This is a genomic window from Acrocarpospora corrugata (assembly GCF_009687845.1).
In the GTDB taxonomy this organism is placed as follows: Bacteria; Actinomycetota; Actinomycetes; order Streptosporangiales; family Streptosporangiaceae; genus Acrocarpospora; species Acrocarpospora corrugata.
This window is the reverse complement of record NZ_BLAD01000061.1, coordinates 1-56844: the sequence shown is the minus strand read 5'-3', so window position 1 is coordinate 56844 and position 56844 is coordinate 1. Positions and strand designations below refer to the sequence as shown.

Here is a 56844-nt window from a genome sequence, read left to right as displayed (position 1 = left end):
GGGGCCGGGCTGCCGGCGGAGGTGGCAGCGCTGATCGCCTCGTTCGGCGCCGCGGCCCGCGGCGGCTGGGTGGAGCGGGTGTCGACCGCGGTCCGCGACCTCACCGGTAGCGAGCCCAAGACGTTGCGCGAGGTCCTGACCGAGAACCGGGCCGCGCTGACCGGCTGACCGCCTGGCCGGACGAGCCTGGGACCGGCCACACCGCACCGGTCCCAGGCCGGGGCGCACCGAGCCGGTCCCAGGCACCCGCATGATCGTCAGTGCGGGAGATCACGCACTGGTTTCGCCCGATCAGGGCAGGTCGACGACCTCGATGGTCAGATCGTCCGGCAGTTCGCCACCGAGCACGTCGACGGTCGCGGTGCCATCCTCGGTGATCGTGACGATGCCCCAGCCGGTGCCGGCCACGAACGGGAACCGCCCCGCCCGCCGCCCGACCTTGATCCGCCGCTTGGTCGCGTCGTAGCCGAACCCCGTGTAAGCGTCCAGCAGCGACCACCCGGCCATGGCCCGCACATAGTGATCGCCGCACTCGACCTCATTGAACGGATTGCGCCGCGTCCCGTCGTACCGGCCCTGAACCGCCGTGACGATCCGCATCGCCTCGTCGGTGAGCCCTTCGTACAGGCAGTGGGCGGCGACCTGGTACTCCACCCCGGTCCACACCTCGTCGCAGTACCGCAACGGCACCTCCGGCCGGCCCCCGTTCGGCCAGCTACACACCACCAGCCCGGTCTCGTCACCGTCGGCGAACACCCGATAGTCATGCGCCGCGAACCCGGTACGCAGGTTGTGCCGCACGATCGCGGCCAGCGCGGACCGCACCCGCTCCTCCGGCAGCAGATACCCGAGCCCGAGCTGATGCGCCCACCACTGCCCGAGCAGTTGATCGGACAGGCAGCCCAGACCGAAGTCATTGTCCTCCCCGGTGACCGGCTGGGCGTAGTACTCCCCGTTCCACAGCAGCTTGTCGTAATTGTCGCGGCCGACCGAGAACCGCTCCGCGAAGCCCGCCGCGGCGGCGGGCTCGACGAGTTCGGCCATCGCGCGCATCCCCCGCAACGCGGCCAGCCACAACGCGCCGACGAACATGTTCGGCCCGTGCAGGCTGATGTCGTACGTGACCGGCTGGTCGCCCTGCAACACGCCGTCGCCGTCGGCGTCCCACGTCGTCGTGATGTGCTCCATCAACTGGCGCAACGCCGGCCAATGCCCGCGCAGCCAGTCCTCACCCGCGCCGTCCAGCACCGACCGGTAGGTCTTGAGCACCGCGCCGAGCATGCCGTCCAGGGCCGGACGCTCCGGCCCGCCGATCGCCACCCCATGCAACTGCGGCAGAAACAGCGGCAGCTCCACCCGATGCGGCAGCGAACCGTCCGGCGCCTGCACCGACAGCTCGGTCTCACGCATGCTGCGGCCCAGGCCGGGGAAGAGCCGGGCGAGCGCCTGCTCGTAGTTGAACACGTGATTGCAGTTGAGCGGGCACGATCCGCCGACGTCCCCGTTCCAGTTACGGGTGGACGCGCCGAGCGCACCCTCGAACCCGTAAGCGCGCCCGTCGGCGGTCCGGAACAGGGTCGGCGAACGCACCAGCGTGCCCTGCGCGGACACCACCTCCCGCAACGATTCCGGCAGGTCACTGCCGGAAACCGCGTCCGCCCACGCCCGCGAGGCGGTGTCCAGATGGTCCCGATCGGCGAGGTAGGCGTCCAGCACATCCAGCGCCCCACCGAACCGCCCGGCGTAGTGGTTGCCCACCCAGAACCGACTGTGCCCATACGGCTGCCGCGGCCCGAACCGATCGAAATCCGCATACCTATTGGGAAACCACCAAGCGTGCACGATGTCCACCGTGGTCGTCTCCCCGGGCCGCAGCGCGAACGCCACCGCTACCGCGCCGTCCCAGGTGTGCCCCGGCTGACTCGGCCCCGACGGCGCGCGCAACGGCGACACCCCGTCCGCGACCGCGTCGCGCAGGGCCGCGTCGCTGTAGTCACCCAGCTGGATCGGCGTCACCAGCTTCGCCGTCTCCACGAACCGCAGCATCGCCTCGGCGTTGACCGCCCGGGGCAGCGCCGCCGCAGGACCGTCGGTCCACAGCAGCATCTCCCCATACGCCGGATCGTCCTCGGCCAGCCCCGGATGGTCCATCAAGACGCCGGTCTGACCGGGCCGGTGCAGCAGGCGGTTGACGTTGCCGCCGTACCCCGCGCCCCGGGTCCCGTCGATCGGCGTGACCCCGTCCCAGCCGATCGCGTTCTGCAACGTTCCCAGCAGCCACCCGTGCCGGAACTCGGCACTGGTGTTGGTCAGAGTGAACCGGTACCGCACCAGCGGCAGCGCGCTGGCGTCCGGATCCAGCGGGACGAACGGTGTGAACGCCGACAGCGACACCGCGACCGGCAGTTCCTCGTCCAGGTAGGACACCTCGGCGAAGGGGTAGGCGGCGTGGAACTCGGTGCCGGTCACCGTCGGCCAGGGCGGCAGCCGGTCGGCGTCGGGCACCTCGGCGTCGGAGACGTTCGGCGCCGGGCGCTCGTGCGGCGGCAGCGGCGCGGCGCGCAGCAGCCGGACGACGTCGCCGGGCGGCTCGGTCGAGGAGACCCGCAGCGCGAAGAAACTGTCCGGCAGGAAGCCGCGATGGTTGGCCACCCCGGACAGCTGCCACTGGCGCAACGCCCCGTCGCCGCCCAGGGCCACGTGCCCGGTGCCGAACCCGCCGAGCGGGAACGCGACCGCCCGCCGGGCCTCTCCGGTGTACCGCCTCACCGCGGCCATCCCTTCGTAGAACAAATCGAAATCTTGATCACGAAATCGATTTCACACAAGCTAGACGAGGTCACAGGAGGTGTCAAGACCAGGCACGACGGAGGGCTCGGGTCCGCCCGGGGTCGGTAAAGTGGGGCATCATGGCCACGATCTACGAGGTAGCGGCGCTCGCCGGGGTGTCTCCGGCGACGGTCTCGCGCGTCTTCAACGGGCTCACGGTCTCGGAGGAGAAGCAGCGCCTCGTCCGGGACGCCGCCGCGAGCCTGGGTTTCACGCCGAACAAGACGGCCCGCCGGTTGCGCAAGCAGAGCTCGGAGATCATCGCCCTGCTCATCCCTGACATCGAGAACCCGTTCTACACGGCGCTCGCCCGTGGCGTGGAGGACCGCGCCCAGGAGTCGGATTTCTCCGTCGTGCTGTGCAACACCGACGACAATCCCGCGAAAGAGCTGCGCTACCTGCAGATCGCCGCGTCCGAGCAGATGGCGGGCGTGATCCTGTCGCCGGCCTCGGACGAGGTCGACCTCGGCGCCATAGTGTCGCTGGGGCGTCCGGTGGTGGCCGTGGACCGGACTACGCCGTACCCGGTGGACGCCGTGAAGATCGACAACCGGGCTGCGGGGGTGGCCGCGACGACCGCCCTGTTCGACGCCGGATACCGGAGAATCGCCTGCATAGCGGGCCCGGCCGGGATCGAGACGACCGAGGATCGTTTCCTCGGCTGGCGGCAGGTCGTCACCGCGCGCGGCACCGGCGTGCACGAGGGCTACCTGCGGCACGCGAACTTCCGGGTGGACGGCGGGTTCGCGGCGATGGCCGCCCTGCTCGCCCTCGAAACGCCACCGGACGCCGTCGTCACCACGAACAACCTGATGGCCATTGGAGCGTTGCAGGCCCTCATCCAGGCGGGGATCTCACCGGAGAAGTTCGGCATCGCCGCCGTCGGTGAGCTGCCCTTCATGACGCTGCCCCCCGAAACCGTGGTGCAGGTCCGGCTTCCGGCCCGCCACCTGGGCAGAACCGCCGCGACGATGCTGCTGGACCGCATCAACGGCGACACCCAGCCGCTCCGCACCGTCGTGCTGCGCGCCGATGTTAGCCCTCCGATGCCGCCTGGCAAGGCATCGCTGTAATCGATGCCATGACGTTATCTCCCTGATCACAGGCCGACCGGGAGACTTGTGCGGCACTCTTGACGAAATCGATTTCTTGGACTTCACTGTGGCGCACCCCACAGCCCTATCGAGAGGGACGCAGGCCTATGAACATTCCCAACCGCAAGGTCGCGCTGGCCTGCGCGACCGCCGCGCTGGCGGTGACCGCCCTTGCGGGATGCTCGTCGAGCGATGACGCGGACACCTCGTCAGCGGCCAAGACGCTCGAAATCGTCTACTGGAACTACGGCCCCGCCGCGGAAAGCGGCAACAAGGCCACCGCGGACGCCTTCATGGCGGCGCACTCCGATGTGAAAGTCTCGTTGACCCCGGTCACCGGTGAGAACTGGGGCACCTACTACGCGAACGTCGCCACCCTCATCGCCTCGGGGAAGCATCCCGACCTCATGGTCATCTCCGGCGAGGGCGCCCAGTTCGTGCACGCCAACAACCTGGTCCAGCCCATCAACGCGTACGTCGAGAAGGACCCCGAGGCCAAGACGCTCGTCGCCGACATCGCCAAGGGCCTCATCGACGGCTTCACCGTCAAGGGCGACATCGTCACCCTGACGTACGGCTGGAACGACATGGTCGTCTACTACAACACCGACGTCTTCAAGAAAGCCGGTCTCGAACCCCCGAGCGCCGACTGGACCTGGGACGACTTCAAGGCGACCGCCAAGAAGCTCACCGCGGACACCAACGGCGACGGCAAACCCGATCAGTACGGTTTCACCTGGGCCAGCAACGAGATCTTCCCCGGCATCATGCCCTGGGTCGCCAACGCCGGCGGCAACCTCACCAGCGACGACGTCTGCACGGCCACCGCCGACACACCCCAGGTCAACAAGGCCGTGACCTTCCTCAAGGACCTGATCACCGAGGGCATCGCGCCGGCCCCGATGCCGATGAGCGACGTCTTCACCCGATTCCAGAACGGACAGGTCGCCATGTTCGGCGCCGGTCGGTGGCCGATCGCCACCTTCCTGCCGGCGGGGTTCAAGGCGTTCGACATCCAGCTCTACCCTAAGGGCGACACCTACAAGACAGTCTTCGGCGGCGCCGGCTACCCGATCCTGAAGTCGTCGGGCAACCCGGACCTCGCCTGGGAATACCAGAAGTTCACCGTCAGCGACGAGATCGAGAAGCAGTACGTCGGCACTCCTGACAAGCCCGGCGACTCCATCCCGTCGCGCCGTTCGGTGGCGGAGACGATCTCCAAGGTCGGCGTTCCTCCTGCCAACTCCGACCTCTTCTACCACAGCATCGACAAGTACCCGACCCTCGTGCCGTACCCCGCGCCGGCGAAGTACAGCACGTTCGAGTCGACCGTCCTCCGTCACCTGCAGCAGATCTTCGCGTCCGAGACGTCGGTCTCGGACGGGCTCAAGAACATGCAGGGCGAGTTGAGCGGCATCGTCACCTGCTGAGAAGGCGGACCATGACCACCAGTAGCACCCTCCGGCCCGGGGTCGTCGACCCCGGGCCGCCGGCCCCGCGGCCCCCGCGCCGCCGGGGCGACGGGGCGGCCGCGCTCGCGTTCCTCACACCGTCGATCATCACGTTCCTCGTCTTCGTGCTCGCCCCGACGGTCGGCGTGCTCGTGCTGAGCTTCTACAACTGGAACCTGCTCAGCGACGGCACGTTCGTCGGCCTGGACAACTTCGACCGGCTCTTCCACGACGGGCGACTGCTCGGCGTGTACGGCTCGACGACGTACATGGCGCTCGCCATCCTCGCCGTCAACGTGGTCGCCGGGCTGCTGCTCGCGGTGCTGCTCGAAACCCGGATGCCCCGCTGGCTGCGCGGCTTCTTCCGGCTGTCGTTCCTGTTCCCGTTCGTGGTGTCGGCCTCGGCGGTCGCGCTGATCTGGCGATTCCTGCTCAACAAGGACTTGGGCCTGGTCAACTACCTGCTCGGCCTGATCGGCATCGACCGGATCGACTGGCTCGGCTCCTCGGCGTTCGCGCCGGTGTCGGTGATCATCGTCAACTCGTGGAAGACGATCGGGTTCTCGATCCTGGTCTACATCGCGGGCCTGCAATCGATTCCGAACGAGCTGCGGGAGGCCTCCATCGTGGACGGCGCGAACGCCTGGACGCGGTTCTGGCGGATCACCTTCCCGCTGCTCTCGCCGACCATCTTCTTCCTGGTCGTGATCAACACCATCAACTCGTTCCAGATCTTCGCCGAGCCTCGGGTGCTCACCCAGGGCGGCCCCGGGGACTCCAGCCGCACGATCGTGGAGTACCTCTATGACCGGGCGTTCGGTGACTTCGATCTGGGTTACGCGTCGGCGATCGGCATCACCTTCGCGCTCGTCCTGATCGTGCTCACCGCCATCCAGTTCTGGTTCTCGCGCAGATGGACGTTCTACTCATGAGTCACCGCCTCGGGTTCTGGCTGGCCCGCGTTCTGACCTTCCTGGTGCTGGCCGTGGCGGCGCTGGCCATCACCGCGCCGTTCCTGTGGATCTTCCGGGGGGCCTTCTCCGGCTCCGACGCGGAGTTGTACCGGCTGCCGCCGAGCCTGGAGCTCGGGAATCTGACGGTGCGCAACTTCGGGCTGGTCGCGGAGCAGGTGCCGTACTTCCAGTTCTTCCTGAACTCGATCATCGTGTCGACGGTCATCACGGCGGCGCAGCTGGTCACCTGCTCGACGGCGGCGTACGCGTTCGCGCGGCTGCGGTTCCGGGGGAAGAACGCCCTGTTCGCGGTGGTGATCGGGTCGCTGATGATTCCGATCCAGGTGACGATCGTGCCGCTGTTCCTGGTGATGTCGAAGATCGGCCTGACCAACACGCTGTGGGCGCTGATCTTCCCGGGGATCTTCAGCGCGTTCGGGATCTTCCTGCTGCGGCAGCACTTCCTGACGCTGCCGCGTGAGCTGGAGGAGGCCGCCAAGATCGACGGATCTGGGCGGTTGCACACGTTCGTGCGGATCATCCTGCCGCTGTCGGGGCCGTCGATCGCGACGCTGGGCATTCTGTGCTTCACGTACTGGTGGAATGACCTGCTGCTGCCGCTGGTGATGATCAGCGACACCGAGCGGCAGACGCTGCCGGTGGGTCTGGTGCTGCTGGCCGGCCGGTTCTCGACCGGGTCGCTGGGGACGATCGCAGCCGGTATCGCGATGGCGATCGTGCCCGTGCTGATCGTGTTCATCGCGGCGCAGCGGTACATCGTGCAGTCCATCGCGTCGAGCGGGCTGAAGCTCTGATGCGGGCGACTGCCACCGCCACGCTGCCGTGGCTGGTCAAGCGCGGTGTGCTCGTGTTCTGGCACGAACTGCCCCGCAGTGTCGTGGTCGGCGTGATCGGGCTCGCGTCGGCGGTTCCGCTCATGGCGTCGGTCATCGTCGCGGCCCCGGCCTGGATGCTGGCCGCCGCGACCGTGCCGCCGTCGCTCGCTCTGACGGGTATGGCCAGGTTCGCCGCCGCGGCGGTTTGTGGCGACGGCCCGCGCCTGGCGCTGCTGCGCCGGCTCGACCCGGTGCTCGCGCTGCTGCTCGCGGCCGGTCTGTCACTCGCCGGGCTCGGGCTCGCGTCGGGTGGCGGGGCCGCGCTGGCCGGGACCGTCGGCTGCGCCGGACTGCTGCTCGTGTTTCCGTACGCGCTGGCTTATGGCGCGATTCGGGGGCGGTACGGCCTGACGGCGTTGCGGGGTGGGGCGATTCTCGTCGCGTTCCGGCCGAGTTGGGCGTTCACGCTCGTCGGGCTGGGCTGGCTGGGCGGCTTCGCGGTCGCGGCTTCCACCGGGGTTCTGGCGGTTGTCGTGCTCCCGCTGCTGCTCGCGATCACTGGCGTGCTGACAGTCGCTCTTCTTGACGAGGTCGACGCACTGCAGGCCCGTACATGACCGTCGTAGTCGCCGGAGACGGCGCGGAACCAGGCGAGACCGGATGGCCGGCGCGAAAGTAACGATCTACCAGGTGGCCGCACGCGCCGGTGTCTCGGCGGCCACCGTGAGCCGGGTCATGAACGGCGCCCGCGTCTCACCGGAGTCCGAACGCCTCGTCCGGGCCGCCGCCGAAGACCTGGCCTTCACCCCCAACCGGACCGCGCGGCGGCTGCGCCGCCAGTACTCGGAGGTGATCGCGCTGATCATCCCGGACATCGAGAACCCCTTCTTCACCGCGCTCGCCCGTGGCGTGGAGAACCGGGCCCGCGCCGGGGGCTACTCGGTCGTGCTGTGCAACACCGACGACGATCCGGCGCGCGAGTCGACGTACATCGACATCGCGCTCGCCGAGCACATGGCCGGGGTCATCCTGGCGCCCGCCGACGACGGCAGCGACGTCAGCAGGCTCATCGCGCGGCAGCGTCCCGTCGTCGCGGTGGACCGGAGCCTGAACCGGCCCGGCATCGACGCGGTCACCGTCGACAACCGGGCGGGCGGGCTGTCGGCGGCGGAGTCGCTGTTCGACGCCGGGTTCACCCGGGTGGCGTGTATCACCGGGCCCAGTTCGGTGGAGACCGCGCAGCTGCGGATGGAGGGGTGGCAGCAGGCGAGCAGGAAACGCCACGGAAGAGGGGATGAGGAGTTGCTGCGTTATGCCGACTACCGGGTGGACGGCGGCCGGGCCGCGATGGCCGAGTTGCTCGCGCTGGATGAGCCGCCGGACGCCGCCGTCGTCGCCAACAACCTGATGGCGGCGGGGGCGCTCGACGCGCTGCACGACGCCGGGCTGACGCCGCCCGGGTTCGGGCTGGCCGTGTTCGGCGACCTGCCGTACGCGTCGTTCGAGCGGCAGGGCATCCGGGTCGTCGACCTGCCCGCCCGGGACCTGGGCGAGGCGGCGGCCGGGCTGCTGCTGGAGCGCATCGCCGGTGACGACGGCCCGGCGCGGACGGTGATTCTGCGCACCGATCAGATATCGAGGGGGAAGAAGTGAGCTTTCTGGGCGTCGACATCGGGACGTCGAGCAGCAAGGGTGTGCTGGTCGACTCGGCAGGGCGGGTGCTGGCGTCAGCCGTACGTGAACATGAGGTCAGCCGTCCGCGACCCGGGCACGTCGAGATGGACGGCGAGGCGTGGTGGACCGAATTCCGGGAGCTCGCCGCCGAACTGACCGCCGGCGCCGAGGTCACGGCGGTGGGCGTCAGCGGGATGGGCCCGTGCGTGCTGCTGACCGACGAGGCAGGACGGCCGCTCCGGCCCGCGATCCTGTACGGCGTCGACACCCGGGCCGCCACCCAGATCGAGGACCTCACCACCGAACTCGGCGGCCCCGACGCGATCCTCGACCGATGCGGATCGGTCCTGTCCTCGCAGGCCGTCGGCCCGAAACTCCGCTGGCTCGCCGAACACGAACCGGACACCTGGCGCCGCGCCCGCCGCCTGTTCATGCCGGCCTCCTGGCTCGTTCACCGCCTCACCGGCGCGTACACGCTGGACTACCACTCGGCCAGCCAGTGCGCCCCGATGTTCGACATCAGGGCCGTCGACTGGTACCGGCCGTGGGCGGACCGGATCGCCCCCCAGCTGGAACTCCCGGCCCTGGCCTGGTCCGACGAGATCGCCGGCACCACCAGGGAGCCGATCGCTGGCATCCCCGCCGGCACCCCCGTCATCACCGGCTCCATCGACGCGTGGACCGAGGCGGTGAGCGTCGACGCCCAGAACCCCGGCGACCTCATGCTGATGTACGGCACCACCATGTTCCTGATCGCCACCGTCGAACTGCCCCTCCGGACGCCGTCGATGTGGGGCACGGTCGGGGCGTTCCGCGGCTCGCACAACCTCGCGGGCGGCATGGCGACCTCGGGCGCGCTCACCGGGTGGCTGCGCGATCTCGTCGGCTCGCCCGGCTACGAGACCCTGCTGGCCGAAGCGGAGGCGTCGGGGCCGGGGGCGCACGGGCTGCTCATGCTGCCCTACTTCGCGGGGGAACGGACGCCGCTGCAGGACCCGGACGCGCGGGGCGTCATCGCCGGGCTGACGATGAGCCACACCCGGGGCGATCTCTACCGGGCCGCCCTGGAGGCGACCGCCCTCGGCGTGCGGCACAACATCGAGGCCATGCACGCCGCCGGCGCGTCCGTCGAACGCGTCGTGGCCGTCGGCGGCGGCACCCGCGGCGGGCTGTGGACGCGCATCGTCAGCGACGTCACCGGTCTGCCCCAGATCATCCCGACCACGACGATCGGGGCGTCCTACGGCGCCGCCTACCTGGCTGCCCGCACAACCGTCGACGCCGCCATCACCGACTGGAATCCGCCGGTAGAGACGGTCATTCCCGATGCCGCGCGGCGCTCCGGCTATGACGAGCTGTACGCGATGTACCGCGAGCTCTACCCGGCCACCCGCACCATCGCCCACACGCTCGCGGCCCGGCAACGGAAGCTCGCGTAACCCTCACGGAGGACACCGCATGACCACCTACACGCTCCCCGCCCCACCCGACCGCCCGGCCGCGCAGCCGAACACCGCCTACCTGATCGCGAGCGGGGACCTGCGCCTGTCGGCCAACCTGGCAGGCTGGCCCACCCAGACGCGGATGGAGGCCGACGTCACCGCAGCCTTCGCCGAACTCGGCTGGACGGTGCTGCGGGCCAACCCCGTCGACCCCGCCACCGGCCACGGCTTCGTTTCGAGCCAGCGGATGGGGCTGGAGGTCTTCAAGAACATCCCGCCCGACGCGCCGCTCATCGTCGCCGAAGCCGTCTGGCAGTACAGCCACCACGTCCTCGCCGGGCTGCGCACCCACCGCGGCCCGATCCTCACCGTCGCGAACTTCCACGGCCAGTGGCCGGGGCTCGTCGGGCTGCTCGGCCTCAATGCCGGGATGGCGAAGATGGGAGTGGCGTACTCGACGATCTGGAGTGTCGACTTCACCGACGACTGGTTCAAAGCGGGCATCAAAAGCTGGGTGGAGACCGGGACCATCGACCACGACGCGTCCCACGTGCGTGACCTGCCGGCCCTGCCAGAAAGCCCCGAACGCGACCTCGGTCAGGCCCTCGCCCGGCAACTCCTCCTAGACAAGGCGATCATCGGCGTCTTCGACGAGGGCTGCATGGGCATGTACAACGCCATCATCGACGACGAACTGCTCAACCCGATCGGCATCTACAAGGAGCGCCTCTCCCAGAGCGCCCTCTGGGCCGAAATGCAGACCGTCTCCGACGAGGAGGCCGACGCGGTCGGCGACTGGCTCATCGGCAAGGGCATGACATTCCGGCTCGGCACCGACGAAGCCACCGAACTCACCCCGGCGCAGCTGCGCTGGCAGTACAAGATGTACGTCGCCGCCCTGCGCATCAGCGACGACTTCGGCCTCGACGCCGTCGGCATCCAGTACCAGCAGGGGCTCAAGGATCTGTCCCCCGCCTCGGACCTCGCCGAAGGCATCCTCAACAACGTCGACCGCCCGCCGGTGACCTCCCGCGACGGATCCCGGGTGCTGTGGGACGGCCAGGCCCTGCCGCACTTCAACGAGGTCGACGAAGGAGTCGCCGTCGACGCCCTCGTCACCAACCGCATCTGGACGGCCATGGGCCTCGATCCCGCGACCACCCTGCACGACGTCCGCTGGGGTGAGGACTACGACGGCCAGTTCGTCTGGGTCTTCGAGATCTCCGGCTCGGTGCCGCCCTCGCACTTCGCCGACGGCTACGCGGGCGCGGTCGGCTGGCGGCAGGACCCCGTCTACTTCCCGCTCGGCGGCTCCACCATCAAGGGCGTCTGCAAGCCCGGCGAAATCGTCTGGAGTCGCGTCTTCGTCCAGGGCGGCGAACTCCACGCCGACCTGGGCCGCGCCTCCGCGATCACCCTCCCCACCGAGGAAACCGACCGCCGCTCCCAGGCCACCACCCCCGCCTGGCCCATCATGCACGCCGTCTTCCACGGCGTCACCCGCGACCAGTTCATGGCCCGCCACAAGGCCAACCACCTCAACGTCGCGTACGCCCCTGACCCAGAAACCGCCGACAAGGCCCTCGTCGCCAAGGCCGCCCTGTTCGCCGAACTCGGCGTCAAGGTGCACCTGTGCGGCGACTCGGACATCGCCTGATCCGGCCTCCAGCGGACGAAGGTCTCCGTGATCGTGGGAGACCCTCGTCCAATTGAGCCTGTCAGAGGTGCCTGGTCACAGGACTGCTCCGGTGCCCGGACGAGGGCGGGAGGTTCGGGGTCCTGCCGGTTCCGGGGGTGGCCGGCGGTCGAAGCGGTTCAGGGCGATGGCGATCGGGCCCGCGACGAATGAGGACGACAGGGTGCCTGCGACGATGCCGGTGATCAGGGCGATGGCGAAGTCGTGGAGTGTTTCGCCGCCGAAGGTCGCCAGGGCGATGAGGACGAACAGGGCGCCGAGGCCGGTGTTGACCGTTCGGGGGACGGTCCGCAGGATCGCGCTGTTGACGACCTCGGTGAGGTCGTGTTTGGCCCGGCCCGTCCACAGCTCCCTGACCCGGTCGAAGACGACGACCTTGTCGTTGACGGAGTAGCCGATGATGGTGAGGAGCGCGGCCAGGAAGATGCCGTCCACCGGCTTGTTCAGCCAGGCGAACAGGCCCACCACGACCGTCACGTCCACCAGCAGGGCCAGCACCGCCGCCGCCCCGAACGTCCACCGGAACCGTACGGCCAGGTAGGCCAGCTGGGCGGCCACCGCGACGCCGAGCGCGATGGCGGCGTTGCGGCGCAGTTCTGCGCCCATGCTGGGGCCGATGAACTCGTCGCGAAGCTTGGTCACCTTTCCCGCCTGGGCTGCCAGCGCGTCCTGGATCCCGGCGACGTCGGCGGGGGTGAGTTGCCCGGCCCGTACCGAGACGACCCCGGCTGAGGAGTGCACGACGGCGGATGGGTGACCGGCGACCGCCTGCCGGGCGACCTCGGCGGGGATCGTGCCGGTGGTGGTGAACTCGACGGCTCTGCCGCCGGTGAACTCGACGCCGAAATTCAGGCCCCGGGTGAACGTCCCGGCGAGGGCGACCACGACGAGCCCGCCGGCCAGGGCCAGCCACCAGCGGCGACCCGACATGAGCGAAGGGTTCCTGCGGGTGAGCCAGGTCTTGATTCGCCCAGGTGACCCGATACCGGTCACCTTCGGCCCGACCCGGCCGAGGAACGCCTGGGTGAGTACGCGGGTGATCAGCATGGCCGACACGAGCGAGGCGAGCACCCCGATCCCCAGCGTCACCCCGAAGCCCTTCACCGGTCCCGCCGCCAGCAGGAACAGGATCCCGGCGGCGATCAACGTGGTGGTGTTGGAGTCGGCGATGGCGCTCCACGCGTGCTTGAAGCCCAGGTCGAGAGCACGGCGGGAGGACCGGGCGTGTTCCTCCCTGGCCCGTTCGAAGATCAGAACGCACGCGTCGATGGCGATGCCGACAGCCAGCACGAAACCGGCCAGGCCGGGGAGGGTGAAGGTGGCGCCCATCGCGGTGAGCGCCGCGTACGAGATCAGGCCGTAGGCGGCCAGCGCGACCGTCGCGAGCAGGCCGGCCAGGCGGTAGACGGTGATGATGAACAGCGCGGTCAGCGCGAGCCCGGTGATCGCGGCCTTGGCGCTCGCCTCGATCGCCTCCGCGCCGAGGGTCGGGCCCACACTGCGCTGCTCGACGAGATCGAGCGGGACGGGCAACGCGCCGCCCTTGATGAGCACGGCCAGGTCGCGAGCCTGCTCGTACCCGAAAGAGCCGGTGATGTCCGTGGAACCGCCGGGGATGCCCGTCCCGCAGGGCACCGAGGGGTTGAGCCGCGGTGAGGAGATGATCTCCCGGTCGAGGACGATCGCGATCCTGCGCCTCGGATCTCCGGGGTCCGCGCAGGTCGCGGCTCCGGTCAGCCGCTGCCAGGCCCGCGCATCCCGGAACTCGACCCCGACCGACCAGCCGGGCCCGCGCTGCGGGTCGGTGCGCTCGCCCGCGCCGCTGACACCGTCCCCGCTGATCGCGGCCGGCCCGAGCCGCAGCCGCTGCCCGCTCTCGTCACGCGGCGCGGCCTGGTCATTCTCCTCAGCGAGCGCGAGCACGGGATGAATGGTCAGCTGCGCGGTCCTGCCAATGACCTCGGCGGCCTGCCGGGGATCCAAGACCCCCGGCAACTCGACGATGATCCTCCGCTCCCCGGAACGCACCAGGGCCGGATCGACCACCCCAAGCATGTCGGCCCGGCGCCGCAACACATCCAAGGCCCGGTCGGCGGCGTCGGAATCAGCCGCAGCGGTGGGCGAATCTCTCGCCTCGAAGACGAGCTGGGTACCACCGCGCAGGTCAAGCCCCAGCCGCGGCGAAACCCCCACAGCGATGGTCAACGAAGTAGCAATGACGGCCAGCGCCGCCAGCGCACGCCAAACAGACGTACGAGTCATGAAAGCCTCCGCAGGCTCAGAAGTACGTAAAAGGACTGGTCAGAGCGTTGCGGAGGGCGGAGCACGAGCAGGCGGCGCACACCGGCGGCAGTCTGATGGCGCCGAACCGTCGCCCGGCGCCATTCCGACATGCCAGGAACCCGGCGGCCGAGAACCACCGAAGCCGAGGACCGCCGCCCCAAACCCCTCATGCGCCCCAGAACGCCCCTGCACCAACTGAGCCAGCCGCGTGGCGGTGGACTGCGCGTCGTGGCCGTGCGCGTGCCATGCGGGGGTCGCCTGGTTGGCCCCGAACGTGCGCGCGTTGGGTCTGGGGCGGGTGGACGCGGTGGAGGCTGTCGCGAGTCGGGTGGGTGCGGTGATTCCGGGTTGCGTGGTTGCGGTGGCGCGGGGGCCGTGGGCGATGCCGGGGAGTAGCCAGGTCAGGAGGAGTAGGAGGGCGGGCAGTCTGGTGCGCACGACGTCTCCCTCCCGGACCGGTGGCCCTCCACCGTAGCTCGCGTTTGCAGTCAGCGCCTTGGTGGGTGAAGTGAGCTATGGTCGAAATATGTGGACTGGGAGAACGCCTGGCTCCGCCGCCTTCACGGCGGCGGTGGGCTTTCTCCTGCTCGCGCTGGCGATGTTCGCCTCCACGCCCGCCTGGGCCGCCGACACCGCCCGCCAGTCGAGTGAGTGCTCCGCCGATGTGATCACCCCGGGGACGCAGGTGTCCTCGGGCCTGGCACTGCCGCCGACGGCGGCCCGGACACCCGGACTCGTGTCCCGGCTGCTCCCGGCGCCCAACTGGGCCCAACCGGCCTCGGCCTTCCGGCAGGTCTGGCCTGACGCCGGCTCGGCCGACATCCGCGACCCCCAGCAGTCGGGGCATCGCGCACCGGGCTCGCGCAGCCCGCCGACGCTCTAGAGGTTCTCTCCTTCCCCCGCCCGCGCAAGCCGCGTCCGGGGGCTCATCGGTCCGCCCGCGACGACGCGGAGACCGCTGAATTCTCACGCTAGGAGCGACACCATCATGGCGTCATTGCACACATTCATGCAGGATAACGAGCGGCACCTGGCCCAGCTCGAAGAGCTGCGCGCCCTGCTGCAGGAGCAGCATGCCGCGGCCGTCGCCGAGCTCGGGGCCGTCACGTCCGAATCAGGGGACCAGCTCCGGCTGGCCGCCCACGCCGCCGAGATCGAGGCCGCCATCGAGCGGATGGACCGCGGGCTGTACGGCACCTGCCGTCGGTGCGGGGCGTTCATTCCGCTTGCCGTACTGTTCCGGGCGCCGCAGGAGCAGCGGTGCCCCGGCTGCGCCGAGCAGAGTTCGACGATGGAGATGGCGGTATGAGCGGCGAGGGCGCGCGTACCGTTCTCAGCGGGGTGCAGGCCGGTGCCATCGGCGATGAGCTGCGGGAGCAGCTCGTGTGGCGCACCTCCCGGCTGCGGGAGCTGACCGGGCTGGTCACGGAGGTGGACGGCGACCTCCGCCAGCGGACCATGGCCGATCTCGCGGCCACGGAACGGGCGATCGCGGAGATCAAGAAGGGCCTGGTCCGGCTGTCCGAGCGCGACTACGGGCAGTGCGAGGACTGCGGGACGTCGATTCCGTACGAGCGGCTGAAGATCCGGCCGCTGACCCGGCACTGCATGCCGTGCCGGCAGGCTCGCGAGATCCGCTGACAATGGTCCCGCGCGCTCTGGACGGGGCGCGCGGGACTTGCCGCGGGTAGATTTCGTATCCGGCCATCCGGCGGGTCTAGAACTCGTAGACGTTGGTGATGCTCCACGGGCCGCAGTCGGAGCTGAACGTGCCGCGGTCGCAGCCCTGGACGACGAAGCGCCAGGTGTCGGTGGTCCTGCCATGGCTCACGGTGCTCTCGAAGTCGACGGCGGGGTTCTTGGTGATGGTGAACTGGCCGCTCCACGGCGTCAGGCGGCCGACCTTGACCTGGTAGGTCCGGTTGCCCAGCTGGGCGTCCTTGCTCCAGCGGACGTTGAAGAAGTCCCAGTCGCGGCCGAGCCCGCTCCACTTGAAGACCATGTTCGGGCCCTTCTCGAACGCGCGGACCAGTGTGCCGTCACCGAGATTGGGGGACCAGACGATCTTGCCGGTTTCGAAGCGCTGCCAGGAGCCGCGCTTGTCGGGGTAGCCGAACTCCTTGGTGACGGGGCAGCCGAAGACGCTGTTCTCGCCGTTGTTGGAGCGCCAGAATCCGCCGATGAGGCTGCCGTTCGGGGCGATCAGGGCGGGGTCGCAGGTGGTGGCCTGGGCCGCGGTGGGGGCCAGGAGAGTGAGGCCGGCGGCGAGCGTCGCGGCTGCCAGCAGGGCGCGGGTGATCGACATGGGAGAACTCCTTGGAGGCGTACCGGACCGAGGTCAGTGGGCCAGGGTGATCGAGGTGGGGATGCTCCACGGGCCGCAGTCGGAGCTGAACGTGCCCCGGTCGCAGCCCTGCACGATGAAGGCGAAGGTGCTGTTGGAGTGGCCGTTCGTGGTGGTGCCGACGCCGTCCTTGACGAAGGGCGTCATGGTGAACTGGCCGCTCCACGGGGTCAGCCGGGCCTTCTTGACCTGGGTGGCCGGGCTGCCGTCCTGGCTCCAGCGGACGTTGAAGAAGTCCCAGTCGCGGCCGAGTCCGCTCCACTTGAGGACGATGTCGCCGTTCTTCTGGAAGACCCGGACGAGGGTGCCGTCGCCCAGGTTCGGCGACCAGACGATCTTGCCGTTCCGGAAGCGCTGCCAGGAGCCGCGCTTGTCCGGGTAGCCGAACTCCTTGGTGGTGGGGCAGCCGAAGACGCTGGTCTCGCCGCCGTTGGAGCGCCAGAATCCGCCGACGAGGCTGCCGTTCGGGGCGACCAGGGCGGGGTCGCAGGTGGTGGCCTGGGCGGCCGACGGGGTGGCCAGGATGGCGGCGGCGGTGGCGACGGTGGCGGCGAGGCCGAGCAGGGCGCGTCCGGTGCGGTTCATGGGAGGGTCCTTTCAGCGGGGTTTTGTTGTTCGCACCACCTTTTTAGGTCAGATAGCTTTCAATCCGACTGCTTCGACTTGCAAGCCACTTAAATCATTGACTGCAAGTATGCGAAAGCGAGCGTCGTTCGGATTGTTGCTCTCGTTTTGTCGCATATGCGCAGCTCAGGGCCATGATCAAATATGTGATCGGCCATGCTGGGAAATGTCGATAAAAAGCATGGAAATGCCCAGAGGTAATAGTCCTCGGCCGTCTGCGCGGCCATTGATGGGCAGGGGTAACCAGAGTTGGCCCCGGGTCTTTTCGTTACGCTCAGGCTAATCCCGAACCCAGAACTTCACCCCCGGGTTAGCCCCCCACTGCGTCAGGGCTAACCCGCCTAGCGGCGGACGGCCTCTGGGGTGTCCGCTTCGACCAGAAATCCGCCGGACTGGTGGTGCCACAGGCGGGCGTACGGGCCCTGGGCCTGGAGGAGTTCGTTGTGGCTGCCCTGTTCCACGACGCGCCCCTGATCGAGCACGACCAGGCGGTCCATCCGGACGACGGTGCTCAGCCGGTGCGCCACCACCAGGGCGGTACGGTCCCGCATCAGGCGCCACAAAGCTTCCTGGACGAGGATCTCGCTCTCGGAGTCCAGCGCGCTGGTGGCCTCGTCCAGCAGCAGGATCGGCGCGTCACGCAGAATGGCGCGGGCCAGGGCCACCCGCTGGCGCTGGCCGCCGGAGAGCTTGACGCCGCGTTCGCCGACCAGCGTGTCGAAGCCCAGCGGAAGGGCCTCGGCGAACTCCATGACGTGTGCCGCCGCCGCGGCCTGGCGGATGTCGGCCTCGGTGGCGCCGGGCCGGGCGAAGGCGATGTTCTCGCGCAGCGAGCGGTGGAACATGGCGGGTTCCTGCGGGACGTACGCGATCAGGCTGCGCAGGTCGGCCTGGCGGAGGCGGCTGATGTCCTGGCCGCCGACCAGGATCCGGCCGCCGTCGATGTCCATCAGCCGGAGCAGCAGCCGGGTGAGCGTGGTCTTGCCGCCGCCGGACCGGCCGACCAGGCCGATTTTGGTGCCGGCGGGGATGTCCAGCTCCAGGCGGTCGAACAGGAGCGGACTGCCGCCGTGCGCGAACGTCGCCCGCTCGAAGCGGACACTGGCGTCGGCGGGCCGCAGCGGCTCCGGCTCGGCCGGGTCGACCACGCTCGGCGGGGTGAGGAGCAGCGCGGTGAACTGGGCGGCCTCGGTCAGCACGCTTTCCATCCGACGGTAGATCTGGTTGAACTCGAACATGAGGCTGATCGAGTTCGAGTAGTAGCTGAAGGTCACCACGATCGCCTCCACCCCCAGGCCGCCCCGGAGGACGACGGCGAGCAGCAGGCCGAGGGTGCTGGTGATGACCGACAGTGGCGCGACGACGGTGTCCACCCGCAGGTTGCCGTAGTCCCAGGACCGCAGCGACAGCCGGCTCTGCTCGGCGAGCCTGGCCCGGTGCTCCACGGCTTCGCGGCCCTCGGCGGCGAACGCGCGAACCGTCTCCATGTTGGCCAGGACGTCGGCGACGTGCCCCGACACCCGTACCTTGGCGGCCTCGCGCTGGTCCACCAGCTTCTGGCGGCGGCTGATGAGCGGGGCGACGAGGAACCCGGTCAGGAGGATGAGGCCCACGAGCACGAGGACCAGCACCGGGTGGTACTGCCACAGCACCACCGAGGCGAACGCCAGCGGCACCAGCTTGGCGATGATCGAGAACGTGAGCGTGTCGGCGAACTCCTCGAAGCCGCTGGCGAAACTCAGCACCCGTTTGGTCAGCGAACCGGCGAAGTTGTCGTGGAAGAACGCGGCGTCCTTGGCGAGTAACTCGTCCATGCCGACCCGGCCGAGCCGCTCGATGCCCCAGGCGTCGGTACGGTTCAGGAAGTGCAGGCCCACCCGCCACAGCGCCTCGCCCGCGATCAGCACCGCGCCGAAGCCGAGCACGTACGGCAGGAGCACCCCGATGGTGCCGTCCCCGCCACCGGACAGATGCCCCACGAGCCCGGCGACCGCCAGCGGCGCCAGGTAGAACAGGCAGATGTTCCCCAGCGCCGGGAAGATCATCGCAGGTGTGGAGACCCGCCACTGGTTCCGTAGCTCCCTGCTGTAGTACCGCAGCGCCAGCAGGACGGCCGACTTGTCCGTGGGGGAGTCGAGTGATTCGTGCACCGCCCATTCACCCCCTGAATACCGATCGCCGTAGCCATGGTGCCGCAGGGCGCGCGGCCGGTGCGAACCATTTTTCGCGGGCCGGTATTGAGCGGGATTGCAGATGCGGAGGTCGCGGGTGTAATTGCGATTTATCGCTTTATCTGCAGAAACAGGATTAAGGCTGGCGCGTAATCGGTTCGGCGGGGACGTGGCCGTGGAGCTGCATTCTTCCTGGGCGGGTGCTCGCTGACCTTGGGTTTGAGGCGGTTCACGGCTCTTCGATCAGCGCGGGGTGGTGGGGGCGGTCCACGCTGACCGCCACGTCGGCGACGCTCGCCGGGGCCACCTCCTGCTCGTAGCGCAGGAAGGCGGGGATCGTCCACGCGTCGGTCACCCGGCGCTCCAACGCCGCCGGCGACAGGCGCAGGTGAACGGTGAACTCCAGCGGCAGCCAGCGGCCCAGCAGCAGCGTCCCGTCCAGCAGCAAGATCGTGCCTGGCGCCACCATGGTGTACGGCGTGCGGGTGGCGCGGTCCTTCACCGGGTCCCACAACTTGGGCAGGACCTTGCCGGAGCCGCCCGGGTCCAGTGGGGCCAGGACCTCGCGGGTCAGGGCGTTCGCGTCCAGCCAGTCGTCGTAGTAGGCGTCGGGGTCCTGTTTGCCGTACTCGAACCGCAGGGAGGCGGGGCGCAGGAAGTCCCACGAGGAGACGCGCAAGGTGCCCCGGCCGCGTACGCGCAGCGGCTCAACCAAGGCGTCGGCCAGGTCGGCGGGATGGGTGGCGGGGGCGCCGTCGACGGCTACCCGGACCCAGTCCTGGCGGGAGTATGCGGCGATCCGGTCAGCGAGGTCCTCGATGAGGCGTTCGGTGGTGATCGGTCGCGCGCGCATCTCCTCATCCTGCATCATGCTCGCTGCGCCGCTCCTTGCTGGGCCAACGGAAAAGCAGATGCCGTCAGAGGTGGCGAGCGGAGATACTCCGACGGTGCATGACGAGTGTCGATGTCAACGGTCAGCCGAGACCGGCCTGTCCGCGGCCGGTCGTGAAGACCGGCAGGCATGCCGCCGGTCTCGGCCTGCCGAAGCCGGGCGAGTGCCGTGACCGGGCCGGTTGTGCCGCCTGCGGTGGCGGAGTGGGCGGTCCGGACAACCGGATGTGAGCGCATCGGGCGATACACGGTGCAGCCGCTGAGCGGCGGCACGGTCTCGGGTTCGGTGGAGCGGATCACGCTGCATATGAGCGGCATTTCGGGCGACGCTGACCCGGCGACCCGAGAAGTTCAAGTAGTGCGCAAGCGCGCATTTCCGCACGAAGTCGCTGGGCTGAGTGCGGCGCAGGCACTCCGGCCGGCTGCGACCGCGATTCCCGAGCTGATCACTTGGGGGCGGGACCAGTACGGGCTGTGGCTCATCACCCCCTTTGTCGCTGGAGTTCTGCTTTCCGACCAGGAGGCACCGGCGAACCTGTTCGAGTCGCTGGCCCGTCTGCACGGTCACTTTCACGGTGCCGCCGACCTGCCTGACGAACTGCCCCGCGTAGATGTCCGCTGGTGGCAGCAGTTGTGTCTTGAGTGGGTTCTCCCGCAGATCGCCCGGCATAGCGACCGCCACCCGCTGGCCACGATCACGCGCGCGTCAGCGGTCGTCACGGATGCCGCCACCCATGGGCAAACGCTCACCCAGCTAAGTCCTACGCTGCTGCACGGCGACGTACACCCGGGCAATGTGCTCATCGACGGGCAGAGCGCGTGGCTGATCGACTGGGGCAGTTGCCGGGTCGGCCCGGCCATGCTGGATCTGGCCAACCTGGTCGCCTTGGATTCCGAGGAGTTCGCCATCTACCGCCGGGCCTGGGAGGAATCGACGGAAATCCCCTTCGACGCCGACCAGGCCGATCTCGGTTACCGATGGGCCGCGCTGCAGATCCCCATCCAGTACCTGCCCTGGATGATCGAGAACCTGACCACAACCGAGGTGGAGACAGCCCTGGACCGCGCTGAACAGGCACTCGCCGCGCTTTGAAACCTGTCGACCAGCGCGGGCGCGACGACCCAGCTGGGGAGCGCCGTACTCGATGACAGGTGTGGCGGGACGCCCTGGCATCCCGCCATCGCTTTTCGCCTGCTCGTGAGTCTGTTGTCTCAGCTCTGCGCGACCAGCCGGTAGGACTGGGCGGCCGTGCCGTTGCACGTGTACTGAACGAGTTGGACCGAGTTGGCGGTCGACGCGGCCGGAACGTCCAGGCACTTACCGCTGTTGCGGTTGACGAAGTGGTAGTAGCCGTCGCCTTCGGACACCGGCTGCCACTGCTGGTTGTTGCCGCCGCCGTACGTCCAGGTCTGGATCGGGGCGTTGTCGGCGGTCGACACGTTGGTCACGTCGAGCGCCTGGGCGCTGTTGCCGCGGTTGTTGACGCGGACGTAGCCACCGCTCGTCGGCGCGAACTGGTACTGCTGGGCGTTGGTCGCGTTGCAGGTGTACTGCTGGATCGCGGTTCCGCTGGTGGTGCCGGCCGCGCGGGCGTCGACGCACTTGCCGCTGCTCTTGTTGACGACCGTGTACCACGTCGTGGGGGAGATCGGCCCTGTCGTCGGCGGGGTGGTGGGCGGCGTGGTCGGGGGAGTGCCCGCACCGGCCAGCCAGAGCAGGCCGTTGATCAGCCACTGGTTCTGCTGGGCACTCGCGAAGGTCGACGAGGTACGCGTGTTCGTGGCGTAGTTCATGCCGTTGTGGCCGAAGTTGGCGTACAGCATCTTGTATCGGGTGTTGGTCCACATGATCGGGTAGAAGCCGCTGCGCCACTGCTGGTTCGGGTCGGTGCCGACCGGGAAGCTGGAGTTGTCGATCGACGCCAGGATGTCGATGTCGGGGTTCTGCCGCAGGTCACGGCTCCACGAGTACCACTCGCTCACCGAGGACTGGATGGTGGCAGGCAGCCCCGCCGTGGACGGGTGATTGCGATCCTCGATCTTCAGGGTCTCGGCGGTCGGTCCCCAGGTGTTCGTCTGGAACGCACCCGAGCCCAGCAGGGTGTTGTAGTACCAGCTCCACGAGTTGGGGTCGGTGGTGAAGGCGCTGACGTGGAAGCCCATCCAGGCGCCGCCATTCTGCAGGTACGTCTGGAAGGCGGCGCGCTGGCTCGCGGGCGGAGCGTCGTCCAGGAACATGATGACCTTGTACTGCGCCAGGCCCGAGGCGCTGAGGCGGCTCCAGTCGGTGGTGGCCTCCCAGGTGAAACCGTTCTGGGCGGCGGCCGTGGGGAACCATTCCCTGGCGTCTTTGTCGAAGTCGATGTGGGCGGCGTCCCAGGTGCCGTTGTAGAAGGCGAGCACCTTGAACGGGGCGACGGCGCTGGTGGCGGGGCTGGCGGTCAAGCCGACGGAGGCCGCGACGGTGATGCCGACGAGTGCGGCGAGCGATCGTTTCATGAATTTTCTGGGCACAGGGATCCTTCAGCGGTGGGGGTGACTGCTGCCGAGAGTGGTGTTGGCCGCCGGTGCCGTGGCCTGGGTGTCATCGTCGGGAAGGCTCAGCCCAACGGCCGACGAAAGCCCTTTCCTTAGGAAACTTTACTAATAATAAGCCTTCGTTGAGGCTACGATCAGCGTGGTCCGCTGTCAATGCCGGGGTCAGAAGGGTGTGAGCGGGGTGTCAGAGCCGGCTCCCAGGATCACTCTGGAGAGTGAGGGCAGCGGCCGGATAAGTCCTGATAATGGGCGGATGCTTGCAGTAGGCAGGGCGGTCCACGGCGCGCTTACGGCGGCCGTGGTCCTGGCCACGGTGGGGCCGCTTCTCCTGCCAGAACCCAAGCCGTGGTGGATCATCGGGCTGGGTCTGCTGGCATCGGTGCCGGTGTGGTGGCGGAAGCGGGCGCCGATAGCGGTGGCGGTGCTGGTCGGGGCGGCGATGTCAGTGCTGGTGACGTGGGAGAAGCCGTTCCTGCCCTTCGGCCCGCTGCTGGCCGTCTACACGATCGCCGACCTGAGCCCCAGCTGGAAGCGACTGGCGGCGATCCCGGCGATTGTGGCGGTCGTGGGTGCTTCGTTGGTGCTGCCGGGGGAGAACGACGAGACCTTCCGGCTGGTGGGGACTGCCTTCGCCGCCGCGTACGCGCTGGGCACCAGCGTCCGGGCGAGCCGCTCGCGGACGGCGGAACTGGCCGAGCGGGCGCGGCGGCGGGAGCAGGAGCACATCGCCGCCGCGGCCGAGGAACGCACCCGGATCGCGCGCGACATGCACGACATCGTCACCCATTCCGTCGGGTTGATGGTGGTTCAGGCCGAAGCCGGGCCGGTGGTGGTACGGAGTGACCCTGACCGGGCCGAGGAGGTCTTCGACGCGATCGCCGACACGGGGAGGGGCGCGCTGGCTGAGCTTCGGGGGGTGCTCACTGCCTTGCGCACCCCGGGGGAGTCGTTGTTCCAGCCACGTCTGGCCAATCTCCCCACGCTGATCGAGCGCAGCGGTCTCGCCGTGGCCAGCACGACCGTCGGCATTCCGCGTCCGGTCGCCGAAAGCGTTGAGGCCGCCGTCTACCGCATCGTTCAGGAGGCGCTGACGAACGTGCGCAAGCATGCCGGTGCGGATGCCGTACACCTGACTCTGGCCTGGCGGGAGAGCCTGACGGTGGAGATCGCCGACAACGGACGAGGGCCGGGTGACAGCAGTGGGTACGGTCTGGCTGGGATGCGGGAACGGGCGATGGCCTGCGGCGGAACCCTCAAGGCCGGGGCTAGACAGAATGGGGGATTCGTGGTGAAAGCCGAATTTCCGCTTGAATAGCCCGCATGTTACGGGTGCTCATCGCCGACGACCAGGACCTCTTCCGCGCCGGGTTCGGGCTGATCCTGAATGCGCAACCCGACATGGAGGTGGTCGGCGAGGCTCCCGACGGCGAAGAGGCGATCGCCGAGGCCAGGCGACTCCAGCCGGACGTGGTCCTGATGGATGTACGCATGCCACGCAAGAACGGCATTGAGGCGACCAAGGAAATCTGTGCCACGACCACTGCCAAAGTGCTCGTGCTGACCATGTTCGACCTCGACGAGTATGTCTATGACGCGATCCGGGCCGGAGCGAGCGGTTTCCTGCTGAAGGACATTCGGCGTGACGAATTGGCGCATGCCGTGCGTACTGTCGCCGCGGGTGAAGCCCTGCTCGCTCCGGCGGCGACCAGGAGACTGCTTGAAGACCTGGTGCGCAAGCCCGCTCACGGTGTCGCGCCCCGGCTGGCGGCCAGGCTGGGCGCGCTCACCGAACGTGAGCGTGAGACGTTGAAACTGGTCGCGCGTGGTCTGTCGAATGCGGAGATCGCCGCCGCGCTCGTGGTCACTGAGCACACGGTCAAGACGCACGTCAGCCGGATGCTTACCAAGCTGGATCTTCGGGATCGGGTGCAGGCGGTGGTGCTCGCGTACGAGTCCGGGCTGGTGGTCACCGGTGAGAGTGACAGCGGAGATCACGCTCGCGGCTGACGCGCCGGCAGGGTGAGAAACGCACGATCGTCGGCATGGAACGAATCCTCCTCACCCTCGCATCCGCCGTTCTGATGCACTTCGGCACCGGTCTTCATCCCGTGTGGTGGCTTACCTGGCTCGCTCCGCTGCCCGTTCTGCTCTTGGCCCGCGGGGCGGGCAGGTTCACGGCTTTCGCGGCCGGGACGCTCGTCTGGCTTGCCAGTCAGGCGCAGATGTGGCCGTATTTCACTCGGACCCTTGAAATGCCGCCCGCGCTGGCTGCTGCTTTTATCGTCGGTCCCGCGCTTTGTTACGGCCTCGGTGTATTGCTGTTCCGTACCTTGTACGTGCGTGGCAGGCCGCTGCTGGCGGCGTTGGCCGTACCGGCCGTGTGGGTCACCGCCGAGTACGTCATGAATCTCGCCGGGCCGCACGGAGCCTGGTGGAGCTTGGCGTACACGCAGGCCGACCTCCTGCCCGTGCTGCAAACCGCCTCCGTCACCGGGATCTGGGGCATCACCTTCCTCCTGCTGTTCGTGCCCGCCTCGATCGCGGTCCTGCGGTTACGCGCGGCGCTCGTCTCGGGCGTGTTGGTCGCGCTCACACTCGGCCATGGTTTCGTACGGCTCGCGTCGCCTCCCGATGTTTCGGGACGGAAGGTCGCACTGATCGCAACAGACAACTCCGAGGACCTGGTCCGCCGGTATGGCGAGGCCATCGACGCCGCAGTGGCCCGCGGCGCGGAGATCGTGGTGCTACCCGAGAAGGTTTTCAAAACCACCGACCTGCCGTTCACCCGCCCGGGCGCGGAGGTGATCGCAGGGATCGCCACGGAGACCAACAGCGCAGTGAGCTACCCATCCGGCGCGCACTACGACAAACACCACATGATCCCCGGCGTGGAGCGCAAGTTCCGCCCCGGCACCAGCCTGGCCTTCGTGGACGATAACCGACTCGGCCTCATCATCTGCAAGGACCTCGACTTTCCCGGCCTGGTCAGGGAGTACGGCAACGCCGGCGTCGCCGCCCTACTCGCGCCCGCCTGGGACTTCGGCGAGGACGCCTGGCTGCACAGCCGCATGGCGGTGGTACGCGGGGTGGAGAACGGCCTGTCGGTAGCCCGAGCCGCACGCGAAGGCTGGCTGACGGTCAGCGACAGCCGCGGCCGAATCGCGGCCGAGCGCCACAGCGACGGAACGGGTATGACCACGGTTATGGCCACGCTTCCTCGGGAGGGCTCGGCCACCGTCTACACCGCCCTGGGCGACTGGGCCGCGTGGGCCTCGGTCGGGTTGCTGCTGGTCGCGCTCGGCGCGCTGGCCCGTAAGAAATCAGAGCAGGCCGTGGTCGTGAGCGTAGACCGCCGCCTGAGTCCGGTCGCGTAGCCCGAGCCTGCCGAGAATCCGAGAAATGTGGTTCTTCACCGTGCCTTCGCTCAAATACAGCCGCCTGGCGATCTCGCGGTTCGTGGAACCGGCGGCCACCAGCCGCAGCACCTCGACCTCCCGGCTGGTGAGCGCGTGCCCGGCCGGTTCAGCGGGTGCCCGGGCCGCGGTGCGGGTGAGCACCGCGGCAAGGCGGGCCGCCGCGGCCGGGTCGAACTGGACGACACCCGCATGGGCCAGCCGCACGGCACCCGCCAGTTCCCGGGCCGGCCGGTCCTTGAGCAGGTATCCGCCAGCGCCCGCGCGCAGCGCCTCCACGACGTACTCCTCATCGTCGAATGTGGTGAGCATGACCACCCGGCACGCCGGGGCCAGGCCGCGCAGGACGGCAACCGCCTCGTTGCCGTCCATCGTGGGCATCCGTACATCCATGAGCACGACATCCGGGGAGAGAGTGAGCACTAGGTCGACGGCGGCGCGGCCGTCCCCGGCCGTGCCGACGACGGTGATTCCAGGCTGGATGTCGAGTAGGGACGCGATGCTTTCCCTGATCAGCCGCTGATCGTCCACGACGATGACACGGACCAGCTCATCGGCCATGAGATCCCCCGCTGACCAGCGCCCTGCACGTGCTCGTCGGAGCCACACTGGTATGGCTGGCCACGGCGTTGTGGCCATTGGCGGTCACTCGGACCGCTTCAAGTTCACCTTCGTGATTCTGCTGCTACGGGTCCGGCGCGCTTCGCACACAACCGGACACGTAGCAGCTCACTCCATGAGTCCGGCAAGCACGTCACGAACCATTCGTGATGTCTTTGTTATTGATTCAGCATCACGATTTTGTTGAGGCTAGCAAGTTCTTCGCCGGACCAGTTGATCCGACCGTCGGTATGTCGACTGTCACTGTTGGTGTTGTCAATGGATGCTCCCCGGCGCGGACCGCTCTCGTTCGGCCGGGTTCGCGGGCTAAAGGATCTTCCGTTATCCATTAGTTGCATGTCGGCATCTCAAGACCCCGCCAAGCTTCTAACCTGGAATGATGCATCGGATCGGACCACGGAGCCAGCACTTGAGGCCGTAGACAGCTGCGGTCTAGTTGTACTCTAGCCCTTACCGTCGTTATGGTGACCACACACAGGGCTGAAGAGTGTTGAGCACCGATACAGGACGGCCTTCCCATCGAGAAATCGTCCTGACAGGTCATCAAGTATGAATCTTAGGTCTTGGAAGGTCTGGGGCGCTTTCGCTACGGCGGGAGTGGGCGTCGCAGTGAACCTTGCTACCGAGTGGAAGTACAACGTGCTGGCATGGGCTGCGGTGCCTGTCCTGAGCTTGCTGGCACTGAAACTCGGTTCCATGGCTGACCAGGCTGGACAACGTGAAGCCACTTACCACCAGGGGCCGCAGATTCCTCCGGTCTTACGCTGGGAGGAGCGGAACGGACGTGCCCACAGGACAGTGTCAACTACCAGTGAGAAGGTCGCGACCGAGTTTCTCAGGCGTATTCCTCCACCACTGGATACGCCTTACGAACCCCCCAGGCACAGTTCTGGCCAGCTCTAGACACGGAGGTATCGTTCGATGGCCAAGTCTCGTTTCCAGTACGATCTCCCAGACCACCCTGTTGAGTATGGAGTTGAGGTCGATATCGACTCGCTTAAGGTCGACGAGGACGCACAGCGCGGGCTCAACCTGAAGCGAGCAAAGAGTATCGCTGATGGCCTGATCACGGATGCTCTCGGCTCGATTGTGGTCTCTGAGCGTGCTGACGGCGATCGCTATGTCGTCGATGGCATGCACCGCACGGAGGCTTGCAGGATCAGGGGTCTTCGGACGATCAAAGCGGAGATTCACTACGGCCTCAATCAGCAGCAGGAGGCGACTCTCTTTCTTATCAAGAACCGGGAGGCGGCGAAGGTTAGCACGTTGGACGAATACAGGGTTGGCTTGACCGCCGGGGATGCTCTCTGTGTGAGTGTTGACCGAGTACTCAAGAACCATGGTCTTGGTCTGGGTTCGAGCTCTACGAACAGTGTGGGTGCAGTATCGGCCGTACTGCGTATAACGAGGCAATATGGACCGGAGATTCTGGACCGAACCCTGAATGTGGTCGAGGCGGCTTGGGGCAGAGACAAGGAGTCCTGGGACGGCGTGATCCTGGGTGGCGTGGCGATGTTCCTTGGCCGTCATGGTTCCAGCGTTGATGATGATGAGCTCGGGAAGAAGATGCTCAAGAGAGGGCTGGCAGCGCGCTGGCGCTCAGAAGCTCTGACCCGAGCATCGAATGGCGGCTACAACAACAGTGGTACCGGATCGAGAGAGAGTCAGTGCTACCAGATGGTCATCGAAAGCTGGAACAAGGGGCGAACCGCCGCGAACCGCGTCGGCTAGTTTGATCCAAATGCCGGCACAGCTGTGTCAGCGAAACAGAGTAAGTAGGCTTCTCGCTCGGGTGGAAGTAGTGCCCATAGCCACTGGCCAGTGACATTTCCACGACCCAGCGCCGCGCTGGCATGGCCGGGGCCTTCGTTGACCCAGGTGCAAGCCGGGAACCAAGGGATGTGTGCGTGGCCAAACTGGTTCGACGGGCGTATCGGTCACGGCCTCAATCTGGTCCTCCTTGTTAGGGAGGCACACCCGGTGATGACCGCCAGCGGCAAGGTGTCCGATAGTCGTTGACAGGCAGGGCGAGATAGAGATCCTCGCCTGACAGGGCGGCGTGGAGCGTGCGCGGGCGAAAAGGCACGCTTCGTCGACGCGAAAGTCGGATGGCCGGGCTGGCCCGCCGCTGAAGCGCATCGATTGGTCGAGCCGCTACGCGGCCCGACCAATATCACGAAACATAGAGGCTGGGCGTGCGATTCAACGCCTCCATCTGGGACGCGAGGTCAACGATCATCAGCCTCATGGCGTCCGGCTAGAGCAAGATCTGGCCGATTCTCTCGACGGTAGTGAAATCGCCTGCCGAGGCGCGGTTCTTGGTCACTCCGACGCAGATCCCGGTGGCCGTGTCCGCGAAAGCCGCGGTTCCTCCGCTGCCTGCCATCCCGAACACACTCGGACTGCTCAGCGTCTGCGTCAGCCCGATCGAGTAGCCCAGCCCCCAAGTGGACGGACCTCCGGTGACCTCATCCAGTCCGGTTACCGCCGAAGACGACAGCTCCCGCAGCCGTTCGGGGGAGACAAGCTCCCCTCCGAGCAGTGCGTCGTACATGCGGGCCACCGCGCGGGCGGTCATCGTGGCCCCCGCCGGGATATCGGAGGTCAGCACATCCGTCCGGTTGCTGAAAGCGGCGTCCGGCAGCGCCGCCATGGGCGCGGCCGTGTAACCGTCCACCACCTTGAAGAACGGGATCTGGGCCAGCATCTCCGCAGGCAGTTCCATCGGCGGCCCGGCGTCCTCGATCCTGGCCAGCCGGCCAAGCTCGGACTCGGGAACGCCGAAGAACAGCTCGTCGGCCAGGCCGAGCGGCCCGGCCACCTCATCACGGAGCACCTGCGAGATCCGCCTGCCGGTCGCCCTGCGGACGACCTCGCCCAGGATGTAGCCGTAGGTCTGCGGGTGGTAGCCGAACCGCGTGCCGGGCTCCCACCACGGCGTGGCATCGGCGATCGCCGCGCACATCTTGTCCCAGTCGCACAGATCCTCGGGCGTGGTTCCGACGGGCACCCCCGGTACGCCGGTCGCGTGCGTGAGCGCATGACGTACGGTCGCCTTGTCCTTGCCATGGGCGGCGAACTCCGGCCACACGTCGGCGATCACGGTCTCGTAGTCGAAGGCCCCGCGCTCGGCCAGCGTGTGGACGACCGTCGCGGTGACGCCCTTGCCGGTGGAGGTGCTGTAGACCGGGGTGTCGGACGTGAAGGGACGGCCCGTGGCAGGATCGGCGACGCCTGCCACCGCGTCCACCAGCAGCTCGCCGCGCCGGTAGACAGCGACCTGCACGCCGCGCTCGGCTCCCGACTCGACCAGCTCGTCGATGGCGGCCTGCACGTCCTTCTGAAGATCAGCCATGATGGTTCCTCTCTCGAATGCTCCCCCTAAGACGAAGGCCGCGCGGAAAAGGAATCGCTCCGGAGCAAGAAGCGTGATGACGCTCCCGGAGCTCCCGCCGGAGGCGGTCGAGAAAGTAAAAGGTCCTTTAGAGCAACGGAGGAAGGCCGAACCGGCGGAACGCATCGTCGCCGTATGTCGTGACCTGGGCGACCAGCCCGTTTTCAACCCGCAGGATCGCCAGCCAAGTGGGTCGGTAGTCGTTTTCGCCTGCCTTGCGCAGGTAAGCCGCAGCCGTGGGCTGCCGGTTGGCCCAGGTGGCGAGCAGCCGCCAGTCTCCCCACGCCTCGGGACCCACCATGGCCGGCGTCCAAGCCGCCATGAACGCCTCGCGTCCCAGCAGCCAGATGGGCTGCGGCGGCATCGCCTGCCACACGTCGGCCCGCAACACCCCCGCGAGGGCGGCAGGATCGGCCTGCTCGACGGCCTCGATGTAACGCTGCAGGGTTGTGCGCTCCTCCGCGGTGGGCTCGGCGGACGCCCACTCCAGCCGCTGGGCGGGCAGATGCTCCTTGACCGTCGGCCGTGCCCGCTGCAGCGCGCTCTTCACCGCGGCGACGGTCAGCTCCAGCGACTCGGCCGTCTCCTGCGCCGACCAGCCGAGCACGTCGCGCAGGATCAACACCGCGCGCTGCCGAGGCGGAAGATGCTGGATCGCGATCAGAAAGGCCAGCTCGATGGTCTCGCGCTCGATCACCGCGTCGGCCGCGTCCAGCAGCAGGTCAGGGTACGGCTGAAGCCACGTGACCGCGGTCGAGGTCGGCGATGCGAGCCCGGGATCCGCCAGGGCAGGCGCCGGGCGTAGTTGAGGCTGGCGAGGATGAGCCCTCAGATGGTCGAGACAGGCATTCGTCGCGATCCGATACAACCAGGCACGCAGACCGGTCTCGCTCTGCAAGGTGTCCTGCCGCCGCCAGGCCCGCAGGAACGTCTCCTGAACCAGATCCTCGGCCTCATCGAACGAACCGAGCAGTCGGTAGCAGTGCACATGCAGCTCCCGCCGATGCTCCTCGATGCGCTCACCGAACCCGTCCAGAGCTACCGCACCCCGAGCCGAAGATCGTAGGAGAAACTCCCGGGCGGGGGAGCAGGACGGAGGACCGGCATTCGCCCGCCGCCGCCCGAACCGGCCACCCTGATGTCCGTCATGACGCGGAATCCTATCGATTGGCAGGAAGCAAGAGGGCGCGCTGAGCTCAGGCCGATGAAACCGAATCAGGTTCGGTGGCCCGTAACAGAGGCATCGGACCGAAATCTCAGCGACCGAGAACCGCAACCGGCGGCCAGCTGCGAGGGTCCGACGCCCACCCCAGTGGGCTAGCTGCCCCCTTGACAAAAAGTATGAAAATGCCCCAAACATCCAATGACGTGGGGCGCAAGCGTTGCTAAACCGGTCAGTACGTCCGGTACCTCCCAGGGAACGTATATGACATATCACTGTAACGGACGGTCTATAGCGTCACGCGCATTACCGGGTTCCACAAGGAGCACGTAGTGCGCAAAGTTCTGATTTCCCTCCTCACTCTCACCCTCACCATCACCGCGTTACCGACTCAGGTCGCCTCCGCCAAGGTCCAGCTGGACCTGGAGACGCTCACCGGTGCCGAGGCCATCTCCCTCATGGCCGACGGCAAGCTCACCTCGGTCGAGCTGACCAAGGCGTACATCGCCAGAATTGAGGCGCTCAACAAGCGCGGCCCGGGTCTGAACGCGGTGACCCAGCTCAACCCGAACGCGTTGAAGGAAGCCGAGCAGTATGACCGGATGCGGCGCCGGGGCCAGCTTCTCGGCCCGGCGCACGGCCTGCCGATTTTGCTCAAGGACCTCATTGACGTAACCGGCATGTCCACCACGGCGGGCAACTTCTCGCTCCGCGAGTCGTACCCGGAGACTGACGCCGGCATCACCAAGAAGCTCAAGGCGAGCGGTGTCGTCATCCTTGGCAAGCTCGGTTTGTCGGAGTTCGCCAACAGCTTCGGCAGCCAGCCCTCCGGGTTCTCGAACCTGACGGGGCAGGTCCTGAACGGGATCGACGCCGACCAGAACCCCAGCGGATCGTCCTCGGGCACCGGATCGGCCATGGCGGCGGCCCTGTCGACGCTGGGGATCGGCACCGAGACCTCGGGTTCGATCATCTCGCCGTCGAACGCGGGGAGCCTGGTCGGCCTGCGGCCGACGGTCGGTCTTGTGCCCGGGTACGGCATCGCGCCCATCTCGGCCTCGCAGGACATCGCCGGACCGATGACCAGAAGCGTGTCCGACGCGGCGCTGACGCTGGCCTCGATCGCGGGGCCCGACCCCGTGGCCGACGCCGGGTACGCGGCCATGTTCGGCGCCGATTACATAGAGAAGGGCATCATCCCGCCGCTGCCGGCGACCCTGCCCGACTACATGAAGGCCCTGGACCTGGGCTTCGTCAGCGGCAAGAAGATCGGCTACAACGGCAACCTGACCGCGGGCAGCCCGCTGAAGATCGCGTACGACGCCCTCGTGGCCGCCGGGGCGATCATGGTGCTCCGGCCGAGCGTGTCGATCCCGTCGATTCCGGCGCTGCCGAGCGGCTATGAGCAGCACAAGAGCATCGACGAGTACTACAAGAGGCTCGGCGCGCAGGCGCCGATCAAGTCGCTGCTGGACGAAGTGGCCGACAACCAGGCCAACGCGCACCAGGCGCTCAAGTTCGGCAACAACAGCCACCTCAACGCCTCGGCGAGCGACGTGACGCCGGGCGGGGCCAACGAGCAGGCGTACCGGACGAATCTGGCGGTACGTAAGGCGGCCTGGCACAAGGCGATCATCGACATGGTCACCTACCCGAACTCCGACCCGACGCAGCCGGCCGACCCGGTGCTCGCGATCCTGGGCAGCGTGCCCAACGGACCGCAGGCGGGTTACCCGACGATCACGATCCCGATGGGCTACACCGCGACCCAGCGGCGCGCCCAGGCCGTGCAGGTTCACGGCGCGGCCTACAGCGAGTACGACCTGCTCGGTGTCGGCTACGTGATCGAGCAGGCCACCAAGCTGCGCCAGCCGGCCAGCCTGGTGAACCCGAGCATGTACCGGTGCGCCAGGACCACGCCGGCGCCGCCGTTCGCCGCGCGCGGGCACTGCAACCCCGACTACGAGTACGTGCTCAAGCAGACCGGCTACTCGCCCCGCTCGCTCGGCTTCTCGCTGGAGACCGAGACGGCGCAGAGCCTCATCCAGAAGCTCAACGCCGACGACGTGTCGGCCGAGGAGCTCACCCGCGCCTACCTCTACCGCATCGCCCTGACCAACGCCGAGGGCCCGGCCACCCAGGCCGTACGTGAGATCAACACCGACGCGGTCAAGGAAGCGCGCAAACTCGACCAGGAGCGCTCGAAGTACCGCACCGGCCCGCCCACCAGCCAGTACGACAAGCGTCCGCTGCGCCCCGCGCTGTGGGGCCTGCCGGTGCTGGTGAACGACAGCATCGACGTGAAGTCGCTGCCGACGACGGGCGGCTCGATCGCGCTGCAGGACCTCAAGCCCGGCCAGGATTCCACCATCGTGGCCAAGCTGAAGGCCGCCGGGGCGATCGTGCTCGGCAAGACCAACATCACCGAGTTCAACGGCGTCTTCGACGCCAACCTGCCGGACGGTTACTCCTCGCTCGGCGGCCAGGTGCTGGTCCCGTCCGACACCGACAAGACCCCCGCCGGTTCTTCGGCCGGTTCCGCCGGCGCCACCGCCTCCGGGCTCGCGGCGCTGACCATCGGCATGGAGACCTCGCCCGACACGGCCCAGCTCATCGCCCCGGCTGAAGCGGCTGGCGTGGTGGGCCTCAAGCCGACCGTCGGACTGGTCAGCCGCGCCGGTGTGATGCCGGTCGCCTCCTCGCAGGACGCGCCCGGGCCGATCACCCGCGGCGTGTACGACGCGGCGGCGGTGCTGAACATCATCGCCGGTCCCGACGCCGCCGATCCGGCCACCGCCGGAGTCCAGGTCGTCGACTACACCAAGGATCTGTCGCCGACCGCCCTGCAGGGCAAGAAGATCGCCGTGGTGTCCAGCACCAACGTGCCGTACCAGGAGATGGTGGCCAAGCTGCAGGCCCTCGGGGCGATCACCACCCAGGTGACCGTCGGCGCCCCGGCGCCCAACGCGGCGAGCGTCGTCGGCCGGGAGTTCAAGCGGGACCTGAACGCCTACCTGGCCAAGACCAAGCCGGGCACGACCTTGCAGAGCGTCATCGACTACAACATCGCCAACCCGGTCGAAGGCCTCAAGTACCAGCAGGGTCAGCTTCTGGCGGCGCAGGCGGTCGACCTGGCCGACCCGGCCACCGCGTCGGCCTACCAGGCCGACCTGGCGGCGGGCCTGACGTCCAACCGCGCGGCCATCGACTCCGTCCTGGCCGGCGGGTACGACATGATCATGGTTCCGAGTGGCAGCCAGGTCATCGACTACGCCGACCGCGCCGGCTACCCGGCGCTGACCATTCCGGCCGGGTACGGCGTGCAGGCCAGCTCGGCCGGGCGCAACCCGATCGGGGTGACCTTCATCGGCGGCGCGTTCAGTGAGGCCAAGCTCCTCGCTGGAGGCTATGCCCTGGAGCAGGCGACCAACATTCGCCAGGCGCCCAGTTACACCAACCCCAGCATGTGGCGTTGCGTGCCGGAAAGCACCTTCTTCACCGGCCAGTTCTGCCACCCGGGTGACCGGCTGGCACCCCGCTTCTAACCTGATCGCCTAATCCGAAGGGCCCGCGTGCCACGCGGGCCCTTCGGCTGCCTCGATCTCTTTGCTGAAGCGTGTCGCGCGTACGACCACGTCGACGAGCCGATGGCCGGCCACTTCATGAGCCCGGCTCTCGGCCACGTCGATCCTCCACTCCGCAGGGTCGAGCGCCGCCACGACCTGGTCCGCCGTGAAACAGGCCTCCGCGTGTTCGAAGTCCTCCGGGTCATGGCCGACGATCAGTAGCGTTCCGCCTGGGGCCACGGCTGAGGCCAAGGTGGTGAAGAAGCGGTCGTATGGCCCGTCGGGGTGCGTGTAGTGGGAGGTCACCAGGTCGAAGCGGCCGGCCAGGGGCACCCAGTCCGCCAGGTCGCCCTCGACCCACCGCACGTCGGCCGCTCCGTCCTTCTTTTGTGCGAGTTCGAGTACCGTCGCCGAGAGGTCGAGCCCCGTTGCCCGCCAGCCGTGCGTGGACAGCCAGATGGCGTCGGAGCCCTCGCCGCATCCGGCGTCCAAAGCGGTGCCCGGGGCGAGTTTCGTGGCTTCCTCGATGAGGATGGGGTTCGGTCCCCACTGGTGGAAGTGCTCGCGGGCCTTGTAGCGGTCTTCCCAGTACTCCTTGTCGAACACTGCGGCTCCCAATCGTCGTTCGGTGTCGTCCGACACCATGCGGCCCGTAGCCCGATTGGGGCAAACTTCTTTGCTGATCCGGCAATTCGGGCGGTACGTCGTGATCGCTGACCTGCGGCCCGCGCCGTGCCTTACCCGGAATGTCGCAAAACGGTAAGATGGCGACAAAACTGATTTACGGCACGGATCGGAAGTACGCCGACATGAACTCGCTGTCCGCCTCGGCGCTGGTGCCGCTTCTCGTCCTGTCCCTGCTCGTGGCGGTCGATGCCTGGGTGTACGCCGACGCCAAGGGCCGCATGAAGCGCGGGTATCCGGTGGTATTCGCCGTGGGGAACTTCCGGGCGGGTACGCCGGAGGCGTGGATGATGTCGTGCCTGGTGGCAGGGGTCGCGTTCATCCCGCTGTACCTGACGATGACGGGGCGCAACCCGTTCAAATGACCGGGAGACCCCGCCTCGCGCGGGTGGACGGTCAGATGAACGTGTTGATCAGGTCCAGGTGGGTGAAGGTGACGTGGACCTTGCGGGAGTTGGCGTCCTTCAGGAACTGGTTGAAGGCCAGGTCGGAGTAGTTCGTGCCCGCTGTCATGTCTTTGACGGCGTTGGAGCCGGGGGCGTTGAGGCGGTGCCGGGCGTACCAGGGGTCGATGGTGTAGCAGGCGGCGCCCCAGGAGTCGACGTCATTCTCGGTTCCGGCGCGGTTGACGACGACGAAGGCGTGGCCACCCTGCTCACCCTGGTAGTTGAACAGTTCGACGACCGAGCCGTTGTCCAGCAGGTGGTGGTTGCGCGCCAGGAAGCCCAGGACGGCGCAGGCGAACATGGTGCAGAGACCGCTGGGGAAGTTCGCGATCGACTCGTCGCCGCGCTTCAGGTAGTCGGTCTTCAGCCGGTTGCGGAGCTGTCCGAAGATCGGGGCGGTTAGATCGGTCCATTCCAGGTCCTTGTCCAGCAGCCCGTTGTGCTTGGCGGAGCTGGCGAAGGTGATCTTCTCGTTCCGGCTGAGGGCCATGAACGTCTTGCTGTCGGGGATGAGCTCGGGAACTTTCGGGTCGGTGCCCGGATCGGCTTTGAAGGCGGCGGTCGGCCCCTCGGCGATCGAGTGAAACGCGTTCCAGACTTTGGCGGTGTGCAGAGCGCTGTTCTGCAACGCGTTGTTGATGTTGGTCATCGCCGTGAGCTTGGCCATGCGGGTTCTCCTCGCTGCCGGAGGCCGGGTGGTGTCATTTCATGATTGATGCTCCCTGGAGCTATCTGATCACGCCTTGCGATAGTTACGCAGGGCGCACGTGCAACGGAACGCCGGTGGGGTCAGCGGCCGGACACGCGAGGTGCCGCGTCAGGGTGTCGCACCGCTCAGGGTGAGACGGCGTGCCGATCTGGCGTGGACCCATGTCGCGATGCCCAGCAGGAGCCAGGTGAGCCCCCAGCCGGCCAAAGCCGGATAGTTGGGCGCGCCGAAGACGGCGAAGGCCGGCGCCATGACGACGAAGACGTACAGCCCCGTCACAAGCATCGCGTACCCTGCCGCGCTGTGGCCGCCGCGCAGGACGGCCACCCCCAGACAGGTCAGGCCGATTCCGTTGAGCGGCACCGAGACCGTGAACAACACCTCGGAGATCTCGTAAGACCAGCCGATGATCAGTTCGGCGGTGACGAGGTGGTGCGCCGCCAACTGCTCTGGCTGGTGCTGGCGGCCGTCCTGTCGACCGCGGTGATCGCCCCGTTCGTACTGGTCCGCGAAGGGCCGATCCTCGCCCTCCTCGCGATCCACCTGATCCCCGCCGCGATCACCGTGGCGATCCTGCGACACCACCTCCTGGACATCCGGCTGGTGGTGTCCAGAACACTGGTGTACGGCCTGCTGACCGCAGGCGTGGTCGGCGTCTACACGGCCATGGTCACGCTGCTGGACCAGCTGGCCCGCCCGCAGGTGGGCCTGGGCAGCTCGCTGCTCGCCACCGGCATCATCGCCGTCGCGTTCAATCCCGTGCGAGTACGTCTGCAACGCCTGGTCGACATGGCGTTGTACGGCGACAGGTCCAACCCGCTGCAGGCGGTCTCACGGGTGGGCGACCGCCTGGTCCAGGACACCCAAGCGGGGTTACCCGGCGTGCTCCAGGTGATGGCCGAGGCGTTGCGCCTGCCCCGCGTGGCGCTGGAACCGGTCGGCGTCGCGTGCGGGCCAGGCGAATACGGGCTGACCCTCCGCTACGACGGCATCGACCTGGGCACACTGGTGATCGGACTGCGTGCCGGTGAACACCGTCCCGCCCCCGCGGACCTGGTGGTGCTGCGCGTACTCGCCGCGCCGCTGGCCCTCGCGGTCCACACCACGACCCTCTCAGCCGACCTGCGCCGCTCCCAGGGTCGCATCGTGGCGGCGCGGGAGGAGGAGCGCCGACGCCTGCGCCGCGACCTGCACGACGGGCTCGGCCCCACACTCACCGGCATCTACTTCCAAGCCGAGGCGGTACGCAACATGCAGGAGTCCGCGGACCCGGCCGGCATCGCGCTGCTCACCAGCATCCGGGACCAGTCCATGGCCGCCATCGACCATATCCGCCACCTGATCGACGAACTCCGCCCCTCGGAACTGGACAGTCTGGGCCTGGTCGACGCGCTGCGCCAGCGCGCCGCGCACCTGGCCGGCCGCCCTGGCGGTCCCCCGCTCCAGGTCACCGTCACCGGACCCCCCTCGCCGACCTCGATACCCGCGCCGGTCGAGATCGCCGCGTACCGGATCGGCGTCGAGGCGATCACCAACGCGGCGCGGCACACTCCCGCCACCGTCGTCGACGTCAGCATCGAAATCGAGCCCGGCCAGGTGCTGACCATCCAGATTCGCGACAACAACACCCCTTCGACGACTCCCTGGAACGCAGGGAACCGGGCTGCGATCCATTCGGGAACGAGCCGCCGAGCTCGGCGGCACCTGCACCGCCGGCCCTGACCACCACGGCGGCCGGGTGCAGGCCCGACTCCCTCTGACCAACGACAGCCACGCCCCCGTCACGGAAGCATCGCGATGACCGACGACGACACCACCATCCGTGTCCTGGTCGCGGACGACCACCCGGTGTCCGCGACGGCCTGTGCGCCCTGCAGCGCTCGGTGCCGGGAATCACCCCGGTCGCCACGGCGGCGACCGGCCGGGAAGCCATCCGCGGCGCCGTCACGCACCGCCCGCACGTCCTGGTCCTGGACATCCAGATGCCCGATCTCACCGGTATCGAAGCGGCCCGCGAAATCAGCAGGGTCGCACCGCTGACCGCCATCGTCATGCTCACCATGTTCGAAGACGACGACTCCCTGTTCGGCGCCATCCGGGCCGGAGCCCGTGGCTCCGTCCTCAAAGGCGCGGCCCCCGAGCGGATCATCCACGCCATCCACGCTGTCGCCGCCGGCGAGGCCGTCTTCGGCCCCGGCATCGCCCGCCGAATCCTGGCGTTCCTGAGCACGGCCCCGGAACAGCACGTCGAATCCTTCGCCCACCTCACCCCACGCGAGCGCGAAATCCTCACCCTCATCGCCCAGGGTCTGGGCAACCACGCCATCGCCGACCGCCTACGCCTCAACACCAAAACAATCAGCAACCACCTTTCCGCCATCTACCCCAAACTCGGCGTCGCCGACCGCACCCAGGCCATCCTCCGCGCCAAAGACGCCGGCCTGGCCTGACCACGCGTCACGCGGGTGGGATACCCGGGCGTGGCTGGCGACCTCAGCGATGGCGCGGACGTCCGGCGGCGCGTGGCCAGTAGAAGATCCCGGATGGCGGATGGTGCGCCTACCTGTTGTATGCGCCCGGGAAATAGCCGGTCGGCGGGCGGTGGGAGTGGGTGACGACCGGTGGAGGGACGGGCGGGGGTGCCATCGTCGGCGCGAGAGTCATGCCCGGGATCGGAGGCATGTCGTGCAGGAGTGCCTGCAGATCACCCCAGGTTACGGCGGTCTGCGCCGCGCCCAGCCGGGTCGACAATTCCCGATCGCCCAGGCGGCCGATGGCGTAGTGCTCTCTCAAGATCGCACATGCCCGATCGCGATCCGTATCGGAGATCCTCATGTGGGAATGCACGCACGCCTCCAAGAATGATCACTGAAACGTAAGTTATATCAGGCCACGGTGGCAATTGTACTAATTCGACAGATTGGGCAGATTGAGAGCTTTTGTAGAGCATGGCGGGGAAAGTCGAATTTCATTCTGTTTGTACGGCTTGTCTGGTCGAGGTAATGGGAAACCCCCGTCGTTTCCCGACCGGTGCGGTGCAGGCCAACCGGACGTCTCCGGTGGGCCTGCACTGTGTGGGTGCTGGAAATGGGCAACGCCTACCGAGGAGATGCCTCCGGGCCGTTCCAGGGCCCGTAGACACCCTTGAGCGTGGAACTCCTGGGAACCAGCGCCCCACTCCCGGGAGTGGTGGCGGTGTGCTGTACGTGAATGTCGGTGACGCTGAGCCCGCCGCCCACCCCTCGGCGCTGCTGGAGGATTACCTCCTCGATTCGCTGCCGTCCCGTCACTTCAACGAGGGCGGCGTTGTGCGACCGGGCCCAGACGCCGTCGCTGCGGCGGGTGGACACGGTAATCCAAAGCTTGTGGCCGTACGGAAGGTTGCGGGTGTCGATGTACACCTGGTGCTGCGCGTAGACGTATCCACCGCATCTCCTTAGATACGAGACGGTTCCGAGAGAATAGCTCCGCCAGCCTTTCTGGACGATCGGGATGGGGGCGACGCGGTCCGCCGGAGGCCTGGCGGCGGCGTATATCGGGGAACCGCACGCCGTGGACGCCTTGGCCGGCCCGATGCCGGCCAAGACGTGCACCGCGAGCACGACCGTCAGAAACCAGATAGCCCGTCCCAGGTAAGTTCTCCGGATTTTCATGCGACCTCGGTCCTATTCGGGGGAGCGAAACGTTGATCACCCTGCCCGCGTCCGGGTCCTGACGCTAGAGTTTCCCAGCGCATCAGAGTCCGAGATGTCCGAAGTGCGCCTGAGCTGCAGTTTTCCGACCTTCAGACATGGAGTCCGACATGCCCAGTTCGGAATGTTGGGGAACAAATGGACAATGAGGTAAATGTCGGCGTAGATACCGACAGTGTGGTTGTGAACGCCGGATTCGCTGCATTGTGGCGTGAACTCGACCGTGAACGGGAGGCACGGCAGTGGACCCGTGAACAACTGGCACGCAAGGTCGGCCGCCTCAGCGGTCACCCCGTCAACGCGAAAACGGTCCACGACCGCATGTCGAACGGGCGTCGTATCCCATGGAGCGAGGCGAAGTGGTTCGTCCAGGCACTGGAACTCGACTCGCGCGCGTGGGAGAAACAATGGAGCGGTGCCGAGGAGGCGCGCCGCAACCGTGGCGCCGAGCCAGCCCAGCAGTCGCCCATCCAGGAGCCGCCGATTCTTCCCGACGTGAAATCGCCGGCTAGAAACCGGACGCGTTTCCGGGTCGTCATATCAAGCGCTTGCTTGGTGCTCGTCATCGCCGGGATATCGTGGTACGCGACCTCGGCCGGCAACGAGAAGGCCGCGATATCTTGCGCGAAGGTAATCGTGCCCTACACACACGTTTTCCGCTCGCCGGAGGATCTCGACCCGCTCACCATCAAGTTGCGCGGCGCGAGGATCACTTTCCCGCGCGAGATACCCGAGCACGTCGCCTCAGACGGCCGCAGATACCGTATGGTCCGCACTCCGACCCGCACCGCCTCGGGGTATGCCTACATGCTCAGCAATACACTCGGAGAGTCCACCTGCTAACCGTCATGATCGCCGAGAGCGGCGGTTGCCCGGGTGGGGCGGTAGGGGATTTCCCCGTTCGTGGCTCCGCTTTTCCAACGGGTATCCAGTGCGGATCACTGAAGACCACCCGGGGAGACCAGTCCGGTCTCATAAGCGACGACCACGGCCTGGACGCGGTCGCGGAGACCGAGCTTGGAGAGGATACGTGCGACGTGGGTCTTCACCGTCGTCGGGCTGAGGGTCAGCCGGTCGGCGAGCTCGGCGTTGCTCAAGCCGGCGGCGATCAGCCGCAGTACTTCCACTTCTCGTGGCGTCAGCTCAGACAGATCCCGGTGAAGTGCGGCCTTGGCGGCATCGCGCGGGGCGAAACGCTCGACCAGGCGACGGGTGATCGTCGGGGCCAGTAAGGCGTCACCTGAGCGCACCAGGCGCACCGCGGCCACCAGGTGCTCGGGGGAGACGTCCTTGAGCAGGAAACCGCTGGCCCCCGCAGTGAGCGCGGCGTAGACATAGTGGTCGAGATCGTAGGTGGTCAGGATGAGGACGCGGGTTTCGTGAGAGCCGCCCGCCATGATCTGCCTGGTGGCTTCGAGGCCGTCCATCTGCGGCATCCGGATGTCCATGAGCACCACGTCGGGCCTGGTACGGCGGACGGCGGCGACCGCTTCGGCTCCGTTGGCCGCCTCTCCCGTCACCTCGATGCCGTCAGCCGCGAGGATCATCCCGAAACCGCTGCGTACCAGCGCCTGGTCGTCGGCGATGACGACGCGGAGCGGCCCGCTCATACGGCGGCCCAGGGGACTCGCGCGCTGGTCCGGTATCCGCCGTCGCTCTTCGGTCCCGCGTGCAGCGTTCCCCCGTAGATGGCGAGCCGCTCACGCAGTCCGATCAGCCCGCTGCCGGCACCGGCTCTCGGCTGGCTCTGTCGTCCGCTCCCGGTGTCGGCGACCTCGATCTCCAGCCAGCCGCCGCTGTGGCCGATGGTGACCGAGACCGCCGAACCGGCCGCATGCTTGATCGTGTTGGTCAGGGCCTCCTGCACGACGCGGTAGGCGGCCAGATCCACCCCCGGCGGCAGCGGACCGGGCAGCCGGCGCACCTCGACACTGACCGGAACTCCGGCCGCGCGGACCCGTTCCACCAGGGCGTCGAGCTGGTCAAGCCCGGGTTGTGGTTCGAGCCCGTCGCCCATGCCGTCCGCCCGTGTGCTCTCGGGACCGGCGAGCAGGCCCATCACGTGGCGCAGTTCGGCCATGGCGGCCCGGCCGCTGGCTTCGACCGCGAGCAGGGCCTGCTTCGACTGGTCGGGCGCCGCGTCCATCACCTTGCGCGCCGCTCCGGCCTGGATCACCATCACGTTCACATTGTGTGTGACGACGTCGTGGAGTTCACTGGCGATCCGGGCGCGCTCCACCTCAACGGCCCGGCGCATGGCCGCGTCGTGAGCACTCAGCTGTTTCTGCCAGAAACGGACGAAACTGGCGATGGCTCCGGCGCTCAGCAGCACGACGAAGGGTCCCAGCCAGCTCGGCAGCCCCGCGACCACGTCGTTGAAGGCGGCCCCCGCCAGGACGGCCGCGAGCATGAGGCTGGCTATCGCCGGCACCCGGTGCGGGCTGTACGCCACCGCGCTGTAGACAGCGACGGCGCAGGACAACACGATGATCCAGGTCACGTCGTCGTGGGTGGCCAGCGCCGCCAGCAGCACCGCCCAGAATGCGCTCAGCGGATACAGCCGCCTGACCGCCAGCGGGAGCGTGGTCAGGATCACCAGCAACGGCAGCAGGCCGGTATCCGCAGACTCGGTGGCGTCCTTGCCGAACTCGGGGCCGGGAGGGAGCCGCAACGGCTCGATCAGTGAAGGTGACCCCCCGTCGACATGGTGCGCGCCGTAGACGAGGTGGGCGCCGTCGACGCTGGCCGCCGTCGCGACCAGCGCCAGGATGGTCAGCGTGATCGCCAGCGACACGTCGGCGATAAGGCCCCGGCGTGAGCGCAGGGCGGGGCTCTTCTCAGAGCGCAGCAGCTCCAGCCCCAACTGCCGCCACCGCCGTGGTTCGTTCTCGGCCACCAGCGCATTCTCTCGGTTGTTCGGCCTGTCCCGCGTCGGCCGCAGGGACCATTAGCAGTCTCCCTTTGGGAGTACATCGCAGGGATGACAACGCCGCGGGTCGTTCCCGAGAGGGATCCGATATCGGTGTGACAGCCGACGCGGGCGACACCCAGGCGCACCTAGCTTCGTTCCAGCCATCCCCCAATTGGAGGGACCATTTCATGGGTCATGGAAACATCAGCGGCATGGCGGTGGTCGCGGGACTGCTCGTCCTCGCGGCCGCTGTCTCCTGCGCTTCTGTCCCCGTCGGCCCGGGGACCACCGCGTCCGACCGCCCCCATCGCAAACCGGCTGCCGACGCCACCTCGCCCGCTTCCACCGAGTCGCCAGCTGTCCGGCACGGCGTGCCGTACCTTCCGAAACCGACCGGCTCTCAGCTGGTCGGGACCACGTCTATTCATCTCAAGGACAGCTCTCGTCCTGACCCCTGGGTTCCCAGTGAGAAGGCGAGAGAGCTCATGGTCTCCCTGTGGTATCCGGCCAGGTCGTCGGCGGGAAAGCGGGCGCAGTACATGACTCCGAAGGAATCTGAGCTCACTCTGAAGGATGGGGAGATCTCCGGCGTACCGCTCGATCTGCTGAGTAAGACGCGGACCAACGCGTCCAGGGACGCGGAACCGGTTGGGCGGAAGGGCCGCCTGCCGCTGGTGGTGCTCTCGCCCGGATTCACCAAGCCCCGGAACTCGCTCACGGGCTTGGCCGAAGATCTGGCCAGCAGGGGGTACGTGGTGGTTGCCATCGGTCACACGTATGAGGACGTCGCCACGACCTTCCCCGACGGGCGGGTCACCGAGTGTGTCGCGTGTGAGTCCGAACAGAGGGATCAAGCGTTCTGGGACAAGGTAGGGGCGACGAGGGCGGCCGACGTGTCGTTTGTGCTCGACGAGCTGACCGGGTCGCACGCCAAGTGGGCGGGTGCCGCGCTGATCGATCCGTCCAGGATCGCGATGGCGGGGCACTCCGCCGGTGGCGCGAGTGCCGTTGGAGCCATGGTGACGGACTCCCGGGTGCGGGCCGGGATCAACATCGACGGCACGGCGTTCGTTTCGGTTCCGGAGAGCGGGTTGTCGCGGCCGTTCCTCTTTCTTGGGGCGCAGGTGTCGCACAGCCCCGGAGGAAGGGACACCTCGTGGGAGCACGCCTGGGAGAACCTGACCGGGTGGAAACGCTGGGTGGTGTTGTCGGGGGCAGAGCATGCCTCTTTCACCGATGTCTCGCTGATGGCGGATCAGCTCGGAATCGACTATGGCGCCAAGGTGTCCGGGGCCCGCGCACTGGAGGTCACCCGAAGCTACGTCGCGGCGTTCTTCGACCTGCACCTTCGGGGGAAGCCGCAGCCCCTGTTGGACGATCCGTCGAAGCGCTACCCGGAGCTCAGGCTGTGCGATGTCGAGAAGAAGATGTGTTAGCCAATGTCCTGTTACCGGCCGGGCAGCGCCACGGTGACCGTCAGTCCGCCGCCCGGCCGGGGTACGGCGCTCAGGGTCCCGTCGTGGGCGGCCGTGATCTGGGCGACGATCGCCAGGCCCAGGCCGTGGCCGTCGGCCGAGGTGCGGTCGCGCAGCCGCCGGAACGGCTCGAACAGGCCGGGCACGACCGCCGCGTCGATGACGGGCCCGGTGTTGGCGACCGTCAGCGTCGCCCGGCCCTCGTGCCGCTCGGTGCTGACCCACACCTCGCCGCCGGGCACGTTGTACCGGACGGCGTTGTCGACGAGGTTGGCCACCAGGCGTTCCAGCGTGACCCGGTCGCCGGAGGTGGGCGCCTCACCGAGATCGGCGTGGACGGGGCTGCCGGCAGCGTCGATGACGTCCTCGGCGAGGGTGGCGAGGTCGAGGTCTTCGCGGGTGGGAGGCCGTGCGGTGCGGGCGAGAGTCAGCAACCCGTCGATCATCACCTCTGCCTGCTGTACGGCCTGCGCCACCTCCCGGCCCATGCCCGTCAGCTCGGCGTTCGTGGGGGCCGGTTTGCCGAGCACGACGTCGACGGCGGTGCGCATCACCGTCAGCGGGGTGCGCAGTTCGTGCGCGGCGTTGGCGATGAAGCGGCGCTGCGCGGCGTGCGCGGCCTCGATGGGGCGCAGCACGCGGCTGGCCACGATCCACCCGGCGGCGGCGGCGAACACGGTGGCGACGGCGAGGGCCAGGCCGCCGTACTGGAGCAGGGCGGCGAGGGTCGTCTCGCGTTCGCCGCCGAAGACGACGCCCTGGCGGAACGCGGCCTCGCACTTGCGCTCCAGGTCCGGGTTCGCCGCCCGGATCGCCTGGCGGCAGTAGGCGAGGAAGTCCATCGGGTGCTCGACGCGGATGGCGCCGTCCTTCGGCAGCGCGGCGACCAGGCCGTACACGATGGCGACGACGGCGGCCCCGGACACGAGGAACAGGGCGGTGTACAGCAGGGTCAGCCGGACCCGCAGGGCCGTCACAGGCGGTAGCCCCGGCCGACGACGGTCTCGATGAGCGGTGGCGGGCCGAGTTTGCGGCGCAGTCGGGTCATCGTGACGGAGACGATGTTGCTGAACGGGTCGGCGTTCGCGTCCCACACCTGTTCCAGCAGGTCCTCGGCGCTGACGACGCCGCCTTCCGCGGCGATCAGGGTCTCCAGGACGCCGAACTCCTTGCGCGTCAGCGACAGCGGGCGCGTGCCGCGGGTGGCGCGGTGGCGGGCCCGGTCGACGGTGAGGTCGCCGACGCGCATGATCGGAGGCGCCGAGGGGGCGCGCCGTCCGAGGGCGCGGACGCGGGCGACGAGTTCGTGGAAGGCGAACGGCTTGCCGAGGTAGTCGTCGGCGCCGAGTTCGAGGCCGTCGACCCGGTCGTCCACGCCCGCGGCGGCGGTGAGCATGATGATGCGCGGGCCCTTCCCGGCGAGCGTGCGGCAGACCCGGTCCCCGTGCACCAGCGGCAGGTCCCGGTCCAGCACGATCACGTCGTACGCCGTGCAGCCCGCGGCCTCGATCGCCGCCGCGCCGTCCAGGACCACGTCGACGGCCAGCCCGGCGTCGCGCAGCCCTTCCGCCAGCCGACCGGCCAGCACCTTATGGTCCTCGGCCACCAGTACACGCATGACCACATTCTGCGGGTACGGGATGACATCCGTCCGACGTCGGCCGTAGCGCCAGTATCACTGGGGAACGCGTACACCTCGGAACATGAGACGAACACTTGTCGTTCTGGCGCTGGCCGCGGGATGCGCCGCACCCGGTCCGGGGGTCGCCATGGCGCCGTCCGCCGCGCCCTCGGCATCGCCCTCGGCGACCGCGGACCCGTTCGTGAAGTGCATGCGGGACAAGGGGCAGACCGTTCCCGCCGACCGCGAGATCGGCGACGCGGGCGACCGGAGCCCCGCCTGGCAGGCGGCGTACCGGGCCTGTCAGCGGTTCATGCCCGGCGGCCCCGACCGGCGGGTGAGCGGGCCGTCGCCTGAGGACATAGCCAAGTTGCGGGCGTTCGCCGTCTGCATGCGCGCGCACAAGATCGAGATGACCGACCCGCTGCCCGACGGCAACATGAAGATCCACGGCCGGTTCGAGCACGCCAACCGGGCCCAGTTGGAGGCTGACCCGGTCTACAAGGCCGCCACCGCCGCCTGCCGCGACCGGCTGCCCGTCGACCCCAAGGAGAAGGGATGAGGCGGGTCGCGCTGCTCGGCGTCGCCGTCGTCGCCGCGGGGGCGGTCGCCGCGGTCGCCGTCGCCGCGGCCGGGTTCGGTGGAACCCCTCGCGCCACGCCGCCCGCCGCCGCCACCGCGACTGCCCCGGTGATCCGCACGACGCTCGTGAAGTCGCAACCGGTCAATGGCGTCCTCGGGTACGGGACGGCCGTCCCGGTGGCCGGCGCCGGGCAGGGCACGGTCACGTGGCTGCCGCCGCTCGGCTCGGTCGTCCGGCGCGGCGCGGCCGTGTTCCGCGCCGACAACCGGCCCGTGCCGCTGTTCTACGGGCGGCTCCCGCTCTTCCGCGACCTGCGCCCTGGCAATTCCGGGGCCGACGTACGGGAGGTCGAGCGCAACCTCCGCGCCCTGGGGTACACCGGATTCACCGCCGACGGCGCCTACACGTGGTCGACCGCTCGGGCCGTACGGCGATGGCAGAAGGCCAACCGGCAGCCCCAGACGGGTGTGCTGTCGCCGTCGAGCGTCGTCGTCGCGCCGGGGCCCATCCGGATCGCCGCGCGCACCGCCCGGCCGGGCGACCCCGCGAACGGTCCGCTCCTGTCGTACGCCGGGACGACGCGCGCCGTCACCGTCCACCTCGACGTCTCGCTCCAGGCCCTCGTCACGCGCGGCCGGAAGGCCGTCGTCACGCTGCCCGACGGGCGCACCGTCGAAGGGCGCGTCGCCGCGATCGGGTCGGTCGCCACGGCGGCCCCCGAGGAGGGGCAGCCGGCGACGATCGACGTCACGGTGACGGTCAAGGACCAGAAGGCGCTGGGCCGCCTCGACCAGGCCCCGGTGGTCGTCGACCTGGTCGCCGCCACCGCAGAGAACGTGCTGGCCGTGCCCGTCACCGCGCTGCTGGCCCTGTCCGGCGGCGGCTACGGCGTCCAGGTCGGCGGCCGGTATGTCCAGGTCCGGCTCGGCCTGTTCGCCGACGGACTGGTCGAGGTCGACGGCGTGGCCGAGGGCGCCCTGGTGGGGGTGCCGTCATGATCGAGTTCGACCGCGTGAGCAAGGCGTACGCGGGGGGCGTGCGCGCGCTCGACGAGGTGAGCCTGCGGGTGGAACCCGGTGAGCTGGTCGCCGTGGTGGGGCCGTCCGGGTCGGGCAAGTCGACGATGCTGCACCTGATGGGGGCACTCGACGTGCCCTCCGGCGGAGTGGTGACCGTGGCCGGGCAGGACCTGTCGCGGCTGTCGGACGATCGGCTGTCGGCGCTGAGGGGACATGCCATCGGCTTCGTCTTCCAGCGCTTCCACCTCGCCGACGGCATGCCCGCCCTGGACGGGGTCGCCGACGGGCTGCTGTACACGGGTGTGCCGTTGCGCGAACGCCGTGCTCGCGCGGCCGCCGCCCTGGAGCGGGTCGGGCTCGGGCACCGCCTGACGCACCGCCCGCATCAGCTCTCCGGCGGCGAACGGCAGCGCGTCGCCATCGCCCGCGCCGTCGTCGGCGACCCCGAGCTGCTGCTGGCCGACGAGCCGACCGGCAACCTCGACTCCGTCTCCGGCGCGTCCGTGCTGGCGCTCCTGCGCGACCTGCGCGATACCGGGACCACCGTCGTGGTGATCACCCACGACCGCGAGGTGGCGGCCGGGCTGGACCGGCGCGTCGAGCTGCGCGACGGGAAGGTGATCGCGTGAGCACGCGAGCGCGGCTCCTCGGGCGCGACCTCGTCCGGCTCGGGTCCGCCGGGCTGCGCGCCCGGCCCGGCCGTACGGTGCTGGCGGCGCTCGGCATCGCCATCGGCATCGCGGCCATGGCCTGCGTCGTCGGGGTGGCGGCCTCCAGCCAGGAGAGCCTGAACCGGCGGCTCGACGCACTCGGCACCAACCTCCTGACCATCGCGCCCGGCCAGACCCTGGAGGGCGAGTCCGCGCACCTGCCCGCCGACTCCATCGCCATGATCGGACGCATCGGGCCCGTCACCTCGGTGACCGCCACGGCCACGCTGGAGGCCGACGTCTACCGCAGCGATCTGGTGCCCGGCGGGGAGACCGGCAGCCTCGCCGTGCTGGCCGCGCGCACCGACCTGATGGTCGCCGTCCGGGCCGGGCTGGCGCGCGGCGCGTGGCTGAACGCGGCCACCGAGAGGTTCCCCGTCGTGGTGCTCGGCGCGACGGCGGCCAAGCGGCTCGGCGTACTCAAACCAGGGGAGCGCGTGTGGCTGGGCGGGCAGTGGTTCAGCGTCGCCGGGGTTCTGCGCCCGGTGGCACTGGCCCCCGAGCTCGATGTCGCCGCCCTCATCGGCTGGCCGGCCGCCCGCACGTACCTGCGCTTCGACGGTCGCCCCACGGTCGTGTACACGCGAACCAGGGACGACGCCGTCGAGGTCGTACGCGCCGTGCTCGCCGCCACCGCCAACCCCGAGGCGCCCAACGAGGTCAGGGTGTCGCGCCCGTCGGAGGCCCTGACCGCCAAACGGGCCGCCACGAGCACGCTCACCGCGCTGCTGCTCGGCCTCGGCGCGGTCGCCCTGCTCGTCGGCGGCGTCGGCGTCGCCAACACGATGGTGGTGTCGGTCCTGGAACGTCGTCCCGAGATCGGCCTGCGCCGTTCTCTGGGCGCCACCCGCAGGCACGTCCGCCTGCAGTTCCTGGCCGAGTCGCTACTGCTGTCGGCGGCCGGCGGAGCCGCCGGGATCCTGCTGGGCGCCGCCGTCACGGCCGGGTACGCGTTCACCCAAGGCTGGCCGGTGGTCGTCCCCGCCTGGGCCGTCCTCGCGGGCCTGGCCGCCACCCTCGTCATCGGCGCGGCGGCCGGCGTCTACCCCGCCTGGCGCGCGGCCACCACATCACCGGTGGAGGCCCTGCATTGACGCCGCCGTCAGATGATCGCCGGTAGCGACAGCCGCAGGTGCGCGCCCCTCTTCGCAGGGACGACCTCAACGACCCCGTGGTGCGTCTGCGCGATCTGCCGCACGATGGCCAGCCCCAGCCCCGCCCCCTCCCGCGACCGGCCGGCGGCCGAACGGTAGAAACGGTCGAACACATAAGGCAGGTCGGCGGCGTCGATCCCGGGCCCCTCGTCCCGTACGTCCACCTGACCTTCCCGGACCTCCACATGGACGCGCCCGCCGGGCGGGCTCCACTTGGCGGCATTGTCGATCAGGTTGCCGATGGCCCGCTCGACCGCGTCGGGGTCGCCGTGCACGTACGTCTCCTTGGTGTCCAGCTCGAAGTGGACGCCTTCGGCCCGGCGGGCGATGTGGGCGGCGGCGCTGCGGGCGATGAGGTCCAGGCGCAGATCCTCGGTGCGAGCCGGGCCGGTGCCCGCGCGGGCGAGATCGAGCAGGTCGCGGATGAGGGCGTTCAGCCGGCCGGCCTGCCGACGCGCACCCGACACCAGTTCCGGGTCGGCGTCCGTCTCGGCCAGCAGGTCCAGGTCGGTGGTGAGGCTGGTCAGCGGGGTGCGCAGCTCGTGCGAGGCGTCCCCGACCAGGCGGTGCTGCGCCTCCACGGACGTCTCCAGCGCGGCCAGCATTCCGTTGAACGCGATGGCCAGGCGGCCGATCTCGTCACGTCCGGCGACCTCCAGGCGGGCGTCGAGCCGGTGCGTGGCCCTGACGTGCTCGACCAGGTCGGTCAGCCGGCCGACCGGGCGCAGCAGGCGGCCGGCGGCCAGCCGGGACAGGGTGCCCGCCGTCAGGCCGCCGCCGATCGTGAGCGCGGCCAGCAGCACGGCGATCCAGCGCAGCGTCTCGGTGGCATCGGACAGCGGACGGGCCACGCGCACCAGCATGCCGTCCGTGTTGGGCACCACCGTGGTGTAGACGCGCATGCCGTCCAGGTCCTGGAAGTACGGCGGCTCGTTGAACTGGGAGACCCGCACGTCGCGCTCGGTCAGCGGGATGAAGTCGCGGGTCGGGCCCGGCCAGATCGGCTGCGGGATGAACTGGACGACGGTCCCGCCGACCTTCACCGGCTCGTGCGTTCCGCTCCCCTTGTCCTGCCGTTTGAGCTGTCTCAGTACGTCGGTCGCGCTTGCGGCGCCATGGACGAGGGAGGTGTCGAGCTGGTCGTGCAGGTTGGTGTCGAGTGCGCCGTACAGGATCAGGGAGGCGGCCAGCAGGGCGGCCATGACGACCGCGCCGCCGGCCAGCGCGATCCGGGTGCGCAGGCTCACGTGCGCTCCCGCAGCACGTAGCCCACGCCCCTGACCGTCTGGATCAGCCGGGGGCCGTGCGCTTCCAGCTTGGTACGCAGGTAGCTGATGTGCGCCCACAACGCGTTGGAACCGCCGCCGAAGTCGTAGCCCCACACCGACTCGTAGATGATCTCCCGGGTCAGCACCCGCCCCGGGTTGCGCAGGAACAGTTCCAGCAGCGCCAGTTCGGTACGCGTCATCGTGAGTTCCACACCGGCCCGCCTGGCCACCCGTCCTGCCAGGTCGAGTTCGACGTCGGCGAAGCCGAGCACCTCGCGGGAGGCGCCGCTGCGCCGCATCAGCGCCCGTAGCCTGGCCCGCAGTTCCTCCAGCGCGAACGGCTTGGCCAGGTAGTCGTCGGCGCCCGCGTCCAGGCCCGCGACCCGGTCGGCGACCAGGTCGCGGGCGGTGAGCATGAGGATCGGGGTCTGGTCGCCCCGGTCCCGCAGCCGGCGGCACACCTCCAGCCCGTTGGGCTCGGGCAGCATGACGTCCAGAACGAGTGCGTCGTACCTGACCCTGGCCAGCCGGTCGAGGGCCGACAAACCGTCCTCAGCCTCGCCGACATCCATCCCGTCGCGCCGAAGCGCGTTCGTCAGCGACCGCCGTACGGCCGGGTCGTCGTCGACCACCAGTACCCGCATCCCGCCATTGTGGGGTGGGCTCATCCGCTCGTTCCAGACTGTTAGCGAGGTGCCTGCTTGACCTGGTTGAGGGCATCGCGCAGTTCAGCGGGTGTCTTGCCCACGCCGGCGGCGATCTGGGCGAAGTCGGCCCCGTTCGGGTCGATGCCGTTCGTCCGCGCCGACAGCGCGTCGACCTTGGCCCGTACGGCTTCCGCCTGGTCCTTGGTCACGCCGAGCGCGGCGGCGAGGATCTCGGTGCCGTGCCCGTCGTCCTGCTTCTGGCCTGGATCCCCTTTCTTGTCGTCGGAGGGGGTCGAGCAGTCGAGCGAACGCTTGACCAGGTTCAGGGCGTCCCGCAGTTCGGCGCTCGTCCTGCCGACGTCGATGCCGTTGTTGGCGGCTGCCAGGTCCTCGATCTGGTGCGCCACCTGCACGGCCTGGTCGTGGGTGATCCCGAGCGCCTGGGCCATCAGGTCCGGGGCGGGTCCGTTGAACAGGAGGCTGCCGTCTTCGGGCTTGTCCTTGGGCATGTCGTTGGGCTTGTCGTCCGGTGCCCCCGGCTTGGCGATGGACCCTCCCGGCTTCTTGAGCGGCTGGGCCGGTTCCGGCTCGGGTGCCCCCGTCTTCAGCCCGTCGGCGGAACAGGCGCTCGGACCGCCCTTCGCCGCCGGGCCCGCGGCGGCGCCCGCTTTCGGGTCGGCGCCGGCCAGGGCGGAGCCGGTCGTCCCGCCCGCGACGATCAAGGCAATGGTCGCCACGAGAAGGCGCTTTCTGGTGCGCATGTTTTCTCCTCCCGATGACGCCGGACTGTCCGGCGCCGTGCCCTCAGGAGATCGCGCACGCCTTACCGCGGGTCTCAGCGAACCTTAAGCGCACCATAATCCTCGACGGCGCCCGTCATTGATCCACTCGGGCGGACCGGCAGGATGCTGGTGACGACCACGGTGCTGCTTTCGGCACCAGGGGGGTCAACGCCTCCGTCTCGTGAACCCATGTAACTTCCAGCCCCGACCTGGCACTCCGCGGCTCCGTCTGGCCGCAGCGTTGCGCGCGCTGGCGCACGCGTCTACGGTCCGCGCACCGCGTTCGATCGGTTTGCGCAACGGCCGGGAGCCACCATGCGACAGCGACTTGTCCACGCCATCCTGGTGGCACTTGTGGCGTCGGCCGGACTCGTGGTGACCACGCCCGCGTTCTCCGCGGCGGCGCCCGTAAGGATCATGCCGCTCGGCGACTCCATCACCGGCGGGCCCGGGTGCTGGCGAGCCCTGCTCTGGGACCGCCTGCAACGGACCGGCTTCACGAACATCGACTTCGTCGGAACCCTGCCGGGCGGCGGCTGCTCCGTGGCCCACGACGGCGACAACGAGGGCCACGGGGGGTTCCAGGCCACCGGCATCGCGAATCAGAATCAGCTCCCACCGTGGCTGGCCGCCACCCGGCCGGACATCGTGCTCATGCACCTGGGCACCAACGACATCTGGGGCAACATTCCGGCCGCGACCATCCTCGCCGCGTACAGCAAACTGGTCGACCAGATGCGGGCCGGCAACCCGAGCATGAAGATCGTCGTCGCCAAAATCATTCCGATGGCCCCGAGCGGGTGCACCTGGTGCCCTCCTGGCGTGGCCGCGCTGAACAACGCCATCCCCGGCTGGGCCGCCGGTAAGACCACCGCCCAGTCGCCGATCACGGTGGTCGATCAGTTCACCGGCTTCGACCCGGTGGCCGACACGACAGGGGACGGGGTGCACCCGGACGACTCGGGCTTCCAGAAGATGTCCGACCGCTGGTACCCGGCGCTGACTCCCCTCCTCGGAGGGACCACTCCACCCACCGACACCACTGCGCCGACGACCCCGGCCGGGCTGACGGTCACGGTCACGTGCGCGCTGACGATGACCCTGAACTGGACCGCCTCCACCGACAACGTCGGAGTCACCGGTTACGACGTCTACCGCTCGACCAGCGGCGGCCCGTTCACTTCGGCCGCAACCACCACGACCACCACGTTCACCGAGCCCTTCAACGGGCCGTACCGGTACCAGATCCGAGCACGCGACGCCGCCGGCAACACCTCCGCCTTCACCGCGCCGATCACCCCCGTGCCGCCGCCCTGCCCGAGCAGCCCGCCGCCGCAGGACACGCAGCCGCCCACCACCCCGGGCACGCCGACCGCGAGCATCACCTGTGGTTCGGTGACGCTGAACTGGACCGCGTCGACGGACAACGTGGGTGTCACCGGGTACGAGATCTGGCGCGCGCCCGGCACCAGCGGCGGCACGTTCGCCTCCGTCGGCACCTCGGCGACCACGTCGTTCACGCAGTCCGGCGCGGGGACCTTCCGCTACCAGATCCGGGCACGTGACGCGGCCGGCAACATATCCGCTGCCACCGGACCTGTCACCGTGGTCGTGCCGGCCTGTCCGGGCACCGGCACGTGTGCGGCGGTGTACAGCCAGGGCAGCAGCTGGTCCGGCGGGTTCCAGGGTCAGGTGACGGTGACCAACACCGGCGCCGCCGCGACCACCGGGTGGACGGTGATACTCACCTTCGCCAGTGGTCAGCGGATCACGCAGATCTGGGGTGGCCGGACCAACAGCACGGCCAGCCCGTACACGATCACGAACGAGAGCTACAACGGAGCACTGGCACCGAACGCGTCCACCACGTTCGGCTTCCTGGTGAGCTGGAACGGCAGCAACAGCCCGCCCACGGTCACCTGCACGCGAACACCCTAGGAGCCGTTGCGGAGCCGCTGCCTTGTGGACTCCGTACCACCTCTGGCGCGTGGTGACCCCCGCGATGTCTGCGGGAGCCGACTGCGCCGGATCCGGCAGAATTTTCTGACGTGCGATGGTCGGGTTGGATGAGCCCACCGGATGGGCGGCTCAGCAATTCGGCCCCGGTACGGCCCGATTCGTCGCCGCAGGCTGGGAAATTTATGTTGCCTCGGCCGGGGCAGTACGCCGATCGTCGCGGGATTTCCTCTTCTCCGGGTGGCGCGCGCCGAAACTTCCCAGCAGGGTTTCGAGGAAGGGCAGCGCGCGTGTCACCTGCCGCGCCCGGATGGCCAGGTTCCACAGCGGTTCGAGCTTCTTCCATCCGCCGGCGTAGGTGAGGTGGCGTAGCCGGTCGCCCAGGAGTGGCTTGGTGGCGGCGCCGCGCCAGATCGCGCTCCACCGGTAGAAGGCGCGGTAGGCCCGCCAGTACCCGTCCTCGAGCTGCCGGGCGCTCAGCCCCACCGGCCGGTACACCACGTGCCGTGTGTCGAACAGGTCCCAGTCCTGGTGGAGGATCCGGCCCGCGGCCGCCATCCGCTGATACAGCGCTGTGCCCGGGTAGGGGGTCATGATGTGGAAGGTGGCGGTCTCGATGCCCTGCTCGATCGCCCAGTCGACGGTGCGGTCGAACACGTCGGGCCCGTCGCCGTCCATGCCGAACACAAAACTGGCGTTCACCATCACCCCCTGGTCGTGCAGCCGCCGGACCACCGCGGCGTAATCACGCCCGATGTTCTGCCGCTTGCGCTGCGCGGCCAGGTTGTCGCCGTTGATGGTCTCGAAGCCGACGAACAGGCTGCGCAGCCCCGCCGCGACCGCCTGCTCCAGCAGCCCTGTGGCGAGGACGGAGTCGACCGTGCCGGCGGCCTGCCACAGCCGCCCCATCCCGGCCATGCCGGTGAAGAGTTCCTCGGCGAAGCGCCGGTTGCCGAGCAGGTGGTCGTCGAGGAAGTACAGATGCCGTCCGGGCAGCCGGTCGATCTCGGCCAGCGCGGCGTCCACCGTCTGGGTGTAGAAGGATCGGCCACCGGCGAAGAACGCGTCCTTGTAGCAGAAGTCGCAGTGGTGCGGGCACCCGCGGGAGACCACGATCGAGTTGGGCACCAGATAGCGGCGCCGATCGATCAGATCTCGCCGTACCGGTGGAAGGCCGGTCAGCGTCCGCTGGGTGGAGTGGTAGCGGGCCCGGGGGCGGCCGCGGCGGAAGTCGGCCAGGAACTCGGGCCAGGTGTCTTCGCCCGGTCCGGTGATGACGGTGTCCGCGTGAGCGGCGGCTTCGTCGGGCAGCGAGGTGACGTGCAGGCCACCCATCACCACGTGCACATTTCGGGCCCGGTAGGCGTTGGCGAGTTCGTAGGCCCGCCGGGCGGAGGTGATGTAGGGCTGGATCACCACCAGATCGGGGCGGTCGTCGTCGAGGCGCAGCCGCTGGACGTGCTCGTCCCAGATTCGCACCTCATCGTCGTCGTGGAGGTAGCCGGCCAGAGTGGCGAGGCCCAGCGGCGGGAACAGCGCATATTTGACCGGCCGGAACAGCGGGCTGGTCGCCTCGGTCAGCGCCGGGAGCACCATCGTGACACGCATGCCCTGGATGGTAGAGAGCGAATGTGGAACCACGGCGAAGGGTGTGTGCCTGTTCTGTGCAGATATTTCAGTTTTGAGTCGTCTGCGTACTGCCCCCACAGCGTGGACGGCCCCGGTCTGACGGTAGGCGGCGGGGTGACTGAGCGCGATTTGACGTGCCAGCCACCCCGCCTTAGTCGAATTGCCTGCGAAATGCCACTAGGGAGAGTTGGCATATGCAATTCTGCAATTCGTCCCGATTGAGCGCTGGAGAACTCGGGTTACCAGTGCGCCTTTTATCTCGTACGCGGCCTCGCGGACCGCCGCGTCCTGGATATGTGTCAGGAGCTCGAGAACGGTGCTCCCGCACAGGCCCGCGAGTATCCGAGAGATCAAGACGGCCTGCTCGGTGAGCCGTAGGGCCTGGCCGTTCTCGTCGCTGAGGTCGTGTTTGCCGACGTACACGAAGCAGGCCGGGAGCGGCACCCCCGAGGTCAGGACTACGGGGAAGTCGTCGAGGGGAAGTACCCGCCGGTCGTAGTTGGGTTTGGTGGCGTCGAGGATCTCGAACTGTGGCTCGTCGAGCCACAGCACGAACAGACGTGAGGTCGTCCGTGA

Annotated in this window: 52 protein-coding genes (1 of these 52 only partly in view); 28 read left to right on the top strand and 24 right to left on the bottom strand. The window is 68.6% G+C overall.

The genetic code is table 11. From position 1 onward, the window contains the following. Positions 1–168, top strand: the 3' end of a protein-coding gene (locus Acor_RS23810) for an SDR family oxidoreductase (protein WP_155338949.1). 702 nt of this gene lie to the left of the window's left edge; 168 of the gene's 870 nt are visible here — the last part of the coding sequence; the start codon falls outside the window, past its left edge; it ends in the stop codon at positions 166–168. A gap of 123 nt (positions 169–291) precedes the next feature. Here the strand turns inward: Acor_RS23810 and Acor_RS23805 are convergent, their stop codons facing one another. Next, the gene (locus tag Acor_RS23805) at positions 292–2769 is read right to left on the bottom strand and encodes a GH116 family glycosyl hydrolase (RefSeq protein WP_218034441.1); all 2478 of its coding nucleotides are present in this window, start codon (positions 2767–2769) and stop codon (positions 292–294) included. A gap of 140 nt (positions 2770–2909) precedes the next feature. Here Acor_RS23805 and Acor_RS23800 point away from each other — a divergent pair, with 140 nt between their 5' ends. The 8 genes from Acor_RS23800 to Acor_RS23765 all read left to right on the top strand — a co-directional run bounded on the left by Acor_RS23800 (position 2910) and on the right by Acor_RS23765 (position 11936). Beyond that, entirely contained in the window at positions 2910–3902 is a 993-nt protein-coding gene (locus Acor_RS23800; RefSeq protein ID WP_155338948.1) for a LacI family DNA-binding transcriptional regulator, read from the top strand. Positions 3903–4030: 128 nt separating this feature from the next. Beyond that, positions 4031–5353 (top strand): ABC transporter substrate-binding protein, encoded by a 1323-nt coding sequence (locus Acor_RS23795; protein ID WP_155338947.1) that lies wholly within the window; start codon positions 4031–4033, stop codon positions 5351–5353. 11 nt (positions 5354–5364) lie between these two features. Then, on the top strand, positions 5365–6306 hold the full coding sequence (locus Acor_RS23790; protein WP_155338946.1) for a carbohydrate ABC transporter permease: 942 nt from the start codon (positions 5365–5367) through the stop codon (positions 6304–6306). After that, entirely contained in the window at positions 6303–7142 is an 840-nt protein-coding gene (locus Acor_RS23785; RefSeq protein ID WP_170317051.1) for a carbohydrate ABC transporter permease, read from the top strand. The genes Acor_RS23790 and Acor_RS23785 overlap by 4 nt, the downstream gene beginning before the upstream one ends. Next, positions 7142–7780, top strand: a complete 639-nt coding sequence (locus tag Acor_RS23780; RefSeq protein WP_155338944.1) for a hypothetical protein — start codon at positions 7142–7144, stop codon at positions 7778–7780. The genes Acor_RS23785 and Acor_RS23780 overlap by 1 nt, the downstream gene beginning before the upstream one ends. A 43-nt stretch (positions 7781–7823) precedes the next feature. Next, positions 7824–8816 (top strand): LacI family DNA-binding transcriptional regulator, encoded by a 993-nt coding sequence (locus Acor_RS23775; RefSeq protein ID WP_155338943.1) that lies wholly within the window; start codon positions 7824–7826, stop codon positions 8814–8816. Beyond that, the gene (locus Acor_RS23770; RefSeq protein WP_155338942.1) at positions 8813–10276 is read left to right on the top strand and encodes an FGGY-family carbohydrate kinase; all 1464 of its coding nucleotides are present in this window, start codon (positions 8813–8815) and stop codon (positions 10274–10276) included. The genes Acor_RS23775 and Acor_RS23770 overlap by 4 nt, the downstream gene beginning before the upstream one ends. A 19-nt stretch (positions 10277–10295) precedes the next feature. Continuing rightward, positions 10296–11936 (top strand): fucose isomerase, encoded by a 1641-nt coding sequence (locus tag Acor_RS23765; protein WP_155338941.1) that lies wholly within the window; start codon positions 10296–10298, stop codon positions 11934–11936. A 75-nt stretch (positions 11937–12011) separates the two neighbouring features. Here the strand turns inward: Acor_RS23765 and secD are convergent, their stop codons facing one another. Then, on the bottom strand, positions 12012–14237 hold the full coding sequence (gene secD, locus Acor_RS23760) for a protein translocase subunit SecD (protein WP_155338940.1): 2226 nt from the start codon (positions 14235–14237) through the stop codon (positions 12012–12014). Between the two features lie 547 nt (positions 14238–14784). On the opposite strand from secD, the gene Acor_RS23755 reads away from it, so the two are divergent. The 3 genes from Acor_RS23755 to Acor_RS23745 all read left to right on the top strand — a co-directional run bounded on the left by Acor_RS23755 (position 14785) and on the right by Acor_RS23745 (position 15899). Beyond that, on the top strand, positions 14785–15141 hold the full coding sequence (locus Acor_RS23755; RefSeq protein ID WP_155338939.1) for a hypothetical protein: 357 nt from the start codon (positions 14785–14787) through the stop codon (positions 15139–15141). 126 nt (positions 15142–15267) lie between these two features. Next, positions 15268–15567: a hypothetical protein gene (locus Acor_RS23750; RefSeq protein WP_155338938.1), complete on the top strand. Its 300-nt coding sequence runs from the start codon at positions 15268–15270 to the stop codon at positions 15565–15567. Beyond that, positions 15564–15899: a TraR/DksA family transcriptional regulator gene (locus Acor_RS23745; RefSeq protein ID WP_155338937.1), complete on the top strand. Its 336-nt coding sequence runs from the start codon at positions 15564–15566 to the stop codon at positions 15897–15899. Before Acor_RS23750 ends, Acor_RS23745 begins: the two co-directional genes overlap by 4 nt. A gap of 76 nt (positions 15900–15975) precedes the next feature. Here Acor_RS23745 and Acor_RS23740 read toward each other — a convergent pair whose 3' ends face one another. The 4 genes from Acor_RS23740 to Acor_RS23725 all read right to left on the bottom strand — a co-directional run bounded on the left by Acor_RS23740 (position 15976) and on the right by Acor_RS23725 (position 20250). After that, positions 15976–16563, bottom strand: coding sequence for an LGFP repeat-containing protein (locus Acor_RS23740; RefSeq protein WP_155338936.1), 588 nt, complete (start codon positions 16561–16563; stop codon positions 15976–15978). A 33-nt stretch (positions 16564–16596) separates the two neighbouring features. Further along, a complete protein-coding gene (locus Acor_RS23735) occupies positions 16597–17187 on the bottom strand; it encodes an LGFP repeat-containing protein (protein WP_155338935.1) in 591 nt (196 codons plus the stop codon). 380 nt (positions 17188–17567) lie between these two features. Then, positions 17568–19376 (bottom strand): ABC transporter ATP-binding protein, encoded by a 1809-nt coding sequence (locus tag Acor_RS23730; protein ID WP_218034440.1) that lies wholly within the window; start codon positions 19374–19376, stop codon positions 17568–17570. A 250-nt stretch (positions 19377–19626) separates the two neighbouring features. After that, entirely contained in the window at positions 19627–20250 is a 624-nt protein-coding gene (locus Acor_RS23725) for a nucleoside/nucleotide kinase family protein (protein ID WP_155338934.1), read from the bottom strand. A gap of 288 nt (positions 20251–20538) precedes the next feature. On the opposite strand from Acor_RS23725, the gene Acor_RS23720 reads away from it, so the two are divergent. After that, positions 20539–21381 (top strand): phosphotransferase, encoded by an 843-nt coding sequence (locus tag Acor_RS23720; protein ID WP_170317050.1) that lies wholly within the window; start codon positions 20539–20541, stop codon positions 21379–21381. Between the two features lie 119 nt (positions 21382–21500). Here the strand turns inward: Acor_RS23720 and Acor_RS23715 are convergent, their stop codons facing one another. After that, the gene (locus Acor_RS23715; protein WP_155338932.1) at positions 21501–22787 is read right to left on the bottom strand and encodes a ThuA domain-containing protein; all 1287 of its coding nucleotides are present in this window, start codon (positions 22785–22787) and stop codon (positions 21501–21503) included. A 292-nt stretch (positions 22788–23079) separates the two neighbouring features. Between Acor_RS23715 and Acor_RS23710 the strand changes: the two genes are divergently transcribed. From Acor_RS23710 to Acor_RS23700, 3 genes are read left to right on the top strand one after another with little or no spacing between them, the layout of a single operon-like run. Next, positions 23080–24141 (top strand): sensor histidine kinase, encoded by a 1062-nt coding sequence (locus tag Acor_RS23710; RefSeq protein ID WP_155338931.1) that lies wholly within the window; start codon positions 23080–23082, stop codon positions 24139–24141. A 5-nt stretch (positions 24142–24146) separates the two neighbouring features. After that, positions 24147–24833, top strand: a complete 687-nt coding sequence (locus Acor_RS23705; protein WP_155338930.1) for a response regulator — start codon at positions 24147–24149, stop codon at positions 24831–24833. Between the two features lie 35 nt (positions 24834–24868). Then, positions 24869–26200: a nitrilase gene (locus tag Acor_RS23700; RefSeq protein ID WP_155338929.1), complete on the top strand. Its 1332-nt coding sequence runs from the start codon at positions 24869–24871 to the stop codon at positions 26198–26200. Here Acor_RS23700 and Acor_RS23695 read toward each other — a convergent pair. Beyond that, the gene (locus tag Acor_RS23695; protein ID WP_155338928.1) at positions 26147–26800 is read right to left on the bottom strand and encodes a response regulator; all 654 of its coding nucleotides are present in this window, start codon (positions 26798–26800) and stop codon (positions 26147–26149) included. The genes Acor_RS23700 and Acor_RS23695 overlap by 54 nt on opposite strands. Before the next feature lie 981 nt (positions 26801–27781). Here Acor_RS23695 and Acor_RS23690 point away from each other — a divergent pair. Continuing rightward, positions 27782–28591 carry a ParB/RepB/Spo0J family partition protein gene (locus Acor_RS23690; protein WP_155338927.1) on the top strand — a complete coding sequence of 270 codons (810 nt, stop codon included), beginning with the start codon at positions 27782–27784 and terminating at the stop codon, positions 28589–28591. A 526-nt stretch (positions 28592–29117) separates the two neighbouring features. On the opposite strand, the gene Acor_RS23685 is transcribed toward Acor_RS23690, so the two are convergent. Both Acor_RS23685 and Acor_RS23680 read right to left on the bottom strand, forming a co-directional pair. Next, a complete protein-coding gene (locus Acor_RS23685) occupies positions 29118–30215 on the bottom strand; it encodes a serine hydrolase domain-containing protein (RefSeq protein WP_155338926.1) in 1098 nt (365 codons plus the stop codon). Positions 30216–30342: 127 nt separating this feature from the next. Beyond that, positions 30343–31290 (bottom strand): RNA polymerase subunit sigma-70, encoded by a 948-nt coding sequence (locus Acor_RS23680; RefSeq protein ID WP_281353255.1) that lies wholly within the window; start codon positions 31288–31290, stop codon positions 30343–30345. A 458-nt stretch (positions 31291–31748) separates the two neighbouring features. On the opposite strand from Acor_RS23680, the gene Acor_RS23675 reads away from it, so the two are divergent. Continuing rightward, positions 31749–34961 (top strand): amidase family protein, encoded by a 3213-nt coding sequence (locus Acor_RS23675; protein ID WP_155338924.1) that lies wholly within the window; start codon positions 31749–31751, stop codon positions 34959–34961. 9 nt (positions 34962–34970) lie between these two features. Here the strand turns inward: Acor_RS23675 and Acor_RS23670 are convergent, their stop codons facing one another. Beyond that, the gene (locus Acor_RS23670; protein ID WP_246239035.1) at positions 34971–35588 is read right to left on the bottom strand and encodes a class I SAM-dependent methyltransferase; all 618 of its coding nucleotides are present in this window, start codon (positions 35586–35588) and stop codon (positions 34971–34973) included. 158 nt (positions 35589–35746) lie between these two features. Here Acor_RS23670 and Acor_RS23665 point away from each other — a divergent pair, with 158 nt between their 5' ends. Beyond that, complete coding sequence (locus Acor_RS23665) at positions 35747–36031, top strand: hypothetical protein (protein WP_155338922.1); 285 nt, start codon at positions 35747–35749, stop codon at positions 36029–36031. Between the two features lie 31 nt (positions 36032–36062). On the opposite strand, the gene Acor_RS23660 is transcribed toward Acor_RS23665, so the two are convergent. Both Acor_RS23660 and Acor_RS23655 read right to left on the bottom strand, forming a co-directional pair. After that, positions 36063–36779, bottom strand: coding sequence for a hypothetical protein (locus tag Acor_RS23660; RefSeq protein WP_155338921.1), 717 nt, complete (start codon positions 36777–36779; stop codon positions 36063–36065). Positions 36780–36929: 150 nt separating this feature from the next. After that, positions 36930–37265, bottom strand: coding sequence for a hypothetical protein (locus tag Acor_RS23655; protein WP_155338920.1), 336 nt, complete (start codon positions 37263–37265; stop codon positions 36930–36932). Between Acor_RS23655 and Acor_RS23650 the strand changes: the two genes are divergently transcribed. Further along, positions 37254–38543 (top strand): sensor histidine kinase, encoded by a 1290-nt coding sequence (locus Acor_RS23650; protein WP_155338919.1) that lies wholly within the window; start codon positions 37254–37256, stop codon positions 38541–38543. The two genes, Acor_RS23655 and Acor_RS23650, sit on opposite strands and share 12 nt — an antisense overlap. Before the next feature lie 161 nt (positions 38544–38704). After that, the gene (locus Acor_RS23645; RefSeq protein WP_246239033.1) at positions 38705–39271 is read left to right on the top strand and encodes a LuxR C-terminal-related transcriptional regulator; all 567 of its coding nucleotides are present in this window, start codon (positions 38705–38707) and stop codon (positions 39269–39271) included. Positions 39272–39380: 109 nt separating this feature from the next. Here Acor_RS23645 and Acor_RS23640 read toward each other — a convergent pair whose 3' ends face one another. Both Acor_RS23640 and Acor_RS23635 read right to left on the bottom strand, forming a co-directional pair. Beyond that, the gene (locus Acor_RS23640) at positions 39381–39656 is read right to left on the bottom strand and encodes a DUF1707 SHOCT-like domain-containing protein (protein ID WP_155338918.1); all 276 of its coding nucleotides are present in this window, start codon (positions 39654–39656) and stop codon (positions 39381–39383) included. A 263-nt stretch (positions 39657–39919) separates the two neighbouring features. Next, positions 39920–40474, bottom strand: a complete 555-nt coding sequence (locus tag Acor_RS23635) for a hypothetical protein (protein ID WP_155338917.1) — start codon at positions 40472–40474, stop codon at positions 39920–39922. Between the two features lie 177 nt (positions 40475–40651). On the opposite strand from Acor_RS23635, the gene Acor_RS23630 reads away from it, so the two are divergent. Beyond that, complete coding sequence (locus Acor_RS23630; RefSeq protein ID WP_155338916.1) at positions 40652–41356, top strand: helix-turn-helix domain-containing protein; 705 nt, start codon at positions 40652–40654, stop codon at positions 41354–41356. Between the two features lie 95 nt (positions 41357–41451). Here Acor_RS23630 and Acor_RS23625 read toward each other — a convergent pair whose 3' ends face one another. Further along, positions 41452–42123, bottom strand: a complete 672-nt coding sequence (locus Acor_RS23625; protein ID WP_155338915.1) for a response regulator — start codon at positions 42121–42123, stop codon at positions 41452–41454. Then, the gene (locus tag Acor_RS23620; protein WP_170317049.1) at positions 42120–43409 is read right to left on the bottom strand and encodes a sensor histidine kinase; all 1290 of its coding nucleotides are present in this window, start codon (positions 43407–43409) and stop codon (positions 42120–42122) included. The genes Acor_RS23625 and Acor_RS23620 overlap by 4 nt, the downstream gene beginning before the upstream one ends. 203 nt (positions 43410–43612) lie before the next feature. On the opposite strand from Acor_RS23620, the gene Acor_RS23615 reads away from it, so the two are divergent. Further along, entirely contained in the window at positions 43613–44860 is a 1248-nt protein-coding gene (locus Acor_RS23615; RefSeq protein ID WP_246239031.1) for an alpha/beta hydrolase family protein, read from the top strand. An 11-nt stretch (positions 44861–44871) separates the two neighbouring features. Here Acor_RS23615 and Acor_RS23610 read toward each other — a convergent pair whose 3' ends face one another. Together Acor_RS23610 and Acor_RS23605 are read right to left on the bottom strand one after the other, a co-directional pair. Beyond that, complete coding sequence (locus Acor_RS23610) at positions 44872–45876, bottom strand: sensor histidine kinase (protein ID WP_155338914.1); 1005 nt, start codon at positions 45874–45876, stop codon at positions 44872–44874. Next, positions 45873–46517, bottom strand: coding sequence for a response regulator transcription factor (locus tag Acor_RS23605; RefSeq protein ID WP_155338913.1), 645 nt, complete (start codon positions 46515–46517; stop codon positions 45873–45875). The genes Acor_RS23610 and Acor_RS23605 overlap by 4 nt, the downstream gene beginning before the upstream one ends. Before the next feature lie 85 nt (positions 46518–46602). Here Acor_RS23605 and Acor_RS23600 point away from each other — a divergent pair, with 85 nt between their 5' ends. The 4 genes from Acor_RS23600 to Acor_RS23585 are packed head-to-tail and all read left to right on the top strand — an operon-like array spanning position 46603 to position 49926. After that, positions 46603–47082 (top strand): hypothetical protein, encoded by a 480-nt coding sequence (locus tag Acor_RS23600; protein ID WP_155338912.1) that lies wholly within the window; start codon positions 46603–46605, stop codon positions 47080–47082. After that, on the top strand, positions 47079–48101 hold the full coding sequence (locus Acor_RS23595) for a peptidoglycan-binding domain-containing protein (RefSeq protein ID WP_155338911.1): 1023 nt from the start codon (positions 47079–47081) through the stop codon (positions 48099–48101). Before Acor_RS23600 ends, Acor_RS23595 begins: the two co-directional genes overlap by 4 nt. Continuing rightward, positions 48098–48751 (top strand): ABC transporter ATP-binding protein, encoded by a 654-nt coding sequence (locus tag Acor_RS23590; protein ID WP_155338910.1) that lies wholly within the window; start codon positions 48098–48100, stop codon positions 48749–48751. Before Acor_RS23595 ends, Acor_RS23590 begins: the two co-directional genes overlap by 4 nt. Next, complete coding sequence (locus tag Acor_RS23585) at positions 48748–49926, top strand: ABC transporter permease (RefSeq protein ID WP_155338909.1); 1179 nt, start codon at positions 48748–48750, stop codon at positions 49924–49926. The genes Acor_RS23590 and Acor_RS23585 overlap by 4 nt, the downstream gene beginning before the upstream one ends. Before the next feature lie 8 nt (positions 49927–49934). Here Acor_RS23585 and Acor_RS23580 read toward each other — a convergent pair whose 3' ends face one another. Genes Acor_RS23580 through Acor_RS23570 form a run of 3 tightly spaced genes read right to left on the bottom strand, consistent with a single transcriptional unit; the run spans position 49935 to position 52662 of the window. Next, positions 49935–51233: a HAMP domain-containing sensor histidine kinase gene (locus Acor_RS23580; RefSeq protein WP_155338908.1), complete on the bottom strand. Its 1299-nt coding sequence runs from the start codon at positions 51231–51233 to the stop codon at positions 49935–49937. After that, positions 51230–51898 (bottom strand): response regulator transcription factor, encoded by a 669-nt coding sequence (locus Acor_RS23575; RefSeq protein ID WP_155338907.1) that lies wholly within the window; start codon positions 51896–51898, stop codon positions 51230–51232. Before Acor_RS23575 ends, Acor_RS23580 begins: the two co-directional genes overlap by 4 nt. A gap of 41 nt (positions 51899–51939) precedes the next feature. Beyond that, on the bottom strand, positions 51940–52662 hold the full coding sequence (locus Acor_RS23570; RefSeq protein ID WP_155338906.1) for a hypothetical protein: 723 nt from the start codon (positions 52660–52662) through the stop codon (positions 51940–51942). A gap of 336 nt (positions 52663–52998) precedes the next feature. On the opposite strand from Acor_RS23570, the gene Acor_RS23565 reads away from it, so the two are divergent. Beyond that, complete coding sequence (locus Acor_RS23565) at positions 52999–54621, top strand: cellulose binding domain-containing protein (protein WP_155338905.1); 1623 nt, start codon at positions 52999–53001, stop codon at positions 54619–54621. Between the two features lie 201 nt (positions 54622–54822). On the opposite strand, the gene Acor_RS23560 is transcribed toward Acor_RS23565, so the two are convergent. Together Acor_RS23560 and Acor_RS23555 are read right to left on the bottom strand one after the other, a co-directional pair. Continuing rightward, positions 54823–56247, bottom strand: coding sequence for a B12-binding domain-containing radical SAM protein (locus tag Acor_RS23560; RefSeq protein WP_155338904.1), 1425 nt, complete (start codon positions 56245–56247; stop codon positions 54823–54825). Between the two features lie 198 nt (positions 56248–56445). Beyond that, the coding region (locus Acor_RS23555) for a hypothetical protein (protein WP_218034439.1) at positions 56446–56844 on the bottom strand (399 nt) is incomplete at its 5' end.

Bases quoted from the DNA above. Each gene is read 5' to 3' on its own strand.
- Acor_RS23800 (WP_155338948.1), top strand. From the start codon at position 2,910: ATGGCCACGATCTACGAGGTAGCGGCGCTCGCCGGGGTGTCTCCGGCG.
- Acor_RS23795 (WP_155338947.1), top strand. From the start codon at position 4,031: ATGAACATTCCCAACCGCAAGGTCGCGCTGGCCTGCGCGACCGCCGCG.
- Acor_RS23790 (WP_155338946.1), top strand. From the start codon at position 5,365: ATGACCACCAGTAGCACCCTCCGGCCCGGGGTCGTCGACCCCGGGCCG.
- Acor_RS23785 (WP_170317051.1), top strand. From the start codon at position 6,303: ATGAGTCACCGCCTCGGGTTCTGGCTGGCCCGCGTTCTGACCTTCCTG.
- Acor_RS23780 (WP_155338944.1), top strand. From the start codon at position 7,142: ATGCGGGCGACTGCCACCGCCACGCTGCCGTGGCTGGTCAAGCGCGGT.
- Acor_RS23775 (WP_155338943.1), top strand. From the start codon at position 7,824: ATGGCCGGCGCGAAAGTAACGATCTACCAGGTGGCCGCACGCGCCGGT.
- Acor_RS23765 (WP_155338941.1), top strand. From the start codon at position 10,296: ATGACCACCTACACGCTCCCCGCCCCACCCGACCGCCCGGCCGCGCAG.
- secD (WP_155338940.1), bottom strand. From the start codon at position 14,237: ATGACTCGTACGTCTGTTTGGCGTGCGCTGGCGGCGCTGGCCGTCATT.
- Acor_RS23755 (WP_155338939.1), top strand. From the start codon at position 14,785: ATGTGGACTGGGAGAACGCCTGGCTCCGCCGCCTTCACGGCGGCGGTG.
- Acor_RS23750 (WP_155338938.1), top strand. From the start codon at position 15,268: ATGCAGGATAACGAGCGGCACCTGGCCCAGCTCGAAGAGCTGCGCGCC.
- Acor_RS23745 (WP_155338937.1), top strand. From the start codon at position 15,564: ATGAGCGGCGAGGGCGCGCGTACCGTTCTCAGCGGGGTGCAGGCCGGT.
- Acor_RS23740 (WP_155338936.1), bottom strand. From the start codon at position 16,563: ATGTCGATCACCCGCGCCCTGCTGGCAGCCGCGACGCTCGCCGCCGGC.
- Acor_RS23735 (WP_155338935.1), bottom strand. From the start codon at position 17,187: ATGAACCGCACCGGACGCGCCCTGCTCGGCCTCGCCGCCACCGTCGCC.
- Acor_RS23725 (WP_155338934.1), bottom strand. From the start codon at position 20,250: ATGCGCGCGCGACCGATCACCACCGAACGCCTCATCGAGGACCTCGCT.
- Acor_RS23715 (WP_155338932.1), bottom strand. From the start codon at position 22,787: ATGAAACGATCGCTCGCCGCACTCGTCGGCATCACCGTCGCGGCCTCC.
- Acor_RS23710 (WP_155338931.1), top strand. From the start codon at position 23,080: ATGCTTGCAGTAGGCAGGGCGGTCCACGGCGCGCTTACGGCGGCCGTG.
- Acor_RS23705 (WP_155338930.1), top strand. From the start codon at position 24,147: ATGTTACGGGTGCTCATCGCCGACGACCAGGACCTCTTCCGCGCCGGG.
- Acor_RS23700 (WP_155338929.1), top strand. From the start codon at position 24,869: ATGGAACGAATCCTCCTCACCCTCGCATCCGCCGTTCTGATGCACTTC.
- Acor_RS23695 (WP_155338928.1), bottom strand. From the start codon at position 26,800: ATGGCCGATGAGCTGGTCCGTGTCATCGTCGTGGACGATCAGCGGCTG.
- Acor_RS23690 (WP_155338927.1), top strand. From the start codon at position 27,782: ATGGCCAAGTCTCGTTTCCAGTACGATCTCCCAGACCACCCTGTTGAG.
- Acor_RS23685 (WP_155338926.1), bottom strand. From the start codon at position 30,215: ATGGCTGATCTTCAGAAGGACGTGCAGGCCGCCATCGACGAGCTGGTC.
- Acor_RS23665 (WP_155338922.1), top strand. From the start codon at position 35,747: ATGGCGACAAAACTGATTTACGGCACGGATCGGAAGTACGCCGACATG.
- Acor_RS23660 (WP_155338921.1), bottom strand. From the start codon at position 36,779: ATGGCCAAGCTCACGGCGATGACCAACATCAACAACGCGTTGCAGAAC.
- Acor_RS23640 (WP_155338918.1), bottom strand. From the start codon at position 39,656: ATGAGGATCTCCGATACGGATCGCGATCGGGCATGTGCGATCTTGAGA.
- Acor_RS23635 (WP_155338917.1), bottom strand. From the start codon at position 40,474: ATGAAAATCCGGAGAACTTACCTGGGACGGGCTATCTGGTTTCTGACG.
- Acor_RS23630 (WP_155338916.1), top strand. From the start codon at position 40,652: ATGGACAATGAGGTAAATGTCGGCGTAGATACCGACAGTGTGGTTGTG.
- Acor_RS23625 (WP_155338915.1), bottom strand. From the start codon at position 42,123: ATGAGCGGGCCGCTCCGCGTCGTCATCGCCGACGACCAGGCGCTGGTA.
- Acor_RS23615 (WP_246239031.1), top strand. From the start codon at position 43,613: ATGGGTCATGGAAACATCAGCGGCATGGCGGTGGTCGCGGGACTGCTC.
- Acor_RS23605 (WP_155338913.1), bottom strand. From the start codon at position 46,517: ATGCGTGTACTGGTGGCCGAGGACCATAAGGTGCTGGCCGGTCGGCTG.
- Acor_RS23600 (WP_155338912.1), top strand. From the start codon at position 46,603: ATGAGACGAACACTTGTCGTTCTGGCGCTGGCCGCGGGATGCGCCGCA.
- Acor_RS23595 (WP_155338911.1), top strand. From the start codon at position 47,079: ATGAGGCGGGTCGCGCTGCTCGGCGTCGCCGTCGTCGCCGCGGGGGCG.
- Acor_RS23590 (WP_155338910.1), top strand. From the start codon at position 48,098: ATGATCGAGTTCGACCGCGTGAGCAAGGCGTACGCGGGGGGCGTGCGC.
- Acor_RS23575 (WP_155338907.1), bottom strand. From the start codon at position 51,898: ATGCGGGTACTGGTGGTCGACGACGACCCGGCCGTACGGCGGTCGCTG.
- Acor_RS23570 (WP_155338906.1), bottom strand. From the start codon at position 52,662: ATGCGCACCAGAAAGCGCCTTCTCGTGGCGACCATTGCCTTGATCGTC.
- Acor_RS23565 (WP_155338905.1), top strand. From the start codon at position 52,999: ATGCGACAGCGACTTGTCCACGCCATCCTGGTGGCACTTGTGGCGTCG.
- Acor_RS23560 (WP_155338904.1), bottom strand. From the start codon at position 56,247: ATGCGTGTCACGATGGTGCTCCCGGCGCTGACCGAGGCGACCAGCCCG.